The sequence below is a fragment of the Priestia endophytica genome (assembly GCF_026790145.1).
GTDB lineage: Bacteria > Bacillota > Bacilli > Bacillales > Bacillaceae_H > Bacillus_I > Bacillus_I endophytica_A.
Window position 1 is genome coordinate 707,621 of record NZ_JALAMS010000001.1, and the last position, 57,098, is coordinate 764,718.

Annotated in this window: 63 protein-coding genes and 1 riboswitch (1 of these 64 cut by a window edge); of the genes, 47 read left to right on the forward strand and 16 right to left on the reverse strand. The window is 36.6% G+C overall.

Annotated elements, in window-relative coordinates; genetic code table 11:
- The 3 genes from MOC86_RS03670 to MOC86_RS03680 all read left to right on the forward strand — a co-directional run.
- Window positions 1–108, forward strand: the final stretch of a protein-coding gene (locus MOC86_RS03670) for a DinB family protein (RefSeq protein WP_268582763.1). The gene continues 378 nt to the left of window position 1, outside the view; only the last 108 of its 486 coding nucleotides appear in the window; its start codon lies beyond the left edge, outside the window; it ends in the stop codon at window positions 106–108.
- Window positions 109–232: 124 nt separating this feature from the next.
- Window positions 233–688 (forward strand): NUDIX hydrolase, encoded by a 456-nt coding sequence (locus MOC86_RS03675; protein WP_019393257.1) that lies wholly within the window; start codon window positions 233–235, stop codon window positions 686–688.
- 84 nt (window positions 689–772) lie between these two features.
- Window positions 773–1,390 (forward strand): NUDIX hydrolase, encoded by a 618-nt coding sequence (locus MOC86_RS03680; protein ID WP_268582765.1) that lies wholly within the window; start codon window positions 773–775, stop codon window positions 1,388–1,390.
- 31 nt (window positions 1,391–1,421) lie between these two features.
- On the opposite strand, the gene cls is transcribed toward MOC86_RS03680, so the two are convergent.
- Window positions 1,422–2,891 carry a cardiolipin synthase gene (gene cls / locus MOC86_RS03685; protein WP_268582766.1) on the reverse strand — a complete coding sequence of 490 codons (1,470 nt, stop codon included), beginning with the start codon at window positions 2,889–2,891 and terminating at the stop codon, window positions 1,422–1,424.
- A gap of 184 nt (window positions 2,892–3,075) precedes the next feature.
- On the opposite strand from cls, the gene MOC86_RS03690 reads away from it, so the two are divergent.
- The 8 genes from MOC86_RS03690 (at window position 3,076) to MOC86_RS03725 (ending at window position 10,770) form a co-directional block, all read left to right on the forward strand.
- Window positions 3,076–3,648 carry a LemA family protein gene (locus MOC86_RS03690; RefSeq protein WP_268582768.1) on the forward strand — a complete coding sequence of 191 codons (573 nt, stop codon included), beginning with the start codon at window positions 3,076–3,078 and terminating at the stop codon, window positions 3,646–3,648.
- On the forward strand, window positions 3,645–4,406 hold the full coding sequence (locus MOC86_RS03695; RefSeq protein ID WP_268582769.1) for a TPM domain-containing protein: 762 nt from the start codon (window positions 3,645–3,647) through the stop codon (window positions 4,404–4,406). The genes MOC86_RS03690 and MOC86_RS03695 overlap by 4 nt, the downstream gene beginning before the upstream one ends.
- Before the next feature lie 164 nt (window positions 4,407–4,570).
- Window positions 4,571–5,458, forward strand: a complete 888-nt coding sequence (locus MOC86_RS03700) for a diacylglycerol/lipid kinase family protein (protein ID WP_268582771.1) — start codon at window positions 4,571–4,573, stop codon at window positions 5,456–5,458.
- 97 nt (window positions 5,459–5,555) lie between these two features.
- A complete protein-coding gene (locus tag MOC86_RS03705) occupies window positions 5,556–6,791 on the forward strand; it encodes a nucleotide sugar dehydrogenase (RefSeq protein WP_268582772.1) in 1,236 nt (411 codons plus the stop codon).
- A gap of 159 nt (window positions 6,792–6,950) precedes the next feature.
- On the forward strand, window positions 6,951–7,421 hold the full coding sequence (locus MOC86_RS03710; protein ID WP_268582773.1) for a TraR/DksA C4-type zinc finger protein: 471 nt from the start codon (window positions 6,951–6,953) through the stop codon (window positions 7,419–7,421).
- A 115-nt stretch (window positions 7,422–7,536) separates the two neighbouring features.
- Window positions 7,537–8,379, forward strand: a complete 843-nt coding sequence (locus MOC86_RS03715) for a MurR/RpiR family transcriptional regulator (RefSeq protein WP_268582774.1) — start codon at window positions 7,537–7,539, stop codon at window positions 8,377–8,379.
- Between the two features lie 111 nt (window positions 8,380–8,490).
- A complete protein-coding gene (gene murQ, locus MOC86_RS03720; protein ID WP_268582775.1) occupies window positions 8,491–9,375 on the forward strand; it encodes an N-acetylmuramic acid 6-phosphate etherase in 885 nt (294 codons plus the stop codon).
- A gap of 27 nt (window positions 9,376–9,402) precedes the next feature.
- Complete coding sequence (locus MOC86_RS03725; RefSeq protein ID WP_268582776.1) at window positions 9,403–10,770, forward strand: PTS transporter subunit EIIC; 1,368 nt, start codon at window positions 9,403–9,405, stop codon at window positions 10,768–10,770.
- Between the two features lie 37 nt (window positions 10,771–10,807).
- Here the strand turns inward: MOC86_RS03725 and MOC86_RS03730 are convergent, their stop codons facing one another.
- Window positions 10,808–11,248, reverse strand: coding sequence for a YtoQ family protein (locus MOC86_RS03730; RefSeq protein ID WP_268582777.1), 441 nt, complete (start codon window positions 11,246–11,248; stop codon window positions 10,808–10,810).
- A 294-nt stretch (window positions 11,249–11,542) separates the two neighbouring features.
- On the opposite strand from MOC86_RS03730, the gene MOC86_RS03735 reads away from it, so the two are divergent.
- The 9 genes from MOC86_RS03735 to MOC86_RS03775 all read left to right on the forward strand — a co-directional run bounded on the left by MOC86_RS03735 (window position 11,543) and on the right by MOC86_RS03775 (window position 19,442).
- Complete coding sequence (locus MOC86_RS03735; RefSeq protein ID WP_268582778.1) at window positions 11,543–12,127, forward strand: beta-class carbonic anhydrase; 585 nt, start codon at window positions 11,543–11,545, stop codon at window positions 12,125–12,127.
- 41 nt (window positions 12,128–12,168) lie between these two features.
- A complete protein-coding gene (locus MOC86_RS03740; protein ID WP_268582779.1) occupies window positions 12,169–13,425 on the forward strand; it encodes a SulP family inorganic anion transporter in 1,257 nt (418 codons plus the stop codon).
- A 282-nt stretch (window positions 13,426–13,707) separates the two neighbouring features.
- The gene (locus tag MOC86_RS03745) at window positions 13,708–14,610 is read left to right on the forward strand and encodes an alpha/beta hydrolase family esterase (RefSeq protein ID WP_268582780.1); all 903 of its coding nucleotides are present in this window, start codon (window positions 13,708–13,710) and stop codon (window positions 14,608–14,610) included.
- Between the two features lie 112 nt (window positions 14,611–14,722).
- Entirely contained in the window at window positions 14,723–16,015 is a 1,293-nt protein-coding gene (locus MOC86_RS03750) for an amidohydrolase (RefSeq protein WP_268582781.1), read from the forward strand.
- A 193-nt stretch (window positions 16,016–16,208) separates the two neighbouring features.
- Window positions 16,209–17,048 carry a glycerophosphodiester phosphodiesterase gene (locus tag MOC86_RS03755; protein ID WP_268582782.1) on the forward strand — a complete coding sequence of 280 codons (840 nt, stop codon included), beginning with the start codon at window positions 16,209–16,211 and terminating at the stop codon, window positions 17,046–17,048.
- Between the two features lie 117 nt (window positions 17,049–17,165).
- Window positions 17,166–17,456 carry a hypothetical protein gene (locus tag MOC86_RS03760; RefSeq protein WP_268582784.1) on the forward strand — a complete coding sequence of 97 codons (291 nt, stop codon included), beginning with the start codon at window positions 17,166–17,168 and terminating at the stop codon, window positions 17,454–17,456.
- 248 nt (window positions 17,457–17,704) lie between these two features.
- Entirely contained in the window at window positions 17,705–18,001 is a 297-nt protein-coding gene (locus tag MOC86_RS03765; RefSeq protein WP_019393275.1) for a hypothetical protein, read from the forward strand.
- A gap of 50 nt (window positions 18,002–18,051) precedes the next feature.
- The gene (locus tag MOC86_RS03770) at window positions 18,052–18,780 is read left to right on the forward strand and encodes a glycerophosphodiester phosphodiesterase (RefSeq protein WP_268582786.1); all 729 of its coding nucleotides are present in this window, start codon (window positions 18,052–18,054) and stop codon (window positions 18,778–18,780) included.
- Window positions 18,781–18,884: 104 nt separating this feature from the next.
- A complete protein-coding gene (locus tag MOC86_RS03775; RefSeq protein WP_268582788.1) occupies window positions 18,885–19,442 on the forward strand; it encodes a GrpB family protein in 558 nt (185 codons plus the stop codon).
- 77 nt (window positions 19,443–19,519) lie between these two features.
- Here MOC86_RS03775 and MOC86_RS03780 read toward each other — a convergent pair whose 3' ends face one another.
- A complete protein-coding gene (locus tag MOC86_RS03780) occupies window positions 19,520–19,936 on the reverse strand; it encodes a hypothetical protein (RefSeq protein ID WP_268582790.1) in 417 nt (138 codons plus the stop codon).
- Between the two features lie 91 nt (window positions 19,937–20,027).
- Window positions 20,028–20,813, reverse strand: coding sequence for a hypothetical protein (locus tag MOC86_RS03785; protein WP_268582791.1), 786 nt, complete (start codon window positions 20,811–20,813; stop codon window positions 20,028–20,030).
- A 341-nt stretch (window positions 20,814–21,154) separates the two neighbouring features.
- On the opposite strand from MOC86_RS03785, the gene MOC86_RS03790 reads away from it, so the two are divergent.
- The 5 genes from MOC86_RS03790 (at window position 21,155) to MOC86_RS03810 (ending at window position 26,233) form a co-directional block, all read left to right on the forward strand.
- A complete protein-coding gene (locus tag MOC86_RS03790) occupies window positions 21,155–22,036 on the forward strand; it encodes a Cof-type HAD-IIB family hydrolase (RefSeq protein WP_268582792.1) in 882 nt (293 codons plus the stop codon).
- Window positions 22,037–22,147: 111 nt separating this feature from the next.
- Window positions 22,148–22,323, forward strand: a riboswitch (Lysine riboswitch).
- Window positions 22,324–22,411: 88 nt separating this feature from the next.
- Window positions 22,412–23,821, forward strand: coding sequence for an amino acid permease (locus MOC86_RS03795; protein ID WP_268582793.1), 1,410 nt, complete (start codon window positions 22,412–22,414; stop codon window positions 23,819–23,821).
- Window positions 23,822–23,941: 120 nt separating this feature from the next.
- Window positions 23,942–24,169, forward strand: coding sequence for a hypothetical protein (locus MOC86_RS03800; protein ID WP_268582794.1), 228 nt, complete (start codon window positions 23,942–23,944; stop codon window positions 24,167–24,169).
- A gap of 269 nt (window positions 24,170–24,438) precedes the next feature.
- Window positions 24,439–24,885, forward strand: a complete 447-nt coding sequence (locus MOC86_RS03805; protein WP_268582795.1) for an OsmC family protein — start codon at window positions 24,439–24,441, stop codon at window positions 24,883–24,885.
- Window positions 24,886–24,988: 103 nt separating this feature from the next.
- A complete protein-coding gene (locus MOC86_RS03810; protein ID WP_268582796.1) occupies window positions 24,989–26,233 on the forward strand; it encodes a DNA polymerase IV in 1,245 nt (414 codons plus the stop codon).
- 10 nt (window positions 26,234–26,243) lie between these two features.
- On the opposite strand, the gene MOC86_RS03815 is transcribed toward MOC86_RS03810, so the two are convergent.
- The 3 genes from MOC86_RS03815 to MOC86_RS03825 all read right to left on the reverse strand — a co-directional run bounded on the left by MOC86_RS03815 (window position 26,244) and on the right by MOC86_RS03825 (window position 27,922).
- The gene (locus MOC86_RS03815) at window positions 26,244–27,038 is read right to left on the reverse strand and encodes an ABC transporter ATP-binding protein (protein WP_268582798.1); all 795 of its coding nucleotides are present in this window, start codon (window positions 27,036–27,038) and stop codon (window positions 26,244–26,246) included.
- Between the two features lie 182 nt (window positions 27,039–27,220).
- Window positions 27,221–27,361: a YrzI family small protein gene (locus MOC86_RS03820; protein WP_019393291.1), complete on the reverse strand. Its 141-nt coding sequence runs from the start codon at window positions 27,359–27,361 to the stop codon at window positions 27,221–27,223.
- A gap of 315 nt (window positions 27,362–27,676) precedes the next feature.
- Window positions 27,677–27,922: a hypothetical protein gene (locus MOC86_RS03825; RefSeq protein WP_124050512.1), complete on the reverse strand. Its 246-nt coding sequence runs from the start codon at window positions 27,920–27,922 to the stop codon at window positions 27,677–27,679.
- 115 nt (window positions 27,923–28,037) lie between these two features.
- Here MOC86_RS03825 and MOC86_RS03830 point away from each other — a divergent pair, with 115 nt between their 5' ends.
- The 4 genes from MOC86_RS03830 to MOC86_RS03845 are packed head-to-tail and all read left to right on the forward strand — an operon-like array spanning window position 28,038 to window position 31,453.
- Complete coding sequence (locus MOC86_RS03830; RefSeq protein WP_268582800.1) at window positions 28,038–28,577, forward strand: sigma-70 family RNA polymerase sigma factor; 540 nt, start codon at window positions 28,038–28,040, stop codon at window positions 28,575–28,577.
- Between the two features lie 2 nt (window positions 28,578–28,579).
- Window positions 28,580–28,987 carry a PadR family transcriptional regulator gene (locus MOC86_RS03835; RefSeq protein WP_061803795.1) on the forward strand — a complete coding sequence of 136 codons (408 nt, stop codon included), beginning with the start codon at window positions 28,580–28,582 and terminating at the stop codon, window positions 28,985–28,987.
- Window positions 28,988–28,990: 3 nt separating this feature from the next.
- Entirely contained in the window at window positions 28,991–30,238 is a 1,248-nt protein-coding gene (locus tag MOC86_RS03840) for an FtsW/RodA/SpoVE family cell cycle protein (protein ID WP_268582802.1), read from the forward strand.
- Between the two features lie 60 nt (window positions 30,239–30,298).
- Window positions 30,299–31,453: an FAD-dependent oxidoreductase gene (locus MOC86_RS03845; protein ID WP_268582803.1), complete on the forward strand. Its 1,155-nt coding sequence runs from the start codon at window positions 30,299–30,301 to the stop codon at window positions 31,451–31,453.
- A gap of 27 nt (window positions 31,454–31,480) precedes the next feature.
- On the opposite strand, the gene MOC86_RS03850 is transcribed toward MOC86_RS03845, so the two are convergent.
- Window positions 31,481–31,897 carry a hypothetical protein gene (locus tag MOC86_RS03850; RefSeq protein WP_019393297.1) on the reverse strand — a complete coding sequence of 139 codons (417 nt, stop codon included), beginning with the start codon at window positions 31,895–31,897 and terminating at the stop codon, window positions 31,481–31,483.
- Between the two features lie 246 nt (window positions 31,898–32,143).
- Here MOC86_RS03850 and MOC86_RS03855 point away from each other — a divergent pair, with 246 nt between their 5' ends.
- The 8 genes from MOC86_RS03855 (at window position 32,144) to MOC86_RS03890 (ending at window position 35,954) form a co-directional block, all read left to right on the forward strand.
- Window positions 32,144–32,593 carry a hypothetical protein gene (locus MOC86_RS03855; protein ID WP_268582804.1) on the forward strand — a complete coding sequence of 150 codons (450 nt, stop codon included), beginning with the start codon at window positions 32,144–32,146 and terminating at the stop codon, window positions 32,591–32,593.
- Between the two features lie 84 nt (window positions 32,594–32,677).
- A complete protein-coding gene (locus MOC86_RS03860) occupies window positions 32,678–33,100 on the forward strand; it encodes a hypothetical protein (RefSeq protein ID WP_268582805.1) in 423 nt (140 codons plus the stop codon).
- An 84-nt stretch (window positions 33,101–33,184) separates the two neighbouring features.
- Window positions 33,185–33,400: a DUF1659 domain-containing protein gene (locus tag MOC86_RS03865; RefSeq protein ID WP_019393300.1), complete on the forward strand. Its 216-nt coding sequence runs from the start codon at window positions 33,185–33,187 to the stop codon at window positions 33,398–33,400.
- A gap of 15 nt (window positions 33,401–33,415) precedes the next feature.
- The gene (locus tag MOC86_RS03870; protein WP_268582806.1) at window positions 33,416–33,631 is read left to right on the forward strand and encodes a DUF2922 domain-containing protein; all 216 of its coding nucleotides are present in this window, start codon (window positions 33,416–33,418) and stop codon (window positions 33,629–33,631) included.
- 102 nt (window positions 33,632–33,733) lie between these two features.
- The gene (locus MOC86_RS03875; RefSeq protein WP_019393302.1) at window positions 33,734–33,868 is read left to right on the forward strand and encodes a YvrJ family protein; all 135 of its coding nucleotides are present in this window, start codon (window positions 33,734–33,736) and stop codon (window positions 33,866–33,868) included.
- A gap of 226 nt (window positions 33,869–34,094) precedes the next feature.
- Window positions 34,095–34,598: a sigma-70 family RNA polymerase sigma factor gene (locus MOC86_RS03880; RefSeq protein WP_019393303.1), complete on the forward strand. Its 504-nt coding sequence runs from the start codon at window positions 34,095–34,097 to the stop codon at window positions 34,596–34,598.
- Window positions 34,591–35,673 (forward strand): anti-sigma factor, encoded by a 1,083-nt coding sequence (locus MOC86_RS03885; protein ID WP_268582808.1) that lies wholly within the window; start codon window positions 34,591–34,593, stop codon window positions 35,671–35,673. The genes MOC86_RS03880 and MOC86_RS03885 overlap by 8 nt, the downstream gene beginning before the upstream one ends.
- Window positions 35,664–35,954 (forward strand): hypothetical protein, encoded by a 291-nt coding sequence (locus MOC86_RS03890; protein ID WP_268582809.1) that lies wholly within the window; start codon window positions 35,664–35,666, stop codon window positions 35,952–35,954. Before MOC86_RS03885 ends, MOC86_RS03890 begins: the two co-directional genes overlap by 10 nt.
- A gap of 14 nt (window positions 35,955–35,968) precedes the next feature.
- Here MOC86_RS03890 and MOC86_RS03895 read toward each other — a convergent pair whose 3' ends face one another.
- Window positions 35,969–36,487, reverse strand: coding sequence for a GrpB family protein (locus tag MOC86_RS03895; RefSeq protein WP_268582810.1), 519 nt, complete (start codon window positions 36,485–36,487; stop codon window positions 35,969–35,971).
- A 299-nt stretch (window positions 36,488–36,786) separates the two neighbouring features.
- Here MOC86_RS03895 and gabT point away from each other — a divergent pair, with 299 nt between their 5' ends.
- From gabT to MOC86_RS03915, 4 genes are all read left to right on the forward strand, one after another.
- Complete coding sequence (gabT, locus tag MOC86_RS03900) at window positions 36,787–38,118, forward strand: 4-aminobutyrate--2-oxoglutarate transaminase (RefSeq protein ID WP_268582812.1); 1,332 nt, start codon at window positions 36,787–36,789, stop codon at window positions 38,116–38,118.
- Window positions 38,119–38,190: 72 nt separating this feature from the next.
- Window positions 38,191–39,558 carry a sigma-54 interaction domain-containing protein gene (locus MOC86_RS03905; RefSeq protein WP_268582813.1) on the forward strand — a complete coding sequence of 456 codons (1,368 nt, stop codon included), beginning with the start codon at window positions 38,191–38,193 and terminating at the stop codon, window positions 39,556–39,558.
- Window positions 39,559–39,661: 103 nt separating this feature from the next.
- Window positions 39,662–41,086, forward strand: coding sequence for an NAD-dependent succinate-semialdehyde dehydrogenase (locus tag MOC86_RS03910; protein WP_268582814.1), 1,425 nt, complete (start codon window positions 39,662–39,664; stop codon window positions 41,084–41,086).
- 674 nt (window positions 41,087–41,760) lie between these two features.
- A complete protein-coding gene (locus tag MOC86_RS03915; RefSeq protein ID WP_268582816.1) occupies window positions 41,761–42,372 on the forward strand; it encodes a DedA family protein in 612 nt (203 codons plus the stop codon).
- A gap of 26 nt (window positions 42,373–42,398) precedes the next feature.
- Here the strand turns inward: MOC86_RS03915 and MOC86_RS03920 are convergent, their stop codons facing one another.
- Window positions 42,399–43,478 carry an ATP-binding protein gene (locus tag MOC86_RS03920; RefSeq protein ID WP_268582817.1) on the reverse strand — a complete coding sequence of 360 codons (1,080 nt, stop codon included), beginning with the start codon at window positions 43,476–43,478 and terminating at the stop codon, window positions 42,399–42,401.
- Window positions 43,479–43,904: 426 nt separating this feature from the next.
- Here MOC86_RS03920 and MOC86_RS03925 point away from each other — a divergent pair, with 426 nt between their 5' ends.
- Both MOC86_RS03925 and MOC86_RS03930 read left to right on the forward strand, forming a co-directional pair.
- Window positions 43,905–45,341: a potassium/proton antiporter gene (locus MOC86_RS03925; protein ID WP_268582819.1), complete on the forward strand. Its 1,437-nt coding sequence runs from the start codon at window positions 43,905–43,907 to the stop codon at window positions 45,339–45,341.
- 472 nt (window positions 45,342–45,813) lie between these two features.
- The gene (locus MOC86_RS03930; RefSeq protein ID WP_268582821.1) at window positions 45,814–46,380 is read left to right on the forward strand and encodes a class I SAM-dependent methyltransferase; all 567 of its coding nucleotides are present in this window, start codon (window positions 45,814–45,816) and stop codon (window positions 46,378–46,380) included.
- A 36-nt stretch (window positions 46,381–46,416) separates the two neighbouring features.
- On the opposite strand, the gene MOC86_RS03935 is transcribed toward MOC86_RS03930, so the two are convergent.
- From MOC86_RS03935 to MOC86_RS03945, 3 genes are all read right to left on the reverse strand, one after another.
- A complete protein-coding gene (locus MOC86_RS03935) occupies window positions 46,417–46,971 on the reverse strand; it encodes a DJ-1/PfpI family protein (RefSeq protein WP_268582823.1) in 555 nt (184 codons plus the stop codon).
- Window positions 46,972–47,135: 164 nt separating this feature from the next.
- Complete coding sequence (locus MOC86_RS03940; RefSeq protein ID WP_268582824.1) at window positions 47,136–47,549, reverse strand: hypothetical protein; 414 nt, start codon at window positions 47,547–47,549, stop codon at window positions 47,136–47,138.
- A gap of 26 nt (window positions 47,550–47,575) precedes the next feature.
- Window positions 47,576–47,797, reverse strand: a complete 222-nt coding sequence (locus tag MOC86_RS03945; RefSeq protein ID WP_268582825.1) for a hypothetical protein — start codon at window positions 47,795–47,797, stop codon at window positions 47,576–47,578.
- A 213-nt stretch (window positions 47,798–48,010) separates the two neighbouring features.
- Between MOC86_RS03945 and MOC86_RS03950 the strand changes: the two genes are divergently transcribed.
- The 3 genes from MOC86_RS03950 (at window position 48,011) to MOC86_RS03960 (ending at window position 51,580) form a co-directional block, all read left to right on the forward strand.
- The gene (locus tag MOC86_RS03950) at window positions 48,011–48,214 is read left to right on the forward strand and encodes a hypothetical protein (RefSeq protein WP_268582826.1); all 204 of its coding nucleotides are present in this window, start codon (window positions 48,011–48,013) and stop codon (window positions 48,212–48,214) included.
- 695 nt (window positions 48,215–48,909) lie between these two features.
- Complete coding sequence (locus MOC86_RS03955) at window positions 48,910–50,202, forward strand: NCS2 family permease (protein WP_019393336.1); 1,293 nt, start codon at window positions 48,910–48,912, stop codon at window positions 50,200–50,202.
- A gap of 199 nt (window positions 50,203–50,401) precedes the next feature.
- On the forward strand, window positions 50,402–51,580 hold the full coding sequence (locus tag MOC86_RS03960) for a S1C family serine protease (protein WP_268582828.1): 1,179 nt from the start codon (window positions 50,402–50,404) through the stop codon (window positions 51,578–51,580).
- 15 nt (window positions 51,581–51,595) lie between these two features.
- Here the strand turns inward: MOC86_RS03960 and MOC86_RS03965 are convergent, their stop codons facing one another.
- The 3 genes from MOC86_RS03965 to MOC86_RS03975 all read right to left on the reverse strand — a co-directional run bounded on the left by MOC86_RS03965 (window position 51,596) and on the right by MOC86_RS03975 (window position 55,272).
- Complete coding sequence (locus tag MOC86_RS03965) at window positions 51,596–52,450, reverse strand: CPBP family intramembrane glutamic endopeptidase (RefSeq protein ID WP_268582829.1); 855 nt, start codon at window positions 52,448–52,450, stop codon at window positions 51,596–51,598.
- 82 nt (window positions 52,451–52,532) lie between these two features.
- Window positions 52,533–53,549: a glycosyltransferase family 2 protein gene (locus tag MOC86_RS03970; protein WP_268582830.1), complete on the reverse strand. Its 1,017-nt coding sequence runs from the start codon at window positions 53,547–53,549 to the stop codon at window positions 52,533–52,535.
- A 19-nt stretch (window positions 53,550–53,568) separates the two neighbouring features.
- Window positions 53,569–55,272 (reverse strand): DUF6044 family protein, encoded by a 1,704-nt coding sequence (locus tag MOC86_RS03975; protein ID WP_419146598.1) that lies wholly within the window; start codon window positions 55,270–55,272, stop codon window positions 53,569–53,571.
- Window positions 55,273–55,525: 253 nt separating this feature from the next.
- Between MOC86_RS03975 and MOC86_RS03980 the strand changes: the two genes are divergently transcribed.
- The coding region (locus MOC86_RS03980; RefSeq protein ID WP_268582834.1) for a peptide chain release factor 3 at window positions 55,526–57,098 on the forward strand (1,573 nt) is incomplete at its 3' end.

A 57,098-nucleotide genomic window follows, 5' to 3' on the forward strand; every position in this document is an offset into this window, starting at 1 on the left:
GAAATGAAAACAATTGGAGAGCTTTTTTCTTTCAGCCTTTGGCACGAAACTCTTCATGATGGTGTAATTAAAGGATTGAATTATGCTTTAAAAGGGCAAAGTAAATAAGGAGAAGGCCGTTCATCGGACGGCCTTTTTCTTATTTAGAAGAAAATAAATATAAAGCAGTACACAACAGGGATGAAATCTATGTTAAGATTAGGAAAAATCGCTGTTATGAGGAAGGATTGTTATGGAAAGATACGTTGAGCAGATGAGAAAGAAAATAGGGGCGTCTTCTCTTTTTGTCCCAAGTGCCATGATTATCGTTGTGAATGAGGAAAATAAAGTACTTTTATTACATAGGAAAGATACAGAAACATGGGGATTGCCGAGTGGAGCTATGGAGCTTGGAGAAACATTTGAAGAAGCAGCCGCAAGACAGCTCAAAGAAGAAACAGGGTTAACAGCTCATAAACTTCAATTTATGGATATTCTTTCAGGGGAAGACTACTATTTTAAATATCCTAACGGTGATGAAGTGTATAATATCATTTCCGTTTTTTTAGCTATTGACCCATATGGAAGCTTGCAGTGTAACTTTAAGGAAGCAAAGAAACTTTCTTTCTTTTCTCAAGATAATTTACCGCCGCTTGAGAAGAGAACGAGTAAAGTGTTACTAAAAGTAGGTGCAACAATACTAGAATAAATAGAGAAACATGCCTTTTCATCTTTGCATACTATAAAAGACGAGCGTCTTTTTGCTCGAAAACTAGATAAAGGGTGAGAGACCGTGAGTGAAAACTGGTTAGCATGGATACAACAAATGCAGGGAATTGCGCAAGCGGGATTAGCATACTCAAAAGATAAGTATGATATTGAACGTTTCGAACAACTTAGAGAACTAAGCAAAGAAATTTTGCTTCAGTATACAAAAGTAGATGCTAATACATTAGACACCCTATTGGAGGGGGAAGTAGGATATCCAACTCCAAAAGTGGCGGTAAGAGCAGTTGTGTTTCAGGAAAATAAAATCTTAATGGTGCAAGAAGAACAAGACGGGCTATGGTCTCTTCCTGGAGGATGGGCAGATGTTGGATTAAGTCCGCGTGAAGTGGTTGTAAAAGAAGTGAAAGAAGAAGCAGGGATTGAGGTAGAGCCTGTACGTCTTCTTGCCGTTTTTGATCAGCATCACCACGATCACCCGCCATCATTTTTCCACATTTACAATCTCTATCTTCTTTGTGAAGTAAAAGGCGGAGAGCTTAAAGCAGGGATGGAAACACTTGATGTTCAATATTGTGAGCAAGAAAATTTGCCACCGCTTTCTGTCAAACGTGTGACAAAGACCCAAATCGACACCTTTTTCCGGTTTCTTGAAAATCCTAATATGGAGACGATTGTTGATTAAAAAAGAGACAAAGCCTAGCTTTGTCTCTTTTTTATAATATAGGTGATAATAAGCGTGAAATCGATTCTTTAAAGCGGATATAGTAGGAACGCTGATCATAAATCTCACGAGTCAATTTCTTTGATTTTAGCATGTCATCTTCAAAGATTGCGGCAAGCTTCATAGCAGTTTTGTAATGATAAAGAAAAGCGTTTACTTCAAAGTTTAGACGAAAGCTTCTTACATCAATATTGGCAGTACCAACTGAAGCAATCTCATCATCAATAACAATAGTTTTTGCATGAAGAAAGCCATTTTCATAAATATAAACGTCTGCTCCTGCTTTTAAAAGCTCTCCAATATACGAATATGTTGCCCAATATACAAAAGGGTGATCAGGTTTGTCTGGAATCATAATTTTTACTTTCACACCTGAAAGAGCTGCAATTCGAAGTGCATCAAGTAAGCTATCATCAGGAATAAAGTAAGGTGTTTGAATATAAATATAGCGCTCTGCTGACAAAATCAGTTTAATATAGCCGTTTTTTATTTGTTCCCATTGAGAATCAGGACCGCTTGAAACAATTTGAACACCAACGTCTCCTCTTGGAGAAGCTGGAGGATAATAATGTCCCTTAAAAGAAATATCGTGTTTTGAAGCTTGATTCCAATCTAAAATAAAGCGGCTTTGAATATGGTGAACAGCTTCACCTTTGACACGTAAATGCGTATCTCTCCAATATCCAAACTTTTCATTTAACCCCAAATATTCATCTCCAACGTTGAATCCACCAATATATCCAATGTTTCCGTCAATAATAACAAGCTTTCGGTGATTGCGGTAATTTAAGCGGAGGTTAACGAGTGGAAAGCGAGCTGGGAAAAATGCTTCAACTTCTCCCCCTGCTGCTCGAATGCTTTTGACAAGCTTCCGACTAAGTCCTCTAGAACCCATATCGTCGTAAAGAAGCCTTATTTTAACGCCCTCTTTCGCTTTTTTAATAAGCAAATTCCCAAGTTTAGTTCCAAGCTCGTCTGATCTCAAAATGTAGTACAGCATATGAATATGATGTTTCGCGTTTTCAAGATCTTGAAAAAGAGAGTCAAATTTCTCCCTTCCGTCAATAAAAAGATCAACTTCATTATCCTGAGTGAAAATAGCTCGATCGTTATTTAAAAGCATAGCAATTAAATGCTGATGCTTTTTATTGATGGGATTATGGAAATCAAACATATGGGATTGAAGAAGTTCGCGCTGATTTGCAACGATTTTCTTAATATATTCCTTACTTTTTTTATCCCAAGTAAAAATCTTTCTTTTGCTTAAATTTTGACCAAATATTAAATATAAAATAAATCCAACAATTGGGATAAACCCTAATATCATAACCCATGCCCATGTTGCTGTAATGTTGCGTCGTTCTAAAAAGACAATTGCCATTGCAAGCAAAATATTTAGAACAAGCAGCACTGTTGGGACATAAGGAGGCATGATCCCGGCAAAGAAATTGTTTACTTCCATAGAATGCTCCTTTAGTTTGCTGTTGTAGTAGGTTTAGTTGATCTTTATATTTTTAACCGCTACTTCTGTTCAATTATAGAAAAAAAGCGTTAGAAAGAAAAGAAATAGCTATTTTAACAACGTATGAAATAAAAAATGTTTTTCGTTCATACTATAACTAAGATCAGAAAAAGAGGTGAATAACGTGAAAAAATGGGGGATTTGGGTTGTCCTTGGCGTCATTGTACTGCTTGCAATCTTTTCGTTTAGTTCATATAACGGTCTTGTCACACAGGAACAAAAAGTAGATACGTCATGGGCACAGGTAGAAAATCAGCTAAAACGTCGTTCAGATTTAATTCCTAATCTAGTTGAAACTGTAAAAGGATATGCAAGTCAAGAAAAAGAAGTCATTCAATCTGTAACAGATGCTCGCGCCCAGCTTGCGGGAGCAAATACTCCAAAGGAATATGCGAACGCAGATGAGAACTTGAACGGAGCTTTGAATCGTCTTCTCGTTGTTGTTGAAAATTATCCAAATCTTAAATCAAACGAGAATTTTAGGAGTTTAATGGATACGCTTGAAGGAACAGAAAATCGTTTAGCTGTTGCTCGCCGTGATTACAACGAAAGTGTCGAAACATACAACTTAAAAGTTCGACGTTTCCCAGGAAACATTATAGCTAATATTTTTGGATTTTCAAAAAAATCGTATTATGAAGTAAGTGAGAAAGATCAAGAAAATCCTCAAGTAGACTTTGGGAGTGGAAGCGAATGAGCCTCTCCCGTTTTTTTATGTTTCTCTGTTTTTTTACTTTATTTCTTGCCCCCTTTTCAGCAAGTGCTAATGCTCCAACACCAGTTGGCGATATTTATGTTCAGGATTTTGCAAAGCTTCTAACAAACGAAGAAGCCGAGGAATTGAAGCAAATGGGGAGAAGTCTTCAACAAAAAACAAAAGCTCAAATTGCGGTACTAACGGTCTCCTCAACAGAGGAAAAGACAATTGAAGAGTACGGAATTGAAGCATTTAGACAGTATAAGCTAGGTGACAGGAAGCTTAACAATGGTATTCTTCTTCTTGTTGTAAAAGGCAGTGAACAAAGAGAAGTTCGCATTGAGGTTGGATATGGTCTTGAGGGAGCAATACCTGATTCTAAAGCAGGAGCTATTTTGGATGAATTTACTCTTCCTTATTTTAAACAAGGGAAGTATGGAAAAGGAATTGTTGAAACATATCGCGTTCTTTATGCGGAAACAGCTAAAGAATACGGAGTGGAAACAAAATGGGAAGGGAAAACAGCCACACCAGCTGAAAAGGAAGCTTCTTCAGGACAAGAAATGAATCCGTTTGTTGTAATTATTATCGGTATTATCTTAATTATTCTTATTGTGATTGATGTAAAGTTTTTTGGTGGCTTTCTTACAAATTTATTGCTTCAGCTTCTCTTTCTTTTTCGAGGAGGTGGAGGTGGAGGCAATATCGGCGGCGGTGGTGGAAGCGCTGGCGGTGGGGGAGCAAGTCGGAAATGGTAGAAAACAAAAGTGAGAGAAACTCTTTCATTTGAACGATAAGTTCTTTGTGAGCGTTTCTCTAAAACTCATGTGAAAAAGGACAAGCAATACAGAGAGGATGGTGTACAATTTTTCGAAAAAGGGAATAAACAAAGATAAAGTACTATGAATGGGGGAAGATGACGATGAGGTCAGCAGCACTAATTTTAAATCCTAATGCAGGCAATGAAAAAATAAAAAAAGAGTTACGATATATAAAAGAAATCATAGAAAGCACGTATGCTCCACTTTCTGTTTATGAAACAAAACGAGAAGGAGATGGCGCTCGTTTAGTAAAAGAGCTTGAAAGTAAAGTTGATTTAATTATTGGAGCAGGGGGGGATGGAACGATTCACGAGCTCATTAATGCTATGTGTGAGCTAGAAACAAGACCTTTATTTGCAGTGCTTCCAGGTGGAACATGTAACGATTTTTCACGAGGGATTGGAATGGATCAAAATATTATCAAAGCAGCACAGCAAATTGCAACAGGAAGAGTTGAAAAAGTAGATATCGGGAAGAGTGAGCATCAATACTTTTCAAACTTTTGGGGAATTGGGCTCATTAATGAAGTATCTGAAAACATTGAGGGAGGTTCAAAAGCTCGTTTTGGTAAACTCTCTTATTATATGAGTACAGCTAAAACAATTACGAATATTGAACCTTTCTACGTAGAAATAAAAGGTGATGAAGAGGAGTTTAAAGGAGAGGCTGTTATGGTTGTAGTAGGAAACGGGGCTTTTACAGGAGGGCTAAGACCTTTTTTTCCGAAAAACCATCTTCAAGATTCTTGTTTGGACGTGCTTGTTGTGACGGAATCTAACGTACAGACGTTTTGGAAGCTTTTTCTCTCAAATTTTTCAGATGAGAAAATTATTCAAGAGGAAAGTATTCTTAAATTTCAAGCTAAGCATGTTAAAGTAACCACATCACCAGCACAAAAAATTGACTGTGATGGCGAGCGCAAATATTATACTCCGGATTCTATCATCGTTCTACCACGATTTCTAGAAGTGATTGTAGGAAATCTCTAAAATAAAAGAATTAATATTTTATAATTGGTGTGGTGTCCATGCCAACTTCTTTCATTATGCATACCTTATAAAAGGAATAGAGCAAAGGCGGGTTTTTATGCATAATGATAAGAAGAAAATAGCTGTAGTAGGGTTAGGATTTGTTGGATTGCCTCTATCTATGTTGCTATTATCAAAAGAATTTACGGTTGTTGGAATTGACTTAGATGAAAATAAAATTCGCTCTTTAAACAATGGGAAAAGCTATATTTCAGATATTAGTGACAAGAGTGTAGAAGAAAGTATGAAATCAAAACGATTTTCTGTTTCTTCTAGCTATAAAAATGTAGAGGAAACAGATGCAATCATTATCTGTGTTCCAACTCCTCTTAAGGAAGAATATGCTCCAAATCTTGTTTATATCGAGAAAGCCGCAGAGGCGTTGAAAGCTCATCTTCAAAAAGGTCAGCTTGTTGTTCTCGAGAGCTCTACGTTTCCAGGAACAACAAGAGAGATTCTTCAACCTCTTTTAGAAGAAAGTGGGCTTGTAGCAGGGAAAGACTTTCATTTAGCATATTCTCCAGAACGCGTTGACCCTGGGAATGTTCAATTTTCGCTTGGAGATATTCCAAAAGTAATTGGAGGCATTACTTCAGATTGTCAGGAAGTTGCTTGTGATTTATATTCAAAGATTTATCAAACGGTGGTCCCTGTTTCCTCGCCTGAAATTGCCGAGCTTACAAAGCTTTTAGAAAACACGTATCGATTTATCAACATTTCTTTTATTAATGAAATGGCGATGCTTTGTGACCAAATTAACATTGATGTATGGGAAGTGATTGCGGCTGCAAGCACAAAGCCATATGGATTTGCGCCTTTTTATCCAGGTCCAGGCATTAGTGGCCACTGCATTCCCGTAGATCCTCTCTATTTGCAATTTAAAGCAAAAGAAAAAGGAATTACTAGCAATTTCATTGAGTTGTCAACTTCTACAAATGAAAAAATTGTTCAGTATATTGTTGAAAGAACATTAGAAATAGTAGGCAAATCACCTGGAGAAACAAGCGTTTTACTCTATGGATTAACATATAAAAGAGATGTGCCAGATGTGCGAGATTCAAAAGCTGTAGAAGTGATGGTATATCTTCTTGAAAAAGGGGTTAATGTAACTTATCATGATCCACACTTTGAACGTATTATGATCAATGGAGAAGTTCATCATAGTGTCTCGCTACTTGACAAAGAGTTAAACGAAAGTGACTGTGTGGTAATTTTAACAGATCATAGCGTGCTGCCAAAAGAGCAGATTTTAGAAAAAGCAAACCTTATTTTTGACACGCGCGGAGTGCTCTAAGACGCAAAAGGGAAAGCCAAAGTAGTTGAGCTTGGTGGCGGAACAGCTTTCTTTAAGAAGTAAGGGAAAAAAGCTATCTGTTTTTGAGATAGCTTTTTTATATGTTTAAATAATAGGAAAGGGGGAATGAAAATAGTAAAGGAAAAAGGAGAGAAGAAAATGGCTTTAACAAAAGAACAAGTAACGTATTTAAAAGAAATGCTTTTAAATATGAAAAAATATAAAACAGAGCGAGTAGAAGAAACGCCAAAAGAAGATTTACAAGAATCAACAGGTGAATTAACGAATGGAGTTGACAATCATCTAGCAGACATTGCGACAGAGCAATATGAGCGTGAACGAGATGAGACGATTCGGGAAGTTGATGAACGCTTAATTCAACAAGTAGATGAAGCATTACAGCGTATGGAAGATGGAACATACGGTATTTGTGTAGATACTGGCGAAGAAATTCCATATGAACGCTTAAAAGCTAATCCTTATGCAAAACGAACAGCTAAAGCACAGGAAAAGTTTGAAAAAGGACAGCCTTCTCCAAATGCAGACCGATCGACACAGCCAAGTCGACGCATTGATGAAGAAAAGACTTTAACCGTTGACTCATTAAAAAAAGAACAGGATGCTTTCTAGCACAATCACAATATGTGATTGTGCTTTTTATATGGAAAAGAAAGATTGTATTCCATTTTTTTAGACCGTAAAATAAAGAAAATAGATTTACTTTACAAAAAGTGAGGGATTGTCAGTGAGCTTATTGCAACAAATCAAAGAAGGTAAAAAAGGGTTTACAAAGTCAGAAGAAAAGATTGCTGGGTATATTTTAAATAATGTTGAAGAAATTCCAACTTTAACAACAAAAGAGCTTTCTCTTCGTTGTAAGGTAAGTGAAGCTAGCATTGTTCGTTTTTGTAGGAAAATAGGGCTTAAAAGTTATAAAACATTTAAGATGTCTTTGGTACGTGAACTCAGTGGAAACGATTATATTAACGAAGTTTCGAGAATTCATAAGGATGATCTTCCGTTGCAACTTTTTATGAAAGTAACGAATGCTAGTCGAAAAGCGCTTGATATGGCAGAAAGTTCTCTTGATGGAAAGGTATTTGAACGTGTCATTGAGAAATGTTTAGGAGCAAATCGAATCTTTTTTTTCGGTGTTGGTGGATCTGCTGTAAGTGCTATGGATGCTACATATAAGTTTTCAAAGCTTGGCTATCCTTCTTTAGTTTCATACGACTTTCATATGGCTATCAATTTAATGACAAGCATGGAGAAAAAAGATCTTTTTGTCGGAATCTCAACATCTGGAAAAACAAAAGAAGTCGTCGAACTAGCTCAACTAGCTAAGAAACGAGGGGTATGTGTCGTAGCTATTACAAAACTTGAAAAAACGCCGCTTTATAAAACAGCTGATTTTCCCCTTTGTATTCCAGATGTTGAACAAGATTACCGAATTGGGAGCATTGCTTCTAGAACTTCCCAGCTTAACATTGTGGATGCCCTGTATATTAATGTCTTTAATCGTCTTAACGATGATATTCTTCAAAAGTTTCATGAAACAAGAGAAGCCGTCATAAATTTAAGAAGGTAGCAATATGTTAAATGAAATATAATTTCATTAAAAATAATAAATATATTGACTATTTGTTTCATTTTTTCATAAAATAAGAACATATGAAAACGTTATCAAAGGGGTGGAGAAGTGTTAGAACGTTTAGGAACAGAACGTCGTAACAATCAAACAGAGGAATTAGATACAATGAGTATTCAAGATATTTTGCGTACTATGAACGAAGAAGACAAGAAAGTTCCAAAAGCGATTCAAAAGGAATTAGAAAATGTTGAAAGAGCTGTGAGTCTAGTTGTAGAAAGCTTTAAAGCAGGGGGGAGGCTTTTGTACGTTGGAGCAGGAACGAGCGGACGTCTTGGTGTTCTTGATGCTGTTGAATGTCCACCAACGTTTGGTACAGATCCAAGCCTTGTAAAAGGGGTCATGGCAGGAGGAGAATCAGCTTTTATCAAAGCTGTTGAAGCAGTAGAAGATCGTGAAGATTTAGGAGCAGAAGATATGAAATTGCTGAACATTACCTCTAATGATACCGTAATTGGTATTGCGGCAAGTGGACGAACACCATATGTTATAGGAGCCTTACGATATGCTAGAGAAAGAGGTGCATCAACATGTGCAATTTCATGTAATAAAGAAACAGCTATTAGCGCTCTAGCAGACGTGGCAATTGAAGTTGATACAGGCCCGGAAGTTCTTACAGGTTCAACAAGACTAAAAGCAGGAACAGCCCAAAAGCTTTTACTAAATATGATTTCAACTGTTTCAATGATTCAAATAGGCAAAGTATATAAAAACTTAATGGTAGACGTACAGCCAACAAATGAGAAGCTTGTAGAGCGCTCAAAACGAATTATTATGGAGGCAACAGGTATATCATATGAAGAAGCTTCTACCTATTATGATCAATCAAAACAAAATATTAAAGTTGCCATTCTAATGGTCCTAACAAATTGTACAGTAGAGGAAGCACTAAAAAAATTGCAGACTAGCAATGGATTTGTACGTCAGGCTCTTTAAGAGAGGTAAAAAAAGAGGGGGAGTACAATGTCAAAAGAGCGGGAAGTCGCACGCGAAATTTTAGCTTGTCTTGGGTTTGAGGAGAATGTCGCTAATTTTACAAATTGTATGACAAGGCTTAGAGTGAACGTCTATAACCGAGAAGAGGTCAATATTCAAAAACTCGAAGAAATAGACGGCGTTATTGGAGTTGTAGAAGATGAAACAATTCAAATTATTTTAGGACCTGGTTTTGTGAATAAAGTGGCTTCAGAATTTCAGCAGTTTTTTGATCAATCTTCAGTTGAAGAAGATCAAAAAAGAAAAATTCAAGAAAAGAACAATACCCCTTTTAAAAATGGTCTAAAGAAAATTGGAAACGTCTTCATCCCTCTTTTGCCAGGACTTATTGCTTCAGGACTTATTAATGGGATTGTAAGTACGCTTATCAACGGCGGTGTTGATGAAGCAAATGAACTGATTGTGTTAATGAAGTTTATTGGAGGATGTATTTTCACCTATCTGGGAGTTTTTGTTGGGATTAATGCTGCAAAAGAATTTGGGGGTACGCCAGTTCTGGGGGGAATTGCAGGTTTATTAATTATTAACCCAGCTCTTGATACTCTTGATCTTACAATTATGGGAGAAGAAGTAACAGCAGGACGGGGCGGACTTATTGCTGTTTTGATCTCAGCTTGGTTTATGACCGTTATTGAACGAAATGTAAGAAAGTTTATTCCAAGCGCTGTAGACATTATTTTAACTCCTCTTCTTACGCTTCTTATTGTTGGAATAAGTACAATGTATATTATTCAGCCATTAGGAGGGCTTCTTTCAGAAGGGATTCTAAGCATCTTAACTGCTGTACTAGAAATAGGTGGGCCTCTCGCTGGTGCTGTACTAGCAGGTACATTTTTACCTCTTGTAATGGTAGGGCTTCATCACGGATTGATTCCTCTTCATATGGAATTTATTCAAGCAACAGGAGCTACTCCTCTTCTACCGATTTTAGCGATGGCTGGGGCAGGTCAAGTTGGAGCAGGGCTTGCTATCTTAGTAAAAACGAAGAACGAGCGCATTAAGAAAAACTTGTATGGAGCGCTTCCAGTAGGATTTTTAGGGGTAGGAGAACCGCTTTTATATGGGGTGACTTTACCGCTTGGACGTCCATTTATTACAGCATGTCTAGGCGCTGCTGTTGGAGGAGCTTCACAAGCTGTTTTCGCAACAGCAACAAAAGCAGTAGGAATCTCAGGGCTCCCGCTTACATTACTTGTTGTAGATGGGAAAATTATTTTATACTTGCTTGGTCTTTTAATCTCCTACGGGGCAGGTTTCATTTTTACTTACTTTTTTGGCTATAAAGAAGAAATGGCTCAAAACCTTAGGAAAGAAAAAGAGGTTTCAGTAGAATAGAAGGCAAAAGGCGTCTCGCATATGCGAGACGCTTTTTTTATGAGAATACGTAAGAAAGAGCTTGCAAAGCTTGCTGTGGTGTTTCTACAACAACTTGTGCTTTGTTTGACAGTTCTTTTAATGGGTGATGAAGAGTTTCCGGGCGAACTAAAATAAGCGGTTTTCCTTTTTCAATTGCGCGTGATGCATCCATTGCTGTATTCCACTGTTTATATTTATCTCCGAAAAGAGCAATAACAACATCACTTTTATTCATTAAAATTTCAGTTCGTAGATTATTAATAGAAGAAGCTGCTTCATCTTTGAAAATATTATTAGGTTGTTTTCCTAGAATTTCTTCACCAATGTTATCAGAACGATCGTGATTTTCCATCGGACCAACAAATGTAAGTGGTAAATTTAAGTCGCTTGCTTCATTTTTTAATATATCGCGCCAATTATCGTGAATCTGTCCTGCTAAGTAAACAGTAAGTTCCATTATGTAATCCTCCTTTTTCAGTTCATTATACCTTTTTATCATAAGAAAGAAACCTTTCTTTAGAAAGGTGCTTTTGTATTAGTTCTGTAATACTTGTTGTTTAATTTACAATTAGTTAACAAAGTTGAGTATAATTAAAATTTAAGAAAGTTAAATATATTTTAATTTTTCTAAAATCTCATAGAATTCTAATATTTATCTAATTATTCTCTCATATTTTCCTTTTATTCTTTAAAAGAACATAAAAGAAAACGGTTCAACTTAAAAAGCCGTAGGGAAGAAAGGATGAATAAGGTGGAACGATTAGAAAGCATGTTAAAGAAAAATGAGGAATTTGTAGCAAAAGGTGAAGGAGAAAAGTTTAAAGCAAGTAAATTTTCTAATAAAAACATGCTTGTCATTACATGCATGGACGCTCGTTTAATTAAAATGTTGCCAGAAGCCCTTGGTTTAAAAAATGGAGATGCCAACATTATTAAAACAGCAGGTGCTCTTGTTTGTGGAAAAAGTGAAAATGTTCTTAGAAGCATCCTTGTTTCTGTCTATGAGCTTGGTGTTGAAGAAATTTTTGTCGTAGGACATTATGATTGCGGTATGGCAGGATTTTGCTGCGACAATTTACTTGAAAAATGGAAGGATAGAAGTGACGTTCAACAAGGTGTGCAACAATTATCAAATGAAGGAGTTAATCTCAAAAGATGGCTCAAAGGATTTGATCATATAGAAGATAGCGTGAAAGAGAGCGTTTCATTCCTCCATGAGTACCCACTTCTGCCTCAAGGTATAAAAATTCACGGTCTTATCATTGATCCAGAGAATGGAAAGGTTGATCATGTCACATCGCTTACAAAAGAAGAAAGAGCAGAGCGTACTGTTTAAGAAAAAGTGAGGATGAAGGAAGATGGGCGAGGAGGAAGAAGATGAATAAAACAAAGAAACAGCCGTATACGCTTGAGATGCTGAGGCGTGATTTGATTGCTGGGATTATTGTAGGAATCGTAGCTATTCCACTTGGGATGGGATTTGCTATTGCTTCAGGAACGGAACCTGTACACGGAATTTATACCGTTGTAATTGCCGGGATTATTGTTTCTACATTAGGAGGCTCAAAATTTCAGATTGCAGGACCAACAGGGGCATTTGTTCCGATACTGCTCGGGATTGTCACACAGTACGGATTTGATAATCTAATGATTGCGACTTTTATGGCAGGGCTTATTCTCATTGTGCTTGGATTATGTAAAGCAGGTTCGCTTGTTAAGTATATTCCAAAACCTGTTATTATCGGTTTTACAGCCGGGATTGCGATCATCATTTTCTATGGCCAACTTCCCCACTTTTTAGGGCTATACGATACAAATGATGAAGCTGGATTTTTAGGTGGTATGGTTTCCATTGTTAAAAGTCTACCAGATGCCAACTTTTATGGAGTGTTAACAGGCATTGTTGGTCTTGTAAGCATTATTTTAGCAATTCGCTTTGTTCCTAAAATTCCAGGTGCTCTTATTGGGGTTCTCGTCTCAACTGCTTTTGCGCTTTTGCTTTTCCCTGATAAGCTTGTAACCATTAATACTCTCTACGGAGCAATCCCGAACACGCTTCCACAGTTTGGCCTTCCTGAAATTACGCTAGAAAAAATTATTACCCTTATTCCTGCGGCGTTAGCCATTGCCTTCTTAGGTGGTTTGGAATCTCTACTTTCGGCTGTTGTAGCAGATGAAATGGCTGGCACAAAGCATAAAAGTAATCGGGAGATTGTTGCCCAAGGCATTGCAAACACTATATTACCATTTTTTCAAGGAATTCCTGCTACAGGAGCTATTGCAAGAACGGCAACAAATATTCGAAACAAAGCAGCAACTCGATTCTCAGGCGTTGTGCATGCTTTATTCGCCTTAATTGTCCTCCTTGTGCTCGCTCCTTATGCCTCTCATATTCCGCTTGCAAGCCTTGCCCCAGTTTTAATGGTGGTAGCGTGGAATATGAGTGAACGTAAACATTTTGCGGGCATTGTAAAAGAAAAATCACGTGAATCATTTGTATTGCTTGTTACCTTCTTTTTCACCGTCTTTTTTGATCTGATGGTTGGAATTGGCATTGGAATGCTCGCATACTTTGTCCTTAACTTTAATAAGACAGCAATAGGGAAGAAAGTTCGCTCAACTGCTGGAATGTAAGAAAAACGATATGATGTGTTCGTGCTTCTAACAAAAAAGAAGACAAAACATGTAAATTAATCTACAGTAAAGGTAAGTCCTTTGAGTACAGGTATATTGTTAAGAAACTCCGTCCATGGTGGACTTTAGGTAAAAGTTCATCCTCTATTAAAGCATTTTCTCTAAACAAGAGAGAATGCTTTTTTTTATCTTGTTTTTAAAAAAAGAAGGAATAAGAGAAGGAAACGATGAAGCTATGATGAAGCGAATTTTATTCTGAAAATAACGAGGAGGAGGGTGTATATGATAAATGCAGAAGAAAGATTTGAAGAATATGAATCTAAACAGGGCTCTTACTATCTTTATGTGCCACCAAATAATCGCCCACACGAAAAGTCTCCACTTATGGTTGTCTTGCATGGATGCACGCAAAATCCTTTCATTATTGCTACGGCAACAGAAATGAATGATACGGCTCGACAAAACAATTTTCTTGTTTTATATCCTGATCAGCCAAGAAGTGAAGATTCTGGAAAATGCTGGAGTTGGCATGATGTAGATCATCAAGAAAGAGGGAAAGGAGAGCCTCACAAAATTGTTAGCATGATTAATCATGTAAAAGAAAAATATGAAATATCTGATATATACATAACAGGTCTTTCTGCCGGAGCGGCAATGGCTCTGATCGTAGGGGGCGTTTATCCAGAGCTTTTTTCAGGAATAGGAGTTGTAGGAGGTCTCCCTTATAAAGCAGCCGAAACCAAATCAGAGCGTGCGCTTGCTATGATTAATGGACCACAGCATGATGCTGAAAAGATGGGAGAGCTTTTATACGAAAAAACGGCTGTGTACGATAAAAGGGTGCCTCTTATTGTCTTTCACGGTACATATGACTGTGTTGTTCATCCAATAAATGCCAATAAATTAATAAAACAGTGGATCACTTTGTGTAATTTAATGAACAAAAATGAAAAAGACGGCAAGATTCCCTCTACTCCTGTTCGAACACATAAGGGGGCGGTACCGCTTGGGAAGACGTATAAAATTGAAGAATATGAATCTCCGGATAAAAGCATCAAAATTCACTACGTATCAATCAATAGCATGCTTCATTCATGGCCAGGAGGAAGCGTAAAAGGAACGTTCACAGATCCTCTTGCTCCAAGTGCTAGTGAAATGATGTGGCACTTTTTTAAACAGCAATAAGCTTGATTATTTTGAATGTTAGGAAAATAAACGAACGCCTTACGGAGAACTTAACAGGTATGCTATACTTGAAAAAATTTAACTTCAAACCTTAAAAGAAGGGAAGCATATAATGAAAAAAGCGTTCTATCATTGCGATATATTCACCTTAGATCAGGAAAAAATAATTAAAGACGGAATGATTATAACGGAAGACGAGAAAATTGCCTATATTGGAAAAATGGAAGAAGAGCGATTGCAAGATTGTGAAGAAACTTACAACTGGAGCGGGAAATGGGTTATGCCAGGGCTTGTGAATTCACATGTTCATATTGTCATGAACATTCTACGTGGTGTTGGAGATGATATGCTTCTTCATCCATGGCTAACGGAAAAAATTTGGCCGCTTGAAGCGAAGTTTACAACAGATCTTGCTATTACAAGCTCAAAAGCAGCTATTGTTGAAATGATAAAGAGCGGGACAACGCTTTTTAACGACATGTTTAATCCAATTGGTCTTGATGTATTTAAACTTTACGAAGCGGTAAAAGATACCGGAATGAAAGGTAATTTGGCGTATACCCTGTTTTCTAATGACAAGGGAGATGAAGCTATAGCAAAAGAAGCCTATGATATTGCTCAATATATTAAGAAAGATCGTTCATTCATTAGAACAACAGTTGCTCCACACAGTCCATATTCTTGTAATGAAGAGCTTCTGCGTTCATCTGTTTCAATTGCAAAAGAGCTTGACTTACCTCTTCACATTCACGTGTCTGAAACAGAAAAAGAGATGAATGATTGTCTTAGCGAACATGAAGCAACTCCTGTACAATATCTAGCAGATCTTGGTTTTTACGAACAGCCCACCATTTTTGCTCATGGAGTTGTCTTAACAGACGAAGATGTTGCTCTTTTAAATGAAAAAGGAACATCAATTGCTCATAACCCTATTAGTAATTTAAAGCTAGGATCTGGAGTTGCAGATATTTCTCGCCTAAATCGTGCAGGCGTGAACGTAGCTATTGCAACAGATAGCGTTGCTTCTAATAATAATTTAGATATGTTCGAAGAAATGAGAACAGCTGCACTTTTGCAAAAAGGTACACATAAAACGCCAGAAGCAATGCCTGCTTATAGCATGCTAAAAATGGCAACCTTGAATGGAGCAAAAGCGTTAGGATATGAGGATACAGGTGTATTAAAAGAAGGATACAAAGCAGATTTCATTTCGATTGATCCAAGAGATAAAATCCATCTTCAACCTCTTGTAAATGCCTCTTCACATCTCCTATATGCAGCAAGTGGAAAAGATGTTTCTGATAGTGTTATTAACGGAAATATCGTAATGGAAAACCGCGTTCTCTTAACGCTAGATGAAGAAAGAATCATATACGATCTAAATTACTACTATAAAACATTATAAAATGTAAAAAAGGTGCTACTTTTAGCACCTTTTTTACGCTTTCTCCTTTCCTAATGTTCCCAACATGAGAGAATTATGATAGCATTTGAAATGCGGATAACAGATGATAATGAAAGAAACACAATCTTTTTACATAAAAAAAGAAAGAACCGTGAATAGTAAAAAACACGGCTTACATAAAAAGGAGAAAACGATGACAAAACGCATTTTTATCGCGATTGGGTTACTTCTGCTTCTCGTGAGTTCTGAGCATAGATTTGTTCTAGCACAATCTACTCATCCTATTTTAAATATTGCTCATCGTGGTGCGTCTGCATATGCACCTGAACATACGATGATTTCTTATAAAAAAGCTCTTGATATGGGAGCAGACTATCTTGAAATAGACCTTCAGCAAACAAAGGATGGCGTCCTTGTTGCGATCCATGATTCAAAATTAGGAAGAACAACAAATGGAAAAGGTCGTGTGAAAGATTACACATATGATCAATTAAAGAATCTTGATGCTGGTTCATGGTTTAATCGAAAATATCCTAAGCAAGCAAAAGGGTCATTTGAAAAAGAATCAATACTATCACTCGAAGAAATTTTTGCTTACTTTGGGCGTGATCAGCATTACTATATTGAAACAAAATCGCCTCAAAGTTATAAAGGAATGGAAGAGAATTTGCTTAAGCTTGTGGATAAATACAATATTCCAGAAGAGCATCTTTTAATTGAATCTTTCAGTGCGAAAAGTTTAAAAAGCATTCATGAGAAGAAGCCTGAACTTTCACTCATTAAGCTTTCTCTTTGTCGTCCATCATTACAGGAAATAAAGGAAATTAAAACGTATGCAGACGGAATTGGTTCCCGTGCTACGTGTTTAGATAAAGGATATATTGAAAAAGTCCATAGTCAAGGTTTGTTTCTTCATGCTTTTACAGTCAATGATAAAAAGGCAATGGGGAAGCTGATACATTGGGGCGTAGATGGTCTTTTTACCAATAATCCTGACGTATTAAAGGATGTAATTGAGAATCAGAACTCATAGAATTTTCTCTTTTTTCTATGTTTTGTTCTTTCTCTTTTTCGTGATAAGATGTACAGTGTTGGAATAATTATCAAGTTACCGGTCATATTTGAAATGAAAACAAAAGGGGAGGTTTCATTGTATAGAGAAACAAAAAAGAATATTGCAAAAACTTCGTTATGGTTCGGCATAGCAAGCCTTATTTGTACAGGGATCTTCTTTATACCGACTGTTTTACAATTTGCGTTGGGCATTTTCTTTTTCTTCGGGGCTTTTCTCTTATCTTTTGTTGGAATCGTATTAACGATTATCAGCTTTTTTAAAGAGAAAACAAAAATGTCTATCGTATCGGTCATTATAAATGGTGCTGTACTCATCGTCTTTATTCTTCTTTCTATTGCAGCGGCTCACATGCCAAGTACGTATTAATCAAAAGAGGAAGTTTTCTAAAGAAGCTCTAGAGAGGTCTTAAACTTTTATTGAAAAGCCTCCTCTTTTATTAAAGAATGCTTGAGAGCAATAGAAATGAAATTTTATATAAAGTACAATCCTAAAAAATACGTTTAGAGTCGTCAAAAAATGACAGAAACATTTGCATATTTCCTCTTTTTCTCTTAAAGGAAAAGAACGAATAAATAAGAAAATATAAGAAAAAGAGATGAAAGGAACGAAAGCCAGTGAAGCTTAAAAAAAGAATCGTTATACCTGCTGTTGCAGTTGTTGTTCTTGTATGTGCGGCTTTTTTTATTTTTACAAGAGCGGATTATCATGGGAAAGTAGTTGATATTAGCGGAAGCAAAGTATACCTTGGTCCATTAACTCAAGATGAAGGATATCAAATCATTGAAGTAACAGCAGATAAAGACACAGAATTTGAGGGCGGAGATCAAGGCGTGTTTGGACTGAAAAAGGGTCAAGAAGTACACGTATGGTTAAAAAATGGAGAATTAGCAAGCAAAATTTCGGTGGAGTGAGTTATTGCTCCACCTTTTTTATGAAGAAAAAAGATAAGAGGGGAGAAGTCATGAACATTGCTCATAGAGGTGCTTCAGGGTATGCCCCGGAAAATACGTTTGCCGCTTACTTTTTAGCATTGAAAATGAAGGCAGACTATCTTGAAATTGATGTTCAAATGAGCAGGGATGGAGAACTTGTTCTTATACACGATAAGACAGTAGAGCGAACAACGAATGGAAATGGTCTTGTTAGTGAAAAAACGCTTCATGAGCTAAAGGAACTTGATGCTGGAGGGTGGTTTTCCGAAGAGTTTAAAAACGAGCGTATTCCTACACTCCCAGAAATATTTGCAACATTCCGAACCAAAGTAGGTTTTCTAATCGAACTAAAACATCCTTCTTTATATCCTGGGATTGAGGAGAAGCTTGCACGAACGCTTGAAAGTTTTCGATTAGAGGAATCTGACAACATTATTGTTCAGTCTTTCGATGAGAAAGCTGTCCAACGGATTAAGAAACGTCTTCCAAAAATTTCAGTAGGGGTCCTTGTAAAGTACAGTATATGGGGGATATCTTCTGCAAAATTAAAAGAAATATCAGCATATGCTACATATGTGAATCCAAACAGAAGACTGATTACAAAGAAGCTTGTGAAACGTATTCATAAAAATGGTATGAAAGTTATTCCTTACGCTGTGCATCGTAAAAAAACAATTCAAAGCTTTTATAATCTAGGTGTTGATGGTATTATTTGTGATTATCCTGACCTTGTAGCAGAAAATCAAAAAGCGCGTTAAACCGACAAAATACGCTTATTTTCTGAAAAAGCAATAATTCTTCTTTTCCCAATTAATCTTTCTATTATATAATAATATGGGAAAGTGATGAGGGGGGAGAAAGAATGGCAAAAGTACAGCTTGTTCCGTATGATGCACAGTGGCCAGAAAAGTTTAGAGTTCTGAAAGAACAGTTGGAGGAAAAGTTAGCACCAATGAAGGTTAGCATTGAGCATATTGGTAGCACTTCTGTACCAAATATGATGGCAAAACCAATAATTGACGTAATTGTAGGAGTGGAAAAAGAAGAAGAACTACAGTATGCTATTGATCCAATTCGAGAGCTTGGTTATACATATGTGCAACAATATGAAACCATTTTGCCAAATCGACGCTATTTCGTTCGATTTAAAGAGGAAGGTCTTCCGGACATTATCAGGGATGGAGATCGTGATTTTTCACAGGATGCCGATTTTCATCATGAAGCACATCTTCATGTTGTTGTAAAGGGGAGCAACTTATGGGAAAGGCATCTACAATTTCGCGATATTTTAAGAAGTAGTGAAGACAGTTTAGAGGCATATGCTTCTGTTAAGCGAAAACTTGCACTTCGAGAATGGGAAAGTACAAATGAATACGCGAAAGCGAAAACGAGCGTCATTAAAGGAATTTTAAGTCGCTAGATTCAAGCACGCTGAAATTGTTATATTCATTTAACTTATTATAAAGCTCATGCGTCTAGACGCATGAGCTTTTTTAGCTACGTAGGAGAATGAAGAGCAAGAATATGCTTTTTTCCACTTTGATCTTTGTACTGAACATAAAGGGCATAGTCTTCTTTTTTCCACTCTTGTTTTGTAAGAGTTCTACTAACGGTTTCACTTGTTTTTCCTTCTAGAAGCATTGAGTATACTTGTGTTGAAAACGTATTAGAAGGTTGAGTTGTTCCGTTTTTATTAAGCCAGAGAAGAGTGCCATGATCAAATAAAAGTTGAATATCTTTGGTTGTTTTATTGTGTAGTGAAGCCTCTATTGTGTATTCTTCTGTTTTAGATTGATAGGAAATGTTTACCTCGGCTCTTAATATGCTATCTTCCACTTTTTGCTTCCGAGCTTGTCGATCATCCGAGCATCCAGCCAATACAATCACCACCCCAAAGATTAATAGGTATTTCATAAGAAAAAAGCCTCCTACTCTTACCCACTATCTTACTATACTTTACGTTACTCTACACAAAAAAAACGTATAAGTCTTTTTAACTTATACGTTACACAGCATATGATTTTTGAATGGCTGCCTTTCGCTCTAGTGCAAGTTGTTCAAGCTGCTTCACTTTTGGAACTGTAAAAGCAAGAACAGAAAGAAAAAGAGCCCCAAAAATAAAAACATGAAATGGTTTTGTTATCTCTGCTTCAGTAGCAAGTTTTCTTCCTTGATCAAATAAAGAAAACAGGCTCTCGTTTGGAATAGGCATTGTAATAGAAACAATCATAAAAAGAACAAAAATAGCAGCTATATACAACATTCCATGTACAAGCCTTATGAAAGCAAGTCCTTTTTGTTCAGGTGCTGTTAAAAACATAGAAAGTTCCTGACCAGAACGGATCATATCGTCACTTTTTTCTTTGTATTCATAAGGGAAAAATAGCGCAATTCCCCAATAGTAGAAAAAGGATAAAAGAAGTCTTACAGCTTCTACAATTAAATAAAAGATAAAAGTGACTGTTACAGCCATTAAAAAGTAGTTTTCTGTAAAAATAGCTCCTGCAGATAACCAGATGGCTGCTGTTGAGAAGTAGAGAAACCGAGCTTGTTTGTTATAGCGTACGCTTTTAATAACCCTTTTATCTGTAGCTAATAAAAATCCATTAATCAACAAAATAAGAAAGTTGACGAAAGCGCTTATATAATGCTCGGTAGAAAGTGGTTTAAACGTTAATATCCCGATGTGTACGATATATGTAAAACTCAAGGCATAAAACGAAAAAGCCGTTGGTGAATCAAGGTATGAAACAGATGATAGGCGATGAGCTTTTTTTAGTGAACGAATCAATGTTTTTTCTTTCCCCCCTTTCTAGGATAGTTCCTAAAGGTACTTACATACAAGATAATATACAGCATGTGAAAAAACAATCGACAAAATTTGTGAATAGACCAAGAAATCGTAAAAAATCTTCTTCTTTCTATAGTATTATAGATAAGGAGAAGAGGACAACAAAAAAGAGCAATAATTCACAAGCATTTCACGGAACTCTAATTTTTGATTGAAACATATGAAATAGGGAATAATATTTTTACTATGTCTAAAAAATAACATGAAATAATAAAAAATCTTTCAGTGAAAAGCGTTTCATACGCTATAGTAAAAACAAATACAGCAAGGGGGAACAATTGATGATTATTGCAATTGATATGGATGGAACATTATTAAATAGTGAAGGTAAGGTGCCTGCTGAGAATGTAGAAGCGATCAAGAATGCACAGCGTGCTGGGGTTAAGGTTGTCATTGCAACGGGAAGAAGCTATGAGGATGCAATGCGTCCTTTACAACCGTTCGATCTTAAACTTCCTAAGATTTGTGCAAACGGAGCAGACGTAAGAGATGAAGAAGGAAACGTTCTTCATCGCCAATCTCTAGAGGAGCAAGACATTCAAAATGCTATGAATCTTCGCTTCCATAACGATGAGGAAGTTTACTTTGAAATGTATGTGCAAGACGGTGTTTATACATATGAAAATGCAGGAGATGTAATGAAAGCAGAAGCAGACCGGGTGAGAAGCTCCAATGAAAAAATTTCTCGCTTTGAACTTGATCTTTTAGCTGCCAAACAGTCACAGCAGGCTGGCGTTACCTTTTTACCAAAAGAAGAGCTTATGAAAAAAGCGCTCCAAGAAGATACTAATATTTTTAAATTCCTCTTTTTCTCCTTCGACTTAAACAAGCTGCAAGTTGTAAAAGATGAATTAGGAAAAAGCGACAACGTAGCTATTAGCTCATCTGCTTTGCATAACGTGGAGGTCAACCACTTGAAGGCAACAAAGGGAATTGCGCTTCGTAAAATGGCAGAGCATTTAAAAGTTGATATGAAACATTCAGTCGCTATTGGAGACAATCGCAACGATATTAGTATGTTTAATGAAGCAGCTACAAGTTTTGGAATGGGAAATGGAGATCCTGAAGTGCAGTCATTATGTGACTATGTAACCGAAACAAATGATAATAATGGAGTAGCAAAAGCGATTGAGAAAGTATTAAAAAGTTCTCTAAAAGCATAAGAAACAAACATGAGCTGTTTTTCCTTATTTTACACAAAATAGGGCTTTGACAGCTCATGCTCTCTTTGGTATTATAACGTAGTAAAAATAATATAAATCCTCACTCTTTCTCGGTGAGGTAGAGGTTGCGCGTATTAGGAGTAACATATGGGAAGCAAGTGGAGCTTATGAACATATGTGAAAGGAATGAGCGCCGAAGCTTATAAAAAACCACTTTTTTTATAAGCTGGGCCTGTATTAAATAAGTACAGGACTGCCACAAGTTTTTGTGGAGGGCTATCAGAGAGATATGGCAGAGTGAATGCAAAAGTATGGGCATTTCCATACTTTTTTATTTTGTCTGCTAAAAATTACTTATTGGAGGATTTTTGCAGCATGGAACAAACGAAAAAATGGGGCTTTTGGCTCTTAACAGCTTTTGTTGTTGGAAACATGGTAGGATCAGGAATTTTCATGCTTCCAAGTACGCTTGCACAAGTGGCAAGTCCACTTGGCGTTATGACAGCATGGGCTGTTACTGGGTTTGGTGTGTTAATGCTTGCCCTAACTTTTGGAACGCTATCAATTCGAAAACCAGAGCTACAAGCGGGACCGCAGAGTTATGCGAGAGCGCTATTTGAAAATAAAAAAACAGGTGATGTAGCAAGTTTTACAACCGTTTGGGGATATTGGGTAGCAAACTGGATTAGCAACGTAGCGATTATTACAAGTTTTGCAGGTTATTTATCTACTTTTCTACCGATTATGAGAGACGGTCGAGTATTATTTCATGTTGGATCTCAACCAATTGAATTAGGGAAGCTTATTACTTTTGTAGTTTGCTCTATCTTCTTATGGGGAACTCATACCATCTTAGTTACAAGTATGAATGCAGCAGGTAAACTGAATTTTGTTACGACATTTTCAAAAGTCATGGGATTCGCTCTTTTCATTATTGCTGGGTTATTTGCTTTTCAGTTCTCCACAATGGGAAGTTTTTATTATCCTGTTGAGAGCACAGATGGAGGAAATCCGCTTGGACTTTCGAGTCAAGTATACAATGCCGCTATTTCAACACTATGGGCATTTGTTGGTATTGAGTCAGCCGTTATTTTATCAGGTCGAGCATCTTCACAGCGCGATATTAAAAAGGCCACTGTTGCAGGTGTAACAATTGCTATTATTATTTATATGACAATTACAATAATTACAATGGGGGCACTCCCACATAGTGAACTTCAAGCATCAGATAAGCCTTTCGTAGATGTTTTAAACGTTTTAATTGGTCGTGGCGGCAGTATCATTATGGCACTTCTTGCACTTGTCTCCTTGTTTGGATCAATGCTTGGGTGGATCTTATTAAGTTCAGAAGTTCCATACAGAGCAGCTCGTGAAGGAAACTTTCCAGCCTTTTTTGCAAAGACAAACAAAAAAGGAAGCCCAAGTAATGCTTTACTTGTAACGAATATTATGTCTCAAATCTTTATTTTTTCAACTGTTTCAGGAACGATTAGTCAAGCGTATTCTTTCTTAACAACATCATCAACGCTTGCTTATCTTATCCCATACTTAATTTCAACTATTTATTTCTTAAAAGTTGTCATTAAAGGTGAAACATACGCAGAACTAGGTGGAAAATCTTCACGCATAAAAGACGGAATTATTGCGGGTCTTGCATTCATTTATGCGGCATGGGTTATTATTTCCGGAACTGCAGATATGAAAACTTTTTCTTTAGGAATTGGTCTCTTTTTAATCGGAATTGTATTTTATCCGCTTGTAAAGCGTAAAGGAAAAAAACAATAAAGTATGAAAAGCTGAGGGGAACTTTCCTTCAGCTTTTTTTATGGATGAAAAGGCAGTGTTCTGAATAGTGTTTATCAAGTGATAAAAAGTGGAATACAAGGTGAAGAAGGAGGAATAACGATGAAATATCTTATTATAAGCGCTATTAATCTTTTAGCATTCTTATTTATGATCAGTACAAATTACTTTTTTCCAGAAAGCCGCAACGTGTCTAAAATCTCGGACAGCATCAATGCTTTTATAACACCAGCTGGCTACGCCTTTTCAATTTGGGGCCTCATTTTTCTTCTTTTAGCTCTTTATGCTATTCGTCAATTTTTTGCCAAAGGGATAGACAAGGAAATTTAGGAAAGAGTTGGCCTTTGGTTTGCACTTAACGTAATTTTTAATTCTCCTCCTTTTAATGTCAATTGCAAGCAGCTATCCTGAGCACATTAAAGAAGGAACAGGACATAATATTATTATGATTCATATTGTGCCGCAAATGCTTCCACTGCTTCTTTTAGTTATTGCTTATATACAAAAAAAGATAAGGAAAAACAAAGAGCATAAAAGTACGCGCCTTTCGTAATGTGTGCTATAGTGACAAAGTCAAACACTTAGAAGGAGGAATTACATTGGCTAAACATCCTTTTCAATTAGAAGCCGTTTGGAATGGAGGAAGAAACAGCGACGGGCATATTGAAGCAGGGAATTTAAAGTCTTCTATTTCGATTCCAAAAGAAATGGGCGGCCCTGGAGTTGGAACAAATCCTGATGAAATGCTGCTCGGAGCAGCTGCAACATGTTATGTGATAACACTTGCTGCTATGCTTGAGAGAGCAGACATTGGGGTAGAGAGTTTAACTCTTCATTCAGATGCTGTTGTGGATGTTACAAACAACATCTTTACATATGAAAGCATAACGCATAAGCCTGTTATTACATTAAAAGCGGAATCAACTCCTCTTCAAGTTGAGAAAGCGCGTCGTCTAGCACATAAAGCAGAAGAGTCATGTATGATTTCAAGAGCTTTAGCTGGAAATGTAAAATTAGCAACAGAAGAAACTGTTCGGGTAGTTTGAAAAAGGATGATCCCTATATGGGCTCATCCTTTTTTTATATCTGTTGAGGAACATATGTTCTTTTGGTAAGATAAAGGGAAAGCGATATTAAAGGAAGATGCTCATGAAATCGATGTATCCAAAAAAGGGACGCGTTATTTTACATATTGATGCAAATGCTTTTTTCGCCTCTGTTGAAATTGCGAACAATCCATCTTTGAGAGACAAACCAGTTGCAGTAGCAGGAACGAAGCGAAGAGGAATTATTTTAACGTGCAATTATGAAGCGAGAAAATATGGAATTTATACAACAATGCCTTTGTGGGAGGCAAGGAAGAAATGTCCAGAGCTTGCTGTTTGCACGCCTAACTTTTCTCTGTACCGAGAAGCATCCCTAAACCTTTTCACCTATTTATCAACGATAAGCTCGTTGCTTGAACCTGCTTCAATTGATGAAGGGTACTTAGACATTACGAACTGTCATGAGCTTGGTACGCCTGTTGAAATTGCTGAAAGAATTAGAAGAGACATTTTACAAAAATACGATTTGCCTGTTTCAATCGGAATTGCACCGAACAAATTTTTAGCAAAAACGGCTTCTGATTTTAAAAAACCGCTTGGCATTACTATTTTAAGAAAAAGAGATGTTCAAAAAGAGCTGTGGCCAAAGACGGTACATGAAATGCACGGCATTGGCAAAAAAACGGCTGAAAAGCTTCACAGTATTGGGATTCAAACGATAGGGGACCTTGCTCGGGAAGAAGAGAGGAAGTTATCTTCTTTACTTGGTATTCTAGGACCACAGCTAAAAAAGCGTGCAAATGGAATAGATGAACGCCCTGTTGATCCTGATGCGGCAGCAACAGTAAAAAGCATAGGAAATTCAACAACGCTTGCCTTTAATAGTGACGATGATGAACTACTATTAAACACGTTAAATAGCTTGTCTCAAACGGTTAGCAAACGAATGAAATTGAGAAATACGGTAACAGACGATATCCAAATTACGATACGGTACGCCAATTTCCAAACTGTAACAAGAAGTCAGCAATTGATGAATCCAATTGAAGAGAAAGAAGATATTTTTCAAGTTGCTTCTTCTTTGTTTGACAAACACTGGAACGGTTCTCCTGTACGCCTTCTTGGTGTAACAGCTCTTCGGGTTGAAGAAAAAGAGCAATCATTAAAACAGCTTAGCTTGTTTACATATGAAAATGAAATCCAAGATGAAGAAATTTTAGACGTTGTAGAAGATATTAATAAAGAATTTGATAGGACGCTTTTACATCGAGGAGTTCATCATATTCAAAAATCTTCTTCTTTTGAAGAAAACTTCAAGAAAAAATATGGAGCATGGAAAAAGCGCTAAACATAATTGTTTAGCGCTTTTCTTGTTGAAGAATTTTAACGTAAGTTCTTCCGTTTTCTGTTTGAGCTTCAAGAGGAACGTTGAAAAAGGTTGATAACGTTTTAGAGGTTAAAAGCTCTTCCTTATTTCCTTGAGCATAGATCTCTCCATCTTTTAACAAACAAGTTTTGTTAAAAACAGGTAAAATTTCTTCGATATGATGTGTTACATAAATTAAGGTCGGACCATCCTCAAGACATGCTAGTGTTTCAATACTTTCTAAAAATGCTTCACGTGAAAGTAAATCAAGGCCATTGCATGGTTCATCAAGAATGAGAAGCTTGGGATTTGCCATAAGAGCTCGTGCAATAAGCACCTTTTGCTTTTCACCCTGTGAGCAGATACCATACTCTCGGGCTGCTAGACCTTTGATTCCAAGCATCCTCATAAGCTCAGTCGCTTTTTCAAAATCTGCCTCTTCTGTTTGGTCATATAATCCAATAGAAGCGAATTTTCCGCTTACAATAACTTCCTCACAGAGCACTGTTGAAGAAAATCGTTCGCTAAGAGAGGAGCTAACAATTCCAATATGCTTGCGAAGCTCTTGTAAATTAACGCGACCAAACGTTTCTCCAAGAACAGAAATGCTTCCTTTTGTTGGCCAAAGATAGCCGTTAATCATATTTAAAAGTGTCGTTTTCCCAGAGCCGTTTCGACCAACAAGTGCCCAGTGTTCACCTTCCTGTATTGTCCAGCACACATTTTTAATAATTGGCTGCTTTTGTCTGATCCATGAAATATTGTCTAGCGAAATAACGGTATTCATTGCTGTTCCTCCTACCAAAAAATAAAAGTCTATTAGTATAGTTTACTTTATTTTCTGAATTCGTCCAGCTTACCGTTTCCAAAAAGGCTATGTTGAGTCAATATCTATATAGTGTGTGATTTGGATTCCTTTCCATAGTGTCATTCTTTTCATACATATCATCACCTTTCAAAATGGATTTATTAGTTGTGGTAGTAATAGTTAATAATCTTATCGTGCTGTTCTTTCATAATCTTTTCTACAAACTCGTTGTACTCGATTTCTTCGTTTGTATACTTCCGCTTTTTAAATGAAATGGTAAAAAATATTAAGTTGAGTGTCATTCTTTTCACCTCCTTTTAAAGTAAAAAGCCACGAGAATACTCATGGCTTTAAACATAATAAAGCCACAGAACATCATCCGTCCTGTGGCGTAGAATGTGAAAAGAATAAAACTTATTTCACTCCACGGAAGGTCGGATGGAATACAGAAAAACGGCAGCAATCAAGAGTATGCATAAACTTTTTCATAAATGTCGACCTCCTTGGAATTTTTTTCTTAACGATGTAATTATATAGAAAAATCAGAAAAAGGTAAAGGTATTTTTGAAAAAATAGGCAAAAAGGGTAGAAATTATAAAAGGTTTCTAAGAAAATAGCTAAAGAGAGTATAGATGGCTAATCTCTTTTAAATCATTAAGAAGCATATGTTGTTCAGTATGTGAAAGAGGAGCAGGGTCTTCAAAATTGAGGAAGCCACCTTTTTTTATTTGTTCATAAAAAAAGTTCAGTTCATCCTTTGTATAGGATGAAGAATGAAAAATATCGTTAATTGCTCGAATATAAAACATATTTTCTTCTCTAACATAGTGTCCTGAAACAATTAAACCAGAGTATTGACTCATCTAATCTCTCCTTTCATACATATAGCATTAGTATGTCCATAAAAACATAAGTTAAAAAACCAAACTTTTAGAGAGGGGAGTTCGTCAAATGAAAAGAGAAGAAGGGGGTGTCAGAATGAGTGAGGTTGCACTCGAAAAGCTAATCCAAGAGGATCAGTGTGATGAAGTACTTCAAGAACTCATGATTGATTATGGCCAAGATGTGCTGCAGCTTGTGTATTCATATGTGAAAAGTCGCGAAATTGCGGAAGACTTGACGCAAGAAATTTTCGTAAAGTGCTACAAAGCACTTCCTACATATAAAGGGCAAGCTAAAATGAAAACATGGCTATGGAGGATTGCGATTAATCACTGTAAAGATTATTTTAAAAGCTGGCACTACCGAAAAGTTATGGTATCTGAAAAACTCTCGCTTTTTTCTTCTCCTAAGCAAAAAAGTGTTGAAGAAGAAGTAATCCAAAAAAGTGAAGATGAAAGTTTAGTAAGTGTTGTCATGAATCTACCTATAAAATATAGGGAAGTTATTTACCTTTTCTATTTTGAAGAAATGTCGCTAAAACAAATTGAAGAGCTTATTGGTATTAAACAAAATACGGTGAAAACACGCCTTAGAAGAGCAAAAGAGCTTTTAAAAGATGAATTAAAGGAGGCATAACAATGGACGAGAAATTAGCATCCTTAAAAAAAGCGATGAAGAATACGGTTTTTAAAGATTTACAGTTTACAGATCGGCACCGTCGTGCTATTTCTTCTTCCATAAATGGAGGGGATAGTGAAAAAAATAAGATACTTTTTGCTGTGTTGCAACTTGTGAGAACAGAAAAAACCGGAATGGAAATTTTAACTGCCTTAAAGTCGCAAGCTCTTTTTGCGTTCGAAGGGAAGGAAGGGATGATGTATACATTTCTTCACGAACTTGAGAACAAACGTTGGATTGTAGGCGAATGGAAAGCTGAGCGAAAATACTACAAGTTAACAGAAACAGGAGCGAAAGTCTTAGGGAAAGCAAGTGATATGAGAAAAGAAGTGAAGACTTTTGCCCAAAGTTGGAGTTTGGGAGAGTAATCAATGGATATGAAAGAAGCTTTTTTAAATCGGGTTACAGCTCATATTCGTTCTAAGGAAGCGAAAAAAGTCGTTCGACTAGAGCTCTATCAACATATGAGAGAGCTTTCTTCCTTATGGGAAGAAGAAGGAATGACGAAGGAAGAAGCAGAAAAGAAAACAATTGAACAAATGGGGAGTCCAGCTCAAATTGGGAAAAAGATGAATAAACTGCATCGACCTATTGTAGATTGGTTTGCTCTTTTAACGATGATTTCCTTAATAGCATTAAGTTTCCTAACTCCAATTCTTTTTACGAAAGTCTCCTCATCAGATATGCTTAAAATGCACAGTATAGGTGTTTCGATTAGCGTATGTATTGTTGGGTTGCTTATGTTTTTTAACTATGAAAAATTAAAAAATAAAGGATTGTTCTTTTATATAGTAGGGTGTTTATTTCTTCTTTATATGTATTTCTTTGGGACTGTAAAGGGGAGTCGAACTTTTGTTAGCATTGGCCCTGTTTTTTCAAGTGCTTATATCACATTTCCTCTTTTTCTTCTTTCATGGGCTTCATTTACGGTACGGAACAGGATGTCTTTTCTAGCATCAAGTTTTTTACTTGTGTTTCCATTTTTTATGTTTATTAGGATGGGGTACTATGGGCCTTCTCTTCTTTACATCCTTCTTGCCTTATGTTTAACAGGAACAGGGAAGTGGAAAAGAAAGGGAAGCCACCTTTATATATGGTTTGTTGTGTTGATTTTGTCAGCTTATGCTGCATCCTTGTTAAGAGGTACAACGTTACCAAAGATTATAGACTTATGGAGAGAAAAACCATACCAGCTTTTTTCAGAATCCTTTTATTTATTAAGCAGGGCAGGCTGGTTTGGAAATGGAGTTTTACCTTCAACAGTAGAACTCAATACAAAATATTATGTTGATTTAATCTTTGTACCTCTTACGTACATGTATGGGTGGCTTTTCAGTCTATTTTTATTATTTCTTATGAGCTTTCTGCTTTTTCGAATGTACCGAACATTCATTGGAACAAGGGAACCGTTTGGACGAGCTTTAACACTCGGCGTTATTATCCTTTATGGGGTGACATGTGTATGGGGCCTGCTTATGGGAATGGGAAAAGTACCGTTTCTAAACGTCTCTGTGCCATTTGTTAGCTATGGTGTTATCTCATTTATGATTAATGCGTCCTTCATTGGTTTTGTTCTTAGTGTTTATCGGTGGAAGAATATAAACAGTTTGAAAGAGTAGTTTCCTAGGGATTCAAATTGAGTCATGCTAAGATAGAGGGAAATATTGGGATGGAAAGGGATGAGATGTATGTACGATATGATTATTGTCGGTGGCAATTTAACGGGACTTTCAGCAGCGAAAGCGTTTCATGAAAGAGAAGAAGGAGCGCGTGTCTTGATTCTTGCTCAAAGTGCTGAGGAAGCTTATTCGGAAAATAACATGATTGATACAGAAATCTATGCTGGCAAAAATACGGTAGAACAAAATCTTGTGAAACAAGGGCATGAAGAGCTATACCGGTTTTGTGATGAGCACAGCATTCCTTATAAAAAATGTGGCAAGCTGATTGTGGCAAAAGACGAAAAAGAAGTTGAACTTCATCATTTTTTACAAAAAAATGATGAAGATAGTACAGTTCTTTCACAAGAGGAACTTTTTGAACGAGAGCCTTTTGCGCTTGGGATAGGTGCCCTTTATGTTCCATCCGCAGGCATTGTTGATTATAAAAAAGTTGCCTCAGCACTTTTACAAGATGTAAAAGAAAGTGAAGTGGAAATACGATATGATGAGAAAGTAAAAAGCATTGTGGAAGGGAAGAAATCGGTTGTAGTAGAAACGAACAATGGAGCGTACTATGCCAAAAAATATATCAATTGTGAAGAATTTCAAAGTAACAAAGTCGCAAAATTAAGCGACTACTATACGGATATAGAAAAGTTCCCGATACAAAGACAGTACTATTCTGTTGAAGAAGCAAAACTCCAGCACATTGTGTCACCTGTACCATCTGCCCTTGCCCCTTTTTTAAATATTTATGTAGCTCCGACGTTTAACGGTGGGATGGAAGTCGGTTCTTCCATAAATGAGGGTCACATTAAAGGAAATATAAAAGAGTTTATTTCGAATATATCAAGTATCAGAAAAGCTTCTTCTTACAGGGGCATGATTGGAACATATAAAAAAACGATGAAGGATGTAGGCTCCGAAGAGTATTTCTTAGAACAGGTGCAAACCGTTATTCCTTCCATTGCTAGAGAAGATCTTATACCACATTTTACAGAGCAGGATCAAGCTGTTGTTACAACAGATGGCCAGTTCCGAGAAGGCTTCTTCTTCATTAATGGGGAGTGTTCTGCTCATGTTGTGCAAATACCATACTATGGAAGAAAAGCCTCTTTCGCTGTTGGTCAGTATTTAGTGAACCAAGTGTATGAGCCTACGCTTCTTTCTTAAAGAAAAAGCCCGTGACATGACACGGGCTTATTTTAACAAAGTTCGAATTTCTTTAGGATTATAGTTGAATTCAAAGAAAAGGGTCCGATTTTCATCAGTAAATACCATAAGGAGCGGTTTTTCACGCTCGCCAAAAATAATAATAACTTCGTCAACAAGGTCGTCCATCCATTCATTTTTAATGGAAACAGCAGGGTCAAGGGGAATCCGCACTAATGCTCCTTTTCGAGGAAGAGGGCTTACTTTTTTGCTTAATAAAGTTATGGAACGGATGCTTTTTTCTGCTTCTTTTTGCAATACCTTATTTGTTGGTGTAATCTTAACAACTTTACTTTGAGTAAGATCGAAAACTTCCACATTCTTATTTGAGGATGTGAAAGAATCTGAAAATCCAGTTAGAAATATAGAGAAAATAACAAGATAAACAGCAATTTTCTTGCTCATTTATTTTTTCGCTCCTTTCTTTCTTGAAAGAGCAGTTTTATATAAATTTTTCTTCTTTTTTATACTTCCCACTACATAAAGTTTTACGAAAGGTAATAAAGGGTTATAGAGTAAAAAAGAGAAGGTTTGTTTTAATTAAAGTAACTTTAGCAATATTTATATAGGATTTTTATATTAACTTGTTGAATAATATAAGAATATAACCTGTTAAGCATGCACGATAAAAATGTAAAGGAGAGAAAAAAATTGATACGCTTACTGCAGATTGCTTATGATATGCCGTGGTTAGTGGAGTGCAGCGAACAGCTTGCCCGGGCGCATGAAGAAGTTTTTCATTCGCTTGCTACAATAGGACAAGAATCAGTTCCTTCTTTTAATCAGGAACAGTTTTTAGATCACATAAAGAAATGGGTTTTAGAAACTTTTTCATACATAGAAAATGTTAAGAAATACGAGGAAAACCAAAACTTGGAGAGAGAACAAGAAGTTTTAAATTACTTTAAATATTTGGAAGACAATCATCTTCCACATTTTTATGTCATGGTTGAATGTCTTGTTCGTGAAATAGGAAAGGATCTTTATTTTCTTCATTCAGCTGGATTTTCTGAAGAAGAAAGAAACGTTATCTTTTACACATACAAAGAAGAACAAGAGATCATTCAAAATGAAGCAGAAGTAGCAAATTGGCAAGGATAGGATGGTTCACCACCTTTTTTGTATAAAGGACAATGCCTCTTTATGATAGACTTTACTCAATGGTAAAGTTAAGGAGGCGTTAGATTGACTAACTTTGCAGCAAACGTCTTTTTTTATGAAAAGCGTAAAGATCATCTTGCCAAACTTACGGCAATTTGCGATAGTATTGAAGGTTTTCCTCTAGATTATACGGCAGAAAGTTTGCTTGATATCGAACTTTTATATAGAGAGATAGAGAAAAAAGAAAAATGGTCCATCTTTCAAACGTCAAAAGAAGAGTTTGAGGAAATGATGTTTGTGTACTTTGGTGAAGTTGTGATCGAATCTCTGACTGGTGCTGAATGGGTGATAGCAGAGCATCCTCTTTTACAAGGGGAACAGGTGATGGGGATTGAGTATAATGCATATGCAATCTATGCTACGGCTGGTTTTGAAAACTTAAACGACAAGCCTCTTCATCACTTGTTTTATGAGTATGAACGGTTTACAAGAAGAAAAGCTATATAAACGATAAAAAAGGGTAGTCATGAAAAAATGACTACCCTTTTTTTATTGTTACTTTGTATAAAAAGAGTGAAAGGAGGGATAAAGATGGCAAATACAATCTTACAAACACGCAAGCTTCGACTCGTATTTTTGGAAGGGACAAATGAGAAAGGAAATCCGGTTTATGCTTTTAAAACGTACAACACAAAAGCTAGCAGCACCGAAGATCAATTGTACAAAGCAGCGAATGCTCTTGCTTCTTTACAATCACTTCCACTTGAAAGAGTAGAACAAAATGACGTTCATTTTATTGTTGAATAATAAGGGGGAATAATAATGGAGAAAACGCTAAGTATGCAGTTTTTAGATGAAAGTGGAAAATCAGTAAGTATCTCTTTGCAGCATCCTAGAGAAAATGTGACAGAAGCCGAGATTAAAGCAGTGATGGAGGAACTTATTTTACAGAACATATTTAGTTCACAAGGTGGAGGTTTTAAAGAGGTAAAAGGAGCTCAAATTGTGAGTCGAGAAGTAACAGAGCTTATCGTTTAAAGAAAACGCCAAGCGCTGCTAAAAACATATTAGCACGCTTGGTCTTTTTTTATAAAAGAGGTGAAATTCTAGTACATTTACGTTAGAATAGGGGGATATAAAATGGACCAATTTATTTCAATTGCCTCAGAAGTTGGCTTTCCAATTGCTGTGAGCATCTATTTGCTTCATAGAATTGAAGGAAGACTTAATGCGCTAATTGAATCTGTTGACAAGCTACCAGAGCGCCTTTTTTAAAGTTTAAAATGAAAAGGTAAAGCCCCTCCAAAAGACGCATCAAAGGGGGAGTTTTACCTATTTTTTGACGTTCTTGAAACCTTTACATCCATTAAACGTATGAAAAGAGAATTTGACTTTTTTAATAAAACAATGTAAAACCAGAAATTAAGGTGCAACTTTTTGCTGCCTCGATTCGTTTTGTAAACGGAATAAACGGGTGGAGGTTATAGAAAGGGAAAATACAATGGATGAACAAACGTTAGAAGACTTATATAGGCAATATGTAACAGATGTGTATCGATACCTCCTTTCGTTAAGTAAAGACCATTATATAAGTGAGGATTTAGTGCAGGAAGTATTTTATCGTGCTTACTTACATGTTGATAAAGATGAGACAACCAATATAAAAGCCTGGCTATTTAGAGTTGCGCATAACGTGTGGATTGATTTCTTAAGGAAACATAAACGTGTATCTGTTGTTGATGATGAATTTTTTCGGACTGTTCAATCGAACGATCAAGTGGAAAAACAGGTACTTACAAAAGATTCGGTTCAAAATGTTTTTAACGCTATGGACGAACTATCTCCTAAATATAGACAAGCTGTCTTGCTATCGGATGTAAGAGAACTTACATATCAGGAAGCAGCAGATGAGATGGGTGTATCGCTTGCGAACTACAAAAGTATTTTGTTTCGAGCACGACGGAAACTGCGCAAGTTAAAGGAAAAGGATGATGACATTGGATAATGAATTTCGCAAGAAGCTAGAGCTCTATAAAGAAGGAAAACTTTCTCACGCTGAGGAAGAGGAGCTAGAGCAAGACTTAGAAAAGTTTGAGGTTTATCAAGATTTTCTTGATGAAGAATTTGAACCGAATATGGAAGAGCAAGGATTATCGGAAGAGAAAAAGTTGAAATTAATCAACTTAGGAAGAAGAAAAGCTGTAATTAAAGCCGCTTTGCTTGGAAGCGTATTGCTTCTTTCTATCTTACCTGCTGGGACGCTTTTAACGTATATCTTTTACGGATACGGAGAAGAACAAAATATGGCAAATCGCTTTTTGGACGTTGCCTCAGATACGGTAATGGTCACAGAGCCCAACGTACAAATTGATCGCAATAAGTTTCATGAGCAAGTTGGTCTTTTTACGTTAAGTGCCAATCTTGATATGTGGAAACAAGTTGGAACAGAACAGACACGGATTGGGGACAAAGGACTTAATTTATGGTTTAGCAACCTTGAAAACGTGGATCATAATTATTTAAGCGATTCTTTTTCTTCTTCTCAGAAAGTGAAAGACTTAAAAATCCATCATCCGAGCGTGAGCCCGTTTCCTTCATCTGAAAAAGAGTGGCAGCGTTTAAGTCAGCTACCAGAAGGAACGGTTGCAGAGGCCTACGTGTCGTTCGACAAATTATATGATCCAAGTGATGTGGAAAATCTTCTAGGGAATATGGATCATAAAACATTATGGTATGCTATTGATACAGGATATGAAAAAGAACAAAAAGATAAAAATGGCGTTGTTGTAACACCAATCGGTTATCCTGTAGAAAATGGAATTGAAAATCCGAAGAAAATGACAACAGAGGAATTTCATCAAATCTTAAAAGAGCTTACTGAGAATGAAGAGTGGTCTGAAAAAATAGCAAAATCGCGGGACTTGCATTTAAAAGAACGCTTAGCTTATGTCAATAAAAACGGCATCAAAACATATGGTATTGTTATGACAGGCCCAACAAAAGAAATTTTGAAGCTAAAGGATAATAAGCATGTAAAAGGATTAGAACTAGGTGAGGTGGAACTTTGGCAATGGGAATAAGAACAAAGCGAAATCATGAAGAACCCCTTATTGGGTTAATATCGTTTGGAATCGGTTTTTTAGGATTGATTTTAGCTAATGTGACCATTTTAACGCAAAAGATGTATTTAGAGATTCTCCTTCCATTTTTATTTATTGGAGGAGGGCTTGGTTTCATTAGTTTATTTTTAAAGCGCCGAAAAAGCACGCTGTCACTTTTAGGTTTTTTACTGAACGTGGTTATTTTAATTTCATCTGCGCTTGTTGTACATTATATAGGAGTAATTCACAATCTACCTTAAAAGGCTCGGGAACTTCATCCCCAGCCTTTTTTTGGGTTTGCGTAGTTTATAACGTTGTTAATAAAAGAAAGCTTTTGACTAATATATTCTTGAAGATCGTGAACCCCGTTTCTTACAAGGCCGTGTTTAAAGCTGCCGAAGTTTTGGGCAATCTTAGGTGTGCTGCGTAAGTAGTCGCGCCAAAGTAGTCCGTTTCTCCACCGCTCTCCATCATAAAGAACAATATGTAAGTTAATCGAAAGGTTTGTTCGTTTTGTAAAAAGCAATCTTTCATTTTCTATTTCTTCAGCTAATGTGTAATCAAGACTTTCTAATTTATGATAGAGTGGCTCTGTTAGTCGTAAAGAATACATGCCTGCTTGAATATCGATAACAGGTCTTGCAATCATCCCTTCTACAGCAGTACTTCCTACATGTTCTATATCACATAAGTCCATACCTAACGCTTTTTTGATTCGATGTTTTTCATAATGGAAGAGCTTCGGCCACGCTGGGTCATAAGTGGAAAGTGAAATGGTTTCTTCTTTTTTCAATCTTTATCCCTCCCAAATCACCATTCATTAAAAGTATACAAAAAAAATACTCGTTTGTTATCAAATTTGATGATTATAAGCAAACGGTAATGAAAAAGTAATCGGTTTGTAAATTTTAATCATACTATGCAAACTTAAACGATATATAGGAGTTGAGTCAAGAAAGACTTATCGAGTCTTTCTTGACTTAACCTATGCATAGAGCAGAGGATAAAAATCTTTTCTTATCGTCTTTTTAAAAGATGGCACAAAACTTGCATTATAAGAGAGGGAAGACTTTATTTAGAGGAGAGATTGCAATGAGCAAAGAATATAAGAAATCAGAACAGCTATTAAAACGAAGAGAAGCTATTGTTCCAAAAGGCGTTAGTTATGGGAATAAGGCATTTGCTCAAAAAGCAGAGGGAGCTCTTGTTACAGACGTAGATGGCAATACATTTATTGATTTTGCAGGAGCGATTGGAACAATTAACGTTGGCCATAGTCATCCAAAAGTGACAGAAGCCTTGCACAAACAAATTGATGATTTTATTCATACAGGATTTAATGTGATGATGTATGAGTCATATATTGAATTAGCGGAAAAGTTAGCAAGCCTTGCACCAGGAAGTTTTGAAAAAAAAGTAATGTTTTTAAATAGTGGAGCAGAAGCTGTGGAAAATGCAGTGAAAATTGCTCGTAAATATACGAAGCGCCAAGGAGTAATTTCCTTTACACGCGGCTTTCATGGCAGAACGTTAATGACGATGACGATGACAGGGAAAGTAAAGCCTTATAAATACGGATTTGGTCCTTTTGCACCTGAAGTGTATAAAGCACCTTATCCATATGAATATCGTCGTCCTGAAGGAATGACAGAAGAGCAGTATACAGATTTTATTATTGATGAATTCAAAAAGTTTGTCTTGTATGAAGTAGCTCCAGAGACAGTAGCTGCAGTTGTAATGGAGCCTGTTCAAGGAGAAGGTGGTTTTATTGTCCCATCTAAAAAGTTTGTTAAAGAGATTGCTGAATTTTGTAAGGAGCATGGAATACTGTTCGTAGCAGATGAAATTCAAACAGGGTTTGCACGCACAGGAAAAACGTTTGCCATTGAGCATTTTGACGTTGAGCCAGACTTAATCACAGTTTCAAAATCTTTAGCAGCAGGTGTCCCGCTCAGCGGAGTAATAGGACGAAGTGAAGTAATGGATACAGCTGCCCCTGGAGAACTTGGAGGAACCTATTGCGGAAGCCCGCTTGGTTGTAAAGCTGCTCTTGCTGTTCTTGATATCATTGAAGAGGAACAGTTAAATGATAGAGCTGTTAAGCTTGGTGAAACTGTAACAAACCGTTTTAAAACATGGCAGGAAACATTTGAATGTATCGGAGACGTTCGTTCTCTTGGTGCTATGTGTGCAATGGAGCTTGTAAAAGATCCAAAAACAAAAGAGCCCGACGCTCTTCTCGCTAAAGAAATTGCTCAAAAAGCGAATGAAAGAGGTTTGCTTCTTTTGAGTGCTGGAGTATATGGGAATGTATTGCGTGTTCTTATGCCGCTTGTGATTACAGATGAACAGCTTGAACAAGGGTTAGTTCTAATGGAAGAGCTATTGAAAGAATGTACATCTAGCAAAGAGTTCTCATATTAAAACAAGTCTATAATCTTTTTTCCCCTTTATGCTATGATGAAGATAAAAGAATTGAGCAAAAGGGGAAAAAAGATGACATTTCATACCCATCATCATGGACAGATAGCAGAAGAGCTTTACGATATTTTTGAATCATCTTTTGATGAAATTTTTGTAACGGATGCAAATGGTACGGTCATTATGGTGAACTCAACTTGTGAACAGTACTATGGTCTCTCTAAATCAGACTTTGTTGGAAAGCATGTAAGGGAGCTAGAAGAGCAGGGGATTTTTTATCCTTCAGCAAGTCTTCAAGTTATTGAAAGTAAACAGGCCTTAGAAATTGTTCAAAAAACAGATAAAAGTCGTTATCTTCATGTAAGAGCACGACCTATTTTTTATAAAAACGGAAAACTTAAAAGCGTCATTAGCTATTCAAGAGACTTAACAGATTTAATGGAACTTTCTCATCAAGTTGATAAAATGGAGCAGCAAATTGAATTTTACAAGCGTGAGCTTGTTCAAACGCAGAGCGAAATATCAGGAATTATTGTTCATAGCGATAAAATGAAAAAAGTGTTTCAGTTTATAGAACGAGTATCAGTAGTTGATACAACAGTCCTTATTCTTGGTGAAACAGGAGTCGGAAAAAGCAGAATTGCTCGCCTTATGCATGATAGGAGTTCTCGTAAGACAAAACCTTATTATGAAGTGAATTGCGCAGCGCTGCCAGAGACGCTTATTGAAGCAGAGCTTTTTGGCTATGAAGGCGGTTCTTTTACAGGGGGGCTTAAGCAAGGAAAGAAAGGATTGATTGAGAAAGCGAACTTTGGCACGCTTTTTCTTGATGAAGTTGGAGAACTTTCTCTTTCAGCACAAAGCAAGTTGTTGTACGTATTACAAGAAAAGAAAGTGCGTCCAATTGGAGGAACGAGAGAAATAAAGCTTGATATAAGAATTGTTGCAGCAACAAATCAGCCTTTAGAAGAAATGGTGAAAAAGGGTACGTTTAGAAGAGACTTATATTACCGGCTGAATGTTATCCCACTGTACATACCGCCTTTGAGAGAGAGAAGAGAAGATATCATTCCACTTGTTCATCATTTTTTAACCGTTTTTAATGAGCGATATAATCGAAGTGTGGAATTTTCTCCGAAAGTGTTTGAAGCTTTTTTAAAAGGAGAATGGCCCGGAAATATAAGAGAAATTGAAAATATGGTTGAGCGTCTTGTTGTGACAAGTGAACGTATTGTTACCATAAAAGATGTCCCATTTCTTCAACAAGAAACGTATATTTCCCCACATTTGTCTCTCCAACAAAAATTAGAAGAGCTTGAATGTCGTCTTATTCAAGAGGCATACGAAGAATTTGGCTCATCTTACAAAGTAGCTGAAGAACTTGGAATCAGCCAGTCTTCAGCAATAAGAAAGATTCAGAAATATACAAGAGGAAAAGAGTAGTTTTTTCTAGGGAAAAGTCTGAGCATTGCAATAAGTCAGACAAAGGAAAATATGCTAGAGTAAAAGATAGAATGAAAAAATAAAGAAAGGTGTGGAAAAACCAATGACTCAAGAGCGCTTATATATTAATGGAGAATGGATTACACTTCAAGAGAATATTGAGGTCAACAATCCAGCTACAAATGAAGTAATTGCGACGGTTCCAAATGGAGGAGAAAAAGAAGCAGAGAGAGCGGTTGCTGGAGCTTATGAAGCATTTTCAACTTGGAAGAACAAAACAGCTGCAGAACGCTCATCACTTTTAATGAAATGGTATGAAGCCATTGCTGCTGAAGAAGAAGAAATAGGCAAACTTATGACGATTGAACAAGGAAAACCGCTTAATGAAGCAATTGGAGAAGTGAAATATGCTAATAGTTTTTTAGCGTGGTATGCAGAAGAAGGAAAACGAATTTACGGGGAAACAATCCCTGCTTCAGCACCAAATAAGCGTCTTTTTGTGCAAAAGCAGCCTGTTGGAGTTGTGGCGGTGATTACACCTTGGAATTTTCCAGCGGCTATGATTACTCGTAAGGTAGCGCCAGCGCTTGCTGCTGGGTGTACAGTTGTAATCAAACCAGCAGAACAAACACCTTTAACTGCTTTTAAGCTTGCCAAACTTGCTGAAAAAGCAGGAATCCCAAAAGGAGTTATTAATGTTGTAACAGGAAATGCTGCTGAAATAGGAGAAACGTGGATGAAAGATAGCCGCGTTCGTAAAATTTCATTCACAGGATCTACAGAAGTTGGCAAACTGCTTATGCGTGGCGCAGCAGATACAGTAAAAAAAGTATCGCTTGAGCTTGGTGGACATGCACCTTTTATTGTGACAGAGCATGCTAATATTGAAAAAGCTGTTGAAGGAGCAATTACTTCAAAATTTCGTAACGCAGGCCAAACATGTGTATGTACAAACCGTATTTACGTACATGAAGCAGTTGAAAAAGAGTTTACAGAAGCATTTGTTGCAGGAGTAGAAAAGCTGCGCGTTGGAAATGGATTAGAAGAAGGAATAGAGATTGGTCCATTAATTGATGAAAAAGCAGTCAAAAAAGTTGCTCACCAAATTCAAGATGCAAAGGATAAAGGAGCATCCCTTCTTTTAGGTGGAGAGCAAAGTGCTGAGCACGGAGAAAATTTCATGCAACCAACTGTCATTAGTAATGTTGATGATAGTATGCTTTGTATGAGAGAAGAAACGTTTGGACCTCTTGCTCCTATTTCAACGTTTAAAACAAATGAAGAGGTCATACAGCGCGCTAACAACTCACCGTACGGGCTTGCTGCGTACGTGTTTTCTGAGCATATTTCAGAAGCAATATCAATTGCCGAAAATCTGGAATACGGCATTGTTGGGCTGAATGATGGTCTTCCTTCAACAGCTCAAGCTCCGTTCGGTGGATTTAAAGAAAGTGGTTTAGGCCGTGAAGGTGGACATCATGGACTTGATGAATTTTTAGAAATCAAATATATTTCACTTGGCCTATAAGGTAAAAAAGAGCTTCAAGTGGCATTGACATATAGGGAAGATAAAGTGCAAAAATTCCCTGATTTTTTGTAATGAGTTTATCTAGAAGGAAAATGGCTGATTACTTATCTAAAACTCCTTGGATTTCACTGTGAAATTCAAGGGGTTTTTTATTAAATATACTTTGTTAGGTTAATAGACAGGGAACTTAGTTTTGCACTAAATTCTCTATATTTTTTATACTTCTATTTTCCTCCTTGAGTATTGTCTATATAATTCCTCTCCATATAAAGGGGTATTTTTTGTTTTTAGAGAATATAAAGAAGTGAAGAATATACTTTTTATCGACTGAATTTTTGAAAATGGGTATCAAGATTGTTTGATTATTGAATATTATTCTTATAAAAAAGTTTTTTGGTGTAAAGTGAACTAGCCATTTAGAATTTAGTTGCTTGTATGAGGCTACAGTATTCGAAAATGGTGTAAAAGTTCTAAACCTATGCTTTTTTTGTATAGTGAAATGTATCTGTAGATGCTTCATATTTTCAATGAAAATTGATTTTGTTCAAGTTTCTGAAAATGCTTGCTGAAGACTTCTCTCGAAAAGGCGTTTGATAGAAAGATAGAAAGGGAAAATGATAAAATAAAAAAGACAAAAAACAATTGTGAATTTTTCTAAAAAAGCAGGTGGCCTAATGGAGTTTGTCGATATTGTGGTTTTCATGAAAGAGTATGGGGTTATTGTTTTTATTTTTCTCCTGTCCCTTGGGATGATTGGGGTGATTATCCCAATATCAAATGAACTGATTGTCATGACGGTGGGCTATTTTGCAGCTTTTCTATCGCAAAATGACCTCTTACTTTGGTTTTTAACATGGATAGGGATGACGATTGGAACACTTGTTAACTATAGTATTGGCCGATGGATTGGTGCACCTCACTTGCTCAAATGGAAAACATTGCGTGAAAAACTGTCTCTAGAGCGAGGACAAAGCTTCATTGAACGTTATAAAAAAGGTGCTTTTCCTATAAGTGTTTTCATTCCTTTTATAAGGCATCTAATTCCGTATGTTGCAGGAACGGGCAAAAGTCCTTTTTTCCTTTTCTTTTCTCTTACAACTCTTGGAAACTTTGGGTGGACATCGCTTTTTTTTGCAGCTGGAACTTACTTTCATAAATATATTTCAGTTATGGAGAAAACAGTAACAAGTTATGGTCTTTTTTGTTTTATTCTAATTTTTGTATTATTAATGGTCATTCGAAAATGGACAATCAGAAATAAACAAAAAGCTAGAATGAAAGGATAATTATTATCCACATTCTAGCTTTTGTATTAAGCCATATAAAGGGGAAGGCGAATTGTAAATGTTGAGCCTTCATTTGGTTCGCTTTCAATTGAGATACTTCCGTTCTGTTGTTCAATAATCTTATAGCAAACCATGAGTCCAAGTCCATTTCCCGTCTTCTTTGTTGTGAAAAATGGGGAACCAAGCTTTTTGAGAAGGTGCTTTGGAATACCGCAGCCGTTATCTTTTACTTCAATTACGGCTGTATGTTCGTCTTCTTTAAATACTTTAACGTTAATCTTCCCATCTTGTTCGATGGCCTCGATAGCATTTTTTAAGATGTTGAGAAACACTTGTTTACATTTTGTATCATCGCAGTATACGTATAAGCTTTCTTCTGTTAATTCTTGTTCAATTTGAATGGAATGACGAAAAGCTTCGCTGTCTAACAGCATAATAACGTGTTCTAGTAAAGACTGAAGGCGATGAAATTTAAAATCTGTTTGTTTCGGTTTGGCTAAAACCATAAGCTCATTTGAAATTGTTTCGATTTTTGTTAATTCTGATTCCATAATCTTAAAAAAGTCATCGCGGTGATCATTATCCATTTTTAATAGTTGTAAGAAACCTTTTAGAGAAGTAAGGGGATTTCGAATTTCGTGGGCAATTCCTGCTGCAAGCTGACCTGTTACAGAAAGCTTTTCTGATTCCATCATATGCTGTTCTGTTTTTTTTCGATGGCTGATATCTCTTGCAACGGCAACAGCTTCAACATACTGTTTTGTCTCTGGGTGGGGGATGAAGGCAACAGTCGTTTCCATCCAAATATAGTGTCCGTCTTTATGCTGAATGCGAAAGCTAAAAGTTTCGATTGAATCGTTCATTTTTTCTAGCTGCATATGCAACTTTTTTAGGTCCACTGGATGGATGAAGTCTTGGTAGTTTTGATGAAGGAGTTCTTGTTCTGTATAGCCTAGTAAATATTCACAATTGGGGGATACTTGTAAGTAAGTGCCTTCTAAGGAAAAACGACATTTTACATCAATATTTTGGTCTAATACTAAATCATGTGGGGTATTTTCAGATTCGGCTTTTGTACGCTCTTGATCATCAGTGGTAAATGACATATAAATCACTCCTCTTCTTTATGTAGCTATTCGCCTCGTAAATTTCCCGGTGAGCAGACAAGAAGATTTTACTGCCTAAACAATAAGAAAAGATGGACAGATTATAAACAAAGAACTTCTTCTCTTTTTTCAATATATGACAGGAAAAAGCAATTTATAACATCGTATGTGCTAAAAAGGACAAAACAAAAGAATGGAAACATAAAGGCTGTATCCTTATTAGACAAATAAAATGTTTTTTACATAAAAACGGAAATAGCAAATGTGTTTTTATAGGGAGCAACGTAAGCGGATGGATAATATCATAAAAGATTGAGAGTAACGAGTATGTTTTATTTTACCTTATTCTTTATTATTCGAGATAATTGAGCAACTTCCTTTCTCTTTTTGAAAGAAGAGAAAAACAATACACTAGGAGTGACATTTTTGGATATAAATATTACAATTTTTATTTTTCTGTGTGCAGCTTTACTAATGCTTGGCGTTATTACAACAAAATTCTCCAATCGTTTAGGGGTTCCTTCGCTTGTTTTATATATTTTAATAGGGATGGGGCTTACGAGCTATATCTATTACGATAATGCTTCAATTACCCAACTTGTTGGTATCTTCGCCTTAATTATCATCCTCTTTAAAGGAGGAATTCAGGCAAAATGGAAACATATCAAACCTATTCTTGGTCCGTCAACATCTCTCGCAACCTTTGGCGTCTTAATTACAGCCGTTCTTGTTGGGACATGTGCGAAATACATTTTGGACTTAACGTGGGCAGAAGGAATGCTTTTTGGAGCCATTGTTGGTTCGACAGACGCAGCAGCGGTTTTTGCAGCGCTTGGCAATAAAAATATTAAAACTAAGCTTACTTCAACCCTTGAAGCAGAATCAGGGACAAACGACCCAATGGCCGTTTTTCTAACAGTGTCCTTGATCGAATTAATTAATGAACCATCAACATCATTATGGTCTCTGCCATTAGATTTCGTTCTTGAGATGGGGCTTGGTCTTCTTTTAGGTCTTTTATTTGGTTTTTTATCGATTAAAATTATTAATAACATCAATCTTGATTCATCAGGGCTTTATCCTGTTCTGGCCCTTTCTTTGGCTATTGTAACTTTCAGTGGTACAACTCTTTTACACGGAAGCGGGTTTTTAGCTGTTTATGTTATGGCACTTACGGTTGGAAATAATGATTTGACATACCGTCTGTCAATTGTACGTTTTACAGATGGTTTTGCTTGGATGATGCAAATCTTAATGTTTATTTTGCTCGGTTTGCTTGTTTTTCCTGAGCACCTCTTAGCTATTACGTGGCAAGGCCTTGTTTTGTCTTTTATTCTCATGATTATTGCCAGACCAATCGGTGTGTTTTTAAGTATGATCGGTACGAAATATACAGGCAAAGAAAAACTATTTATCTCATGGGCAGGATTAAAAGGGGCAGTTCCAATTGTTTTAGCTACATATCCATTAATTGCAGGAGTAGAAGGAAGCGAGCTTTTATTTAATGCCGTCTTTTTTGTTGTCTTCACCTCTGCCCTTATTCAAGGAGCAACCCTTTCACCACTTGCTAATAAGCTGAATCTTGCTGGCCCTGATCAAGAGCAATCTCCACATATTTTAGAGCTTGTATCAATGGGGAAAACAAGTTCAGAGATTATTGAAGTTGTGTTAAAAGAAGGTTCAAAAGTGATAGGAAAGGAACTAAAAGATATTTACTTACCTTCTGAAGTATTGATTACGGCTATTGTAAGAGGAGAGCAAGTTGTGACACCAAGAGGTGAAACAATTCTTGAAAATCATGACACCCTTTATGTGCTTATTCCAAAAGCAAAACGGCAGGAAGTTAAAAAAATGTTTCAATAAGAAAGAAAAAGAGCTTTAGTATACTGAAGCTCTTTTTTATTTTTGAAACTTTAACAGTGTTTCATTCGTAAATAGGAAGAGAAGGAATAAAAATGTAATAACTTCTCACACTTTTATCGCGAAAGAAAAGCTGGTATGGGAAAATAATGAATATTAAGTAGAATATGTAACGTAATGTGACGAAGAATCGAATTGAAGCACAACGATCAGATACTCACAACTGTTAAAAATAGGGAATATAAAGGCTGAATCACCTATTTGTCTCTCTCTAGAAAAAGTAAAGGTTCTTCATTTGTATAAGGGAAATAGAGATGAATGGTGACAATGAGGAGCTATGAGAAGTGGATCTCAATTTTGGAATAACTTTAAGGTGAGTAGGAGTAGCTGTACTTGTACAAAAATTCACAGAGTCTTGGTGGAGGGAATTGAAAAAGAAAAGCAATAATTATAAAGAAGATAAAGGAGCGTTGACATGAGTGTACCGTTGGAGAATAATGAAGAATATTTGTGGAAAGACCAGCCTTGTCCGTCCGCAGTAAAAGCATATTGGTTTTTCCGACGTTTAGCTGTTAAGGATTTGCTTGTTTATCACTGTGGTGCTGGGCATAATAGCTTGTTTTTTGCTGAAAAAGGTCTAGGCGTTTTAGGATATGATGAATCTAGTCAGAATGTAATAGAAGCTACAAAAAAGGCAAAAATAAGAAATGTGAAAAACCTTCAGTATCTTTCAAATTTGAAGGAGGAGGAACTTGCATTTCAAGGTATTTTTGTTGCTAACGATTTTCATGTTACAACATTTTCAGAGAACGAAAAATTTGTGGAAGAAATGGCCTCGATGCTGAGGGATGGAGGGTACCTTGCGTTAGCGTGCTTAGCGCAGTTAGGAGAAGAAGACGATGAGACATCACTTCTATCAGATCAGGATATTGCTGGGTTTCTTTCTTCACATTTTACAGAAGTTCATACAGATTTGTATACCGATATTGTGGGTGGAAAGAAAAAATGGTTTATATTAGCTAAAAAGAGAGAAAGTAAATAAAGGGAAAGGACCGAAATATATTTCGGTCCTTTCCCTTTATTTATGAAGCTGTCCGATAAACTCTTTCATAACGGCAGGAAGATCAGGCCATGCATGACCTGAGACAAGGTTGTTATCAACGTGTAAAGGTTTGTTAATATAAGTTGCACCAACACTTTCGACTTCAGGTTTGCATGCAATGTAAGCAGACATTTCTCTATTTTTTAAGAGCTCACGATTAATGACTGTAAAAACGAGACTTGCATGACAAATGGCTGCAATTGGTTTTCCTTCTTGAAAAAAATGTTCCACGATTGACGGAACGTATTCGTTCATCCGAATATGTTCAGGAGCACGTCCTCCGGGAATGATGAGTCCATCGTATTCTTCTGGTTTGATATCTGAAAAAGCTGCATGGGAGTCTAGTTTATAAGCCTGTTTCTCTGTGTATGTATCCCAATCTTCAAAATCATGTACAACAGTATTGATTTTCTTTACAGCTGGAGCCGCAATAGTTGCGTCAAATCCTTCTTCAAGACAGCGGTAGTACGGATAAAAAACTTCTAGAGCCTCAACGGCGTCCCCTGTTAAAATTAAGACTTTTTTAGACACTAAAAATCCTCTCCTTTTTAAAATAATACTGTACAAGTTAAGAATAGCAGAAATGGATAAAAATTGCACAGAAAGAGGATAAGCAAATTACTTATCCTCTCACATCCGCACAATTTTATAGAAGGTAAGGGGAGGGTGTACCTTAGTATAAAAAAAGTCTGCTTTTAGTAGCGTTTTCTTTTACATCCACAATCATCATCTTTAAAGTGCATGTAGCCTTTAAGAACGATTTTTTTGCGGTCATAATGATGGTGGCGGTCTTTTTTGTCTTCATCTTTATCTTTACAACCACAGTCATCATGTTTGTGATGTTTTTTGTAGTCGTCTTTGTCATCGTGTTTGTAGTCATATTTGTAGTCGTCTTTGTCATCATGCTTGCGACGGCGTTTGTAGTCGTCTTTGTCATCATGCTTGCGACGGCGTTTGTAGTCGTCTTTGTCATCCTCTTTATCATGGTCGTGACGGTCTTCGATTTCTTCACAAACACATTTTACTTTTTTGAATTCTTTCTCTTTACAGTCTTTTTCGTCATCTTTCCAATCTTTTTTCTTGTCATAATCATATTCGAATTCGTACATACCTATTCAGCTCCCTAATAATTTGATTAATAAATTTCGTTTAAAAAACAGTTTTCTTCTTCGTGCCTAAAAGGTGAGTATCTTTTGAAAATAAGAGGTGGATTCAAACTTGGATCGTTGTTTTCGTCCATATTTCGATCTTCCCTGCAACAGCTGTTATTTTGACGGTTGTTTCTTTTGCTACCAAAAAAGAAGGTTTTTGTTGCTTTGTTTCTTTCAGCTTTATTGTTGCAGTTTCGTTCGAACATAAGCGTCTTCACCTCCTTTGTATAGTAGTATCATATGAGAAATAGAACAAAACGAATGGACGAGTATACTAAATCAAAAGCCTGATTTTATAGAGGAATCTAAATAAAAGCCTAAAAACTGTTGAAAAAGATAAGAATCATAAAAACAAGTTAGAGACGTGTTATACTAAAGAAGTACAGAAGAGTTTCTTATTGAACAAGGAGGGACGAAACATGCCGTTTATTGAGGAGATGATCCTTATAATTGGGATTCTCTTTATTTTAGTTTCATCACTGCTTTGGTTTGCCCCGCTAGCTTCTATAAAATATGTAACTTCTGTTACGGAAAAAGAAGTGCATCAAAAATTTAGAACAAAATTGAGCTATGGAAGCCTTATTGTTGGCATGCTATTTATCGGATTTTCGATTTTCTTTTAAGAACGTTTAAAAAGCTGATGTAGGAGTATAAAAGGTTTATACGTCTACGTCAGCTTTTTTACTGTTTCATAATGAAAAATAGCCTTTTCTACATATACTAGCTACTAATATAGGAAGAAGGAGGGAGAAAGAGTGCAGCGGTTCTTAGCTAGGGTAGCTGCGTTTTGGCTTACTTTTCATATGCTAGCTTCTTTATACTACGGTATTTATTTACATGATAAGCATTCGCTTCTTTCATGGTGGAAACACTCTTTCTTCTTGACTATTCCTCTTTCTTTCAGTAGCTGCCTCCTCCTGCAAATTTGCTTGCTTATATTAGGAAAACAACAGGCGTTCCTAATTGGGCTTTTTCTTTCTTTTTTACTTTGTATCGTGTACAAAGTTCTTTTTTCATTTCAATTGAGCATGCTTTCGATTATTTTTATGAGCTGTATAGCTTTCTTGGTTAGTGGTAAATCTATAATAAGAAAAAAAACCTGAAGAAAAAGAGGCAACGAACTAGTGTGAAACATGGGAAGTTAGCAGAAATATTCGCCTGTTTTTTCATTTCTCTAACATGGACTATATGATAGCTACAAGTGGTGTTTAAAAACAGTTGTCATTACACAGGAAAGTTGCTAAAATGTAACCTGTTGCAGTCTGTAACTGTTAACGGGTAGGGTCGAGGGTTTTTAGGAAAAGAAGGTACGAAGAAAGTGCATCCATTTTTTGAAAGACGCTTTCATCTCGCAGAACATGGTACAACCGTAAAAACAGAAGTATTAGCAGGCATGATTTCGTTTTTTACAATTGTGTATATTATTGCTGTGAACGCTTTAATTTTGTCAGAAGCAGGGATTCCGCTTCAAGCAGGGATAGTGGCGACAGTCGTTACTTGTTTCGTCGGATGTCTTCTTGTCGCTTTTTTAGGCAATGCTCCTTTGCTTATTGTTCCTGGTATGGGTGTAAATGCTTTGTTTTCCTATACTATTGTTCAGGGAATGGGGTTGCCGTGGCAAGAAGCGCTAGGAGCTGTTTTTGTTGCTGGCATCTTGTTTACAATCGTCGCGTTCACGCCTCTTTCTCATACTCTTTCACGATCTATTCCAAAAGGCTTGAAAGAAGCTATCACAGTTGGAATAGGGCTTTTTCTAACTCTTATTGGATTGGAGAAAGGTGGAATTGTTGTTGGTGGCAATAATGCTATATTAGCGCTTGGGGACTTTCACAGTCCAGAAGTCTTAGCAACTGTTGTAACACTTCTTATTGCGCTCGTATTGTTCATTCGGAATGTTCCAGCTAACTTTTTGTTAACGATTATTGCAGGTTCTTTAATCGGTCACTTTTTTGGAGTGGAAAATGCTGCTCCGAAACAAGCGGACGTATCGCTTTCGAACTATTTGGACGTTTTTGCTCAGTTTTCATTTCAAGGTATCTTTTCAGTAGCCTTCTGGATTGCCGTTTTTTCATTAGCAATGGTTCTTGTTTTTGAAAATATTGGTCTTATTCATGGTCAAACAGAGATGATTGGAAAACCTGAGAAGTATAAGCGTTCTATTCGAGCAACAGCGATTTCTTCCATGCTTTCGGGGCTTTTTGGAACAAGTCCAACGGTGTCAACAGTAGAAGCTGCTTCAGGTATAACAGCAGGAGGCCGAACTGGTTTAACATCTTTAGTTAGTGGACTGCTGTTTTTAGTAGCTCTATTTTTTCTACCGGTCATTTCGCTCATTCCGAACACTGCTATTGCACCAATTTTAATTATTATTGGTGGACTTATGCTTGAGAATGTAAAGGGAATTAACTTTAAAGATTTCTCAGAAGCATTTCCTGCGTTTTTAGTGATCGTGATTATTCCGTTTACGTATAGCATTGTAGATGGAATGGCATTTGGCTTTGTTGCTTATCCGTTTATGAAGCTTGTTCTTGGCCGCTACAAAGAAGTGTCTGTTCCGCTATATATTATTGCAGGACTTTTTCTCATGAATTTCTTTTTACACGGCATATAAAAAAATGGTGCGGACACTCGTTCGTGCCATTTTGTTATGTCAACTAATTGTGGGACTTTGTGTGAATTTATGTGAAGAACACCATAAACCGTGATTTTGCAATAGAGCTTTGCTACAATAAGTTCACAGCTATCATAACCATATACACCCAAAAATAAAAAACTATGAATGAGTCGTAGACGTGAAAGGAGACGTTGTTATGGGATATTACGATGATTCTGAGTCACAAGAACAGTATCGTCCGCAAAAGAAACGTAATCCAGTTTTTACATTTCTAATTATGATCATTGTGGCCGTTGTATCAAGTGCAGCTACTGTATTTTTTATGACAAGCGATGAATTTGGGTTGCTTGAGGATAAAGCAAGCACAGCTTCCTCACAAACAACCACAACAAGTTCGCTGCCTATTAAAAATGCCGTTGCTGTGAAAAGTGATACAACAAAAGCGGTTGATAAAACATTGGAATCTGTTGTGGGTATTTATACATATCAAGGAAACCAACTTTTTGAAGGCACAACAGAAACAGGAGCAGGATCTGGCGTTATTTATAAAAAGTCCGGTGATTATGCTTATATTGTAACAAATCATCACGTTGTTGATGGAGCTTCTCAAATTGAAGTGCAAGTTTCAGAAGGAACGCGCTTGCAAGCAAAAGTGGTTGGCTCTGATGAGTTAACAGACTTAGCTGTTCTTCGTATTGATGGAAGCAAAGTGAATTCTGTAGCAGAGCTTGGTGATTCAAGTAAGCTAACGTTAGGGGAACCAGCTATTGCAATCGGAAATCCGCTTGGTTTCTTAGAAGGAAGTGTAACGGAAGGAATTATTAGTAGTACAAACCGTACGATTCCAGTTGATACAAATGGAGATGGTCAAGAAGATTGGCAATCTGAAGTTATTCAAACAGATGCATCGATCAACCCAGGAAACAGCGGTGGAGCTCTTATAAATATCGACGGTCAAGTGATTGGGATTAACTCAAGTAAAATTGCTCAAGACGAAGTAGAAGGAATTGGGTTTGCTATTCCAATGAATGTAGCAAAACCAATTATTGAAGATTTAGAGCAGGATGGGAAAGTGGACCGCCCAACATTAGGTGTGCGAATTGCTGATCTTTCTCAAGTCAATCCTGTTGGAAGAACAGAAACATTAAAACTGCCGGATAGTGTTCAAGAAGGCGTTGTTATCATTGAGGTAGAAGGTTCATCTCTAGCCGAAAAAGCTGGATTGAAGCAGTACGATGTAATCACGAAAGTAAATGGAGACAAAATTTCAAGCGATGCGGAACTTCGACGCAGTATTTACGAGTCAAATGGTAAGAAGATGAGCATTACGTACTATCGTAACGGAAAAGAGCAAACAACAACAGTATCATTTTAATAAAAAGAGCGGCGCTTATGCCGCTCTTTTTTTATTAAAGTAGCGAGAACAGAAGAGATAGAAAGATAAGAAAACAAACATTGTTAAACATAAAGACCAAAAAGCATTTTCATCTTCTACAATAAATAGCGAAGGAAGAAGTCCATGCACACTATGAGCATCTCCAAGAAATAAAGCGATGAAAAGGTTGTTCGCAGTATGAGCGCCTATAGCTAGTTCAGAGCGGTTAGCTTTTACTGTTATATAGCTTAGAATAAAGCCAACAAAAACGTACTGAAACCCAACAAGGAAGAAAGAAACGTTCATTTCAGGATTCATAAAGTGAAGAGAACCAAAAAATAGCCCAGAACATATTGCAAGCCAAAGTGGAGAGAAACAGACTTTTCCCCACCATTGTAGAAGAAATCCTCTAAAAAACAGCTCTTCTGATAAAACTTGCAGGGGAACGAGGGAAATAGAAAGTAAAGCAAAGAACAGAAACCTTGTCCACTCTATGTACTGTAAAATATAAAAATGAGGAAATAAAGAAAAGCTGATAAGCTGTGATAAAAATAATAAAAAAAATACAGCGAAAAAGCTTCTGGAGAAAAAGTGCCAACAAAATGCACGCTCAATTGTTATAAGAGTTAAGAAAGGTCGTTTATGAATTTTCGCTACTGAAATCCATAGTCCAACAATCCAACAGATATTAAAAAGGTGACTTAACCCGAACGATACGGCTGAAGAAGGCGATAAGATGAAGGATGTCACAACAGTATAAAGAAATGTACCTGCTATAACATATGAAAAAAGAATACTAAAAAAAGAGTAAACGTAATGTTTATGATCGTTTTTTCCTTGCACATTATAAATAAAAGAAGGCAAAAGCATACCGTTCTCTCCTTCCAATCCGGACTTTATACCATACTTATGGTCCTAAAAGAGAAACATGCTTATTGCCTTGTTATAAGAGTTATTTTTCTTCTTTAAATAAGACGGTAGGTTCTATTCCTTCACTTTTTTCCCCCGTTAGCGAACTTGTATACAAATCAATATCCACCCCGTAATGAGGTCTAGCTTTTACTTCTGTGAATATTTTCCCGATGTATTCTCCAACAACTCCAATTCCAATTAAATTCAATCCGCCTAAAAACCATAGTGAGACAATAATAGATGTCCAACCAGAATCAGCAGAACCAAGCAGCTTTTGGACGAAAGCATACAAAAAGGCAAACCCGCTTAAAAGGAACAAAAAGAATCCAATATATGTGATAAATCGAATAGGCTTTACGCTAAATGATGTGATCCCGTCAAAGGCGAATGAAAGCATTTTTTTTAGAGGATATTTGCTTTCACCTGCAAGTCTTTCTTTTCGGTCATAAAAAACTTCAGCAGTGTTGAGACCAATAAGAGGGATGATACCACGAAGAAACAAGTTTTTTTCTTTATAACGACGAAGTTCTGTTAACGCTCTTTTGCTCATAAGACGAAAATCAGCATGATTATAAATAAGTTCAATACCAAGTTTGTTCATACATCGATAAAAACCGAGAGCTGTGGATCGTTTGAAAAATGTATCTGTTGTTCGTCTTCTTCTTACTCCATAAACAATATCATAGCCTTCGTGAAACTTTACTAAAAACTCTTTAATTGCTTTAATATCATCTTGAAGATCAGCATCAATAGAAATGGCGCAGTCTGCTACTTCGGCTGTTTTTTCTAGTCCTGCTATAAGTGCTTTCTGATGGCCAACATTGCGAGCAAGTTTCAATCCTTTTATCCAAGGATGATGTACGCTTTCTTTAGCAATTATGCTCCACGTTTTGTCACGGCTTCCGTCATCAACAAAGAGGAGGTTACTCTTTGGATGAACGAGTTTCTCATGAACAAGCTCTTCTAATAAGTTATGAAGTTTTTTCATCGTATCTTCTAGTACTTCTTCTTCATTATAACAAGGTACAACGACAGTTAAGAGTGGGTTTTCACTCATTACTTTTTCTCCTCCTTCATTATTTTGCTTCGTACAAATAAATTTTCCAAGCCGATTCTTTATGATCAAATACTTTTACAAGCTCAAGATTGTTGTCGCTTGCATTTAAAATAGGAAGAGCAGAGAATAAATATTTTCCTCCCATTTCTTTAAAGGCACCTGTATTAAGCTCCAAGTTTTTAATTTTCTTTTTAGAATCTTTTCGAAACTCATACTTCTTCCCAAGTTCAGCTACAAAGATATAACATCTGCTGCCCCATTCATCAAAATACGTCCTAATTTTGTCATCCTTATCAAGCTCAGAAGCAATGATTTTGCGAAATTGATACTTATAAGAAAGTGGATAAACATTGCTGTATGAATCAATCGTATAAAAACCGTTATATTGTGCAATAGCTGGATGAATACCAATGCTTGCGACTCGGTAAGTGCTTTGAGGTAAATTAATATGCTCCTTTATATCTTGAAACTGCTTTTCGGCATAAAACTCCCGGAACGATGGAGGATGATAATAAGTACCGTACAAAAATTCTTCATTAAAAGGCGCAAGCACGATAATTTGTGCTGCTACCGCAAACAATGAAAGTGCCTTAAAAAACGAATTCATTCGATACAAAACATAGCAAGCAAGAGCAAAACTTACGTAAATCACAAGAGGACGTAGAAAATGAAAGCGTGCAAAGTTAAATGTATTAAGCAAGTCAATGTGTGACTTTAAGGGAATCCACATTTTATTGAACCAAAGAGCATACCAAAGAGATAAAACGTAACTTAAGAAGAAAAGAAAAAGAAAAGTTGCGTTCTGTTTAAGCCTATTACGGACAATTACAAGAAACGAAGCAAGAAACAAAATTGGCAATATAATAGCGGTATGCATTGTGTGCACATGTGTGTGACCGAAAATGAAATTTTTAAATGATAGTCGAAATGATTGAGCGAAAACGTGTCTTGAAGAGATGAATTCACTTCTGTGCGATAATTCATGTGGAATAAGAAGTGAATAGATAAGCCTATATTCAATAAGTAAATAAATGAGTGTCATAAAGACGATGCTTAAAAGAAACACCACATTCCATCGCTTTTTAAAAATTCCATCATAAAGCCACAGGAGAGATACAGCTACAAGCAGAAAGAAAAAGCCAAGTACAATGCTTGAATAGAAAGGAATAAGAGCAAGTGTAAGCCACTCTTTCCATGACGAATCTCTATTTCGAATGTTCAAAAAAGCCCAAAGTGCAAGTGGATGTCCAAGCGTACTTAACATACCAGAAGGCCAAAAAGGGGTAAGTGCAAAAGCTAATGAAACCCCAATTGTAATAAAGGAGGCTTTTTCCTCTGTAATAAAATGTTTTCTTAATAAAAGATACATTCCAATGAAGGCTACAACTCTTGTAATGGTTTGGCTGAGTGCATATGCCGTCATAGAGGGAAAAAGATAGTGAAGCCAAACAATCAAGCTCCATTCTGTGCCGAAAGAACCTCGATCAATTCCATTCATAACTTGAGGAATAACAGCATGAAGAGGTCCATTAAGCTGACCGCTTTCAGCAAGTACTTTGTACCACGCAATATTGGAGTCTAAATTATCATGAACGCGAATGTGTGCATCTTCTCCTAATATATAGAGAGGAGAGACATATAGGAGAAGAAGGGCTAGTCCAATAAAAAAGTAGACTCGTTCTTTTTGGTAATGTGAAGATGAAAACATAAAAAACACATCCATTAACAGTATTGCTCTTTTAAGGTGTAGAGGAGCGTAGTAAAAGTATTTCCTAGCTTAAATCGAACAATGCGCCATCCCATGCTTTTACAACATATTCCAAAGTGTGAAGTTTAGAAAATTGAAACTGACATAAGAGGTTTTTTAAGAAAAAAAGAGGAAAACTACGGTTCAAAGTGTTAAGATAATAAAGCAGTTATTTTTCAAAGATGATATAAAAAGAGAACTTTTTGAGATAGAAATGAGGTTAGTAAAGATGTCAATACAACAGGAGCAAGTGGAGTCCCGACGCACGTTTGCTATTATTTCTCACCCTGATGCTGGGAAAACAACGCTCACAGAGAAGCTGCTTTTGCTTGGAGGAATGATTCGCTCAGCAGGAACAGTAAAAGGTAAAAAATCAGGTAAATTTGCGACGTCCGACTGGATGGAAATTGAGAAGCAGCGTGGAATTTCGGTAACATCAAGCGTTATGCAGTTCTCATATCGTGATCATTTTATTAACATATTAGATACTCCAGGACATGAAGACTTTAGTGAAGATACGTATCGAACATTAACGGCCGTAGATAGTGCGGTGATGGTCATTGATGGTACAAAAGGAATTGAAGCTCAAACACTAAAACTTTTTAAAGTATGCCGTATGCGTGGAATCCCGATTCTAACGTTTATTAATAAGCTTGATCGTGAAGGAAAAGATCCGCTTGAGCTGTTAGAAGAAATCGAAGAAGTACTTGAAATTGAATCATATCCAGCAACATGGCCAATTGGAATGGGGAAAGCTTTTCAAGGAACTTATGATCGTTTTACAAAACAGGTTGAAGTATATCGTGGAAACGAAGAATCCGTGTTCATTCCTTTTGATGGAAAAACAATTACAAAAGAGTTAGAAGAACATGTAAGAAGTGAGTATCTTCCAGGGCTTATTGACGAGATTAGTTTACTTGAAGAAGCTGGAAATGAATTTGATCTTGAAAAAGTAAAACGCGGTGAGCTAACGCCTGTGTTTTTCGGTAGTGCTATTGCTAACTTTGGTGTTCAATCTTTCTTTAATTCATTTTTACCGCTAACGTTGCCGCCACAGCCTCGTCATGCTTCAAAAGGCGAAGTAAGTCCGCTAGATGACAGCTTTTCAGGGTTTATTTTTAAGATTCAAGCAAATATGAATCCAGCACACCGCGATCGTATTGCCTTTGTTCGTGTATGCAGTGGGGTTTTTGAGCGTGGAATGACAGTAACGCTCCCAAGAACAGGTCGTAGCATGAAGCTTGCTCAATCACATCAATTTTTAGCATCAAGCCGAGAAACGGTTGATAAAGCTTTTCCAGGTGACATTATTGGAATTTATGATTCAGGTAACTATCAAATCGGCGACACAATTATTGGTGGAAACGAAACGTTTGAATTTGATGAACTTCCAAAATTCCCACCTGAAATGTTCCGCAAAGTTCGTGTGAAAAATGCGATGAAACATAAACATTTCGAAAAAGGTTTAACACAGCTTGTTCAAGAAGGAGCTGTGCAGCTTTATAAAACACCTTTCTTCCAAGACTATATTCTAGGAGCTGTTGGAGAACTTCAGTTCCAGGTTTTCGAACATAGAATGAAAGGGGAATATGGGGTAGATCTTGAATTCCAGTATATGAATCATCATATTGCACGTTGGATTCCGAAAGATCAAATTCAAGACCGTATGCTTGATTCCCGTGTTCTTCATGTTCTTGACCGTGATGGACATTCTGTTTTGCTTTTTGAAAATGACTTTGTGTTCCGTCTTTTCCAAGATAAATATCCTGACGTTACGTTAACAACATCATTTGAAAAGAAAA

Bases quoted from the DNA above. Each gene is read 5' to 3' on its own strand.
- MOC86_RS03755 (WP_268582782.1), top strand. From the start codon at position 16,209: ATGACAAAACGCATTTTTATCGCGATTGGGTTACTTCTGCTTCTCGTG.
- MOC86_RS03830 (WP_268582800.1), top strand. From the start codon at position 28,038: ATGAGTGAGGTTGCACTCGAAAAGCTAATCCAAGAGGATCAGTGTGAT.
- MOC86_RS03700 (WP_268582771.1), top strand. From the start codon at position 4,571: ATGAGGTCAGCAGCACTAATTTTAAATCCTAATGCAGGCAATGAAAAA.
- MOC86_RS03810 (WP_268582796.1), top strand. From the start codon at position 24,989: ATGAAATCGATGTATCCAAAAAAGGGACGCGTTATTTTACATATTGAT.
- MOC86_RS03940 (WP_268582824.1), bottom strand. From the start codon at position 47,549: ATGTACGAATTCGAATATGATTATGACAAGAAAAAAGATTGGAAAGAT.
- MOC86_RS03800 (WP_268582794.1), top strand. From the start codon at position 23,942: ATGAAATATCTTATTATAAGCGCTATTAATCTTTTAGCATTCTTATTT.
- cls (WP_268582766.1), bottom strand. From the start codon at position 2,891: ATGGAAGTAAACAATTTCTTTGCCGGGATCATGCCTCCTTATGTCCCA.
- MOC86_RS03850 (WP_019393297.1), bottom strand. From the start codon at position 31,897: ATGAGCAAGAAAATTGCTGTTTATCTTGTTATTTTCTCTATATTTCTA.
- MOC86_RS03745 (WP_268582780.1), top strand. From the start codon at position 13,708: ATGATAAATGCAGAAGAAAGATTTGAAGAATATGAATCTAAACAGGGC.
- MOC86_RS03705 (WP_268582772.1), top strand. From the start codon at position 5,556: ATGCATAATGATAAGAAGAAAATAGCTGTAGTAGGGTTAGGATTTGTT.
- MOC86_RS03780 (WP_268582790.1), bottom strand. From the start codon at position 19,936: ATGAAATACCTATTAATCTTTGGGGTGGTGATTGTATTGGCTGGATGC.
- MOC86_RS03970 (WP_268582830.1), bottom strand. From the start codon at position 53,549: ATGAGTGAAAACCCACTCTTAACTGTCGTTGTACCTTGTTATAATGAA.
- MOC86_RS03865 (WP_019393300.1), top strand. From the start codon at position 33,185: ATGGCAAATACAATCTTACAAACACGCAAGCTTCGACTCGTATTTTTG.
- MOC86_RS03950 (WP_268582826.1), top strand. From the start codon at position 48,011: ATGCCGTTTATTGAGGAGATGATCCTTATAATTGGGATTCTCTTTATT.
- MOC86_RS03880 (WP_019393303.1), top strand. From the start codon at position 34,095: ATGGATGAACAAACGTTAGAAGACTTATATAGGCAATATGTAACAGAT.
- MOC86_RS03915 (WP_268582816.1), top strand. From the start codon at position 41,761: ATGGAGTTTGTCGATATTGTGGTTTTCATGAAAGAGTATGGGGTTATT.
- MOC86_RS03875 (WP_019393302.1), top strand. From the start codon at position 33,734: ATGGACCAATTTATTTCAATTGCCTCAGAAGTTGGCTTTCCAATTGCT.
- MOC86_RS03815 (WP_268582798.1), bottom strand. From the start codon at position 27,038: ATGAATACCGTTATTTCGCTAGACAATATTTCATGGATCAGACAAAAG.
- MOC86_RS03930 (WP_268582821.1), top strand. From the start codon at position 45,814: ATGAGTGTACCGTTGGAGAATAATGAAGAATATTTGTGGAAAGACCAG.
- MOC86_RS03725 (WP_268582776.1), top strand. From the start codon at position 9,403: ATGTCAAAAGAGCGGGAAGTCGCACGCGAAATTTTAGCTTGTCTTGGG.
- MOC86_RS03775 (WP_268582788.1), top strand. From the start codon at position 18,885: ATGGCAAAAGTACAGCTTGTTCCGTATGATGCACAGTGGCCAGAAAAG.
- MOC86_RS03750 (WP_268582781.1), top strand. From the start codon at position 14,723: ATGAAAAAAGCGTTCTATCATTGCGATATATTCACCTTAGATCAGGAA.
- MOC86_RS03675 (WP_019393257.1), top strand. From the start codon at position 233: ATGGAAAGATACGTTGAGCAGATGAGAAAGAAAATAGGGGCGTCTTCT.
- MOC86_RS03710 (WP_268582773.1), top strand. From the start codon at position 6,951: ATGGCTTTAACAAAAGAACAAGTAACGTATTTAAAAGAAATGCTTTTA.
- MOC86_RS03825 (WP_124050512.1), bottom strand. From the start codon at position 27,922: ATGAGTCAATACTCTGGTTTAATTGTTTCAGGACACTATGTTAGAGAA.
- gabT (WP_268582812.1), top strand. From the start codon at position 36,787: ATGAGCAAAGAATATAAGAAATCAGAACAGCTATTAAAACGAAGAGAA.
- MOC86_RS03740 (WP_268582779.1), top strand. From the start codon at position 12,169: ATGAATAAAACAAAGAAACAGCCGTATACGCTTGAGATGCTGAGGCGT.
- MOC86_RS03910 (WP_268582814.1), top strand. From the start codon at position 39,662: ATGACTCAAGAGCGCTTATATATTAATGGAGAATGGATTACACTTCAA.
- MOC86_RS03870 (WP_268582806.1), top strand. From the start codon at position 33,416: ATGGAGAAAACGCTAAGTATGCAGTTTTTAGATGAAAGTGGAAAATCA.
- MOC86_RS03920 (WP_268582817.1), bottom strand. From the start codon at position 43,478: ATGTCATTTACCACTGATGATCAAGAGCGTACAAAAGCCGAATCTGAA.
- MOC86_RS03960 (WP_268582828.1), top strand. From the start codon at position 50,402: ATGGGATATTACGATGATTCTGAGTCACAAGAACAGTATCGTCCGCAA.
- MOC86_RS03840 (WP_268582802.1), top strand. From the start codon at position 28,991: ATGGATATGAAAGAAGCTTTTTTAAATCGGGTTACAGCTCATATTCGT.
- MOC86_RS03695 (WP_268582769.1), top strand. From the start codon at position 3,645: ATGAGCCTCTCCCGTTTTTTTATGTTTCTCTGTTTTTTTACTTTATTT.
- MOC86_RS03890 (WP_268582809.1), top strand. From the start codon at position 35,664: ATGGGAATAAGAACAAAGCGAAATCATGAAGAACCCCTTATTGGGTTA.
- MOC86_RS03790 (WP_268582792.1), top strand. From the start codon at position 21,155: ATGATTATTGCAATTGATATGGATGGAACATTATTAAATAGTGAAGGT.
- MOC86_RS03975 (WP_419146598.1), bottom strand. From the start codon at position 55,272: ATGGATGTGTTTTTTATGTTTTCATCTTCACATTACCAAAAAGAACGA.
- MOC86_RS03795 (WP_268582793.1), top strand. From the start codon at position 22,412: ATGGAACAAACGAAAAAATGGGGCTTTTGGCTCTTAACAGCTTTTGTT.
- MOC86_RS03730 (WP_268582777.1), bottom strand. From the start codon at position 11,248: ATGGAACTTACTGTTTACTTAGCAGGACAGATTCACGATAATTGGCGC.
- MOC86_RS03820 (WP_019393291.1), bottom strand. From the start codon at position 27,361: ATGACACTCAACTTAATATTTTTTACCATTTCATTTAAAAAGCGGAAG.
- MOC86_RS03965 (WP_268582829.1), bottom strand. From the start codon at position 52,450: ATGCTTTTGCCTTCTTTTATTTATAATGTGCAAGGAAAAAACGATCAT.
- MOC86_RS03845 (WP_268582803.1), top strand. From the start codon at position 30,299: ATGAGATGTATGTACGATATGATTATTGTCGGTGGCAATTTAACGGGA.
- MOC86_RS03835 (WP_061803795.1), top strand. From the start codon at position 28,580: ATGGACGAGAAATTAGCATCCTTAAAAAAAGCGATGAAGAATACGGTT.
- MOC86_RS03770 (WP_268582786.1), top strand. From the start codon at position 18,052: ATGAACATTGCTCATAGAGGTGCTTCAGGGTATGCCCCGGAAAATACG.
- MOC86_RS03945 (WP_268582825.1), bottom strand. From the start codon at position 47,797: ATGTTCGAACGAAACTGCAACAATAAAGCTGAAAGAAACAAAGCAACA.
- MOC86_RS03905 (WP_268582813.1), top strand. From the start codon at position 38,191: ATGACATTTCATACCCATCATCATGGACAGATAGCAGAAGAGCTTTAC.